We start from the raw sequence: 56,748 nt of genomic DNA on the forward strand, positions 1-56,748 counted from the left end.
TCGGAATAAGTGCCCTTGACGGTACTGTTGATCTCGGCCGGGCCGGTTGCGGCGGCGTCGATCGTCCAGACACCATCGTCACGCCGGGCATTTCCCTTGGCGGTGACGCTGCCCGGGAAGTCCGGCGCGAAACGCTCGATACGGTCGAACCTGGCGTCAAAGTCCAGATCGGCGGACCCATCCGTATTCACCGCGCCAACAAGCGCCGCGAATGAGCTGTCAGGCCCTTGCAGACGCGCCGACCCTTCCAGCCCCGAAGCCGTGGGCGCCACGTTACCATCCAGTTTCAATGGCCCCGAAATCGTGTTCGAGATGCGTGCCAGATCGTCCAGACCGGCCGAGAAACTCAGCCCGCCGGATGCCCGGTCCAACTGACCCGAGGCATTTGCCGACAGCGCGGTGCCTGCCAGCCGGAATGTGCGGATGTTCAGGCCCTGGTCGTCGTTCGCCGCGTCCACGGTCAGGGTCGTGCGACCCGGTACCAGAGCGTCGGCCAATGCGACCCCGGTCTGGATGTCGTCGGCCTTGACTGTTCCGCGAATGTCGAAGGTCCGGCTGTCTCTGGCGGCCTTGCCCGACAGTTCTGCCGAAACGGCCCCGGCCACGGGGCGGCCCGCCAATGCCGCGAACAACGACAGGTCCGGGATTTCGGCCTTGGCCCGGCCATCAACGACCAATGTCCCAGTCGGGTCGTCGATGGTGGCGGCGATCTCGGCCTGCACGGCGGCGCTGTTCAGGCTGGCCTGCCGGATGTCGATTCGGTCGCGGCCGTACGCCCCGTCGAACGCCGCCTCAACGCGGCCGGTCAACAGCGGGTCGATCTGGTCCAGCCCGGTTCGGACATCGCGGGCGTCCAGACTGGCGGTGCCGTCGAACGCCAGCGTCCGGACCGCGCCCTTGCCATCCACCCGCGCCGACAGCGCGCCGGCCAGCGGGCGCTGGGCCAAGCCTGAAAATATCGACAGATCGGTAGCCCTCACCTCGGCCTGTCCGTCGAGCGTCAGATTGCCGCCGGGGGTCGTCACGTCTCCGCTGGCCTGCGCGGTCAAGGTCTCGCCGTTGATGGTGAGCGCGCGGATCGTTATGCCGCCCGCATCGCGCCGCGCGTCCAGCGCGATGTCGGTCTCTCCGGCGATCACCGGGTCGATGTCGTCGCGACCGGTGGACAGGTCGTGCCCTTCAACGGTCAGCTTGCCGTCGAAACTCCCCTCCAGCGGCGAGCCCGCGCCTTCGACACGCAGGCTGGCCCGTCCGCCCAAGTCCAGTTTCGCCAGACCCGAGAACCGGGACAGGTCCGTCACATCGGCGGTGGCGGTCCCGTCGACCTTCAACCCGCTTGCCAACCCGCTAATCTGTGCGTTGGCCCGCATGGCATAGTCGGTTCCGACCAGTTCGAACCCCGACAACCCAAGCGTCTGGTCTGCGCCATAGTCGAACCGGCCATCCAGGGTGATCTGGTCGCCAACCGCCGCCTTCAAGGCGGGATCGTTTGGATCGACACCGCCCAAATAGGCCTGAAGATCGCCGCTGAGGTCCAGGCCGGCGGTTTGCGTCAGAGTGCCCTGTGCCGTCAGCCGCGCCCGAGCGACGCGCAACTGCGGCGTATCGATTGCGTTGGCGGTCAGGCTGAGATCCCAGTAGTTGCCGTTCTTCTGGTCGAACAGGGCCGAGAACTGGGCTGCTCCCACCGAGGTATCCCCGCCGCCGAAGGGCAGAACCACCTCATCGCCGGCAGGCGGAGTGATCCGGCCCTGAATGGCTGCCATCTGCAAGGCGTTGCCTGCGGCAAGGTTCACCTGCGCCTCGAAGCGCAGCGCCTGCGAGGTGATTTCGGCCTTGGAGACCTCCATCCCACCGCCCGGCAATGTCCGTCCGTCGATGAACAGGCGTGTGCGCGCGCCGAAGAACGGGTCGATTTCGGGGGCAAGAAACGGCCTGAGGTCGCCGCCCAGATCCGCTGTAAAGACAATGCCGTCCTGTGCGGAGGTTTGCGTTTGTTCGAGTCCCCGCAGACGTATCTGGCCGCTGACATGGTCCATCCCGTCGCTGCCCAGACCGATATCGGCGGTGAAATCCGTGACCGGCCCAGACCCTTTGGCCGTCAACCCGATGGCCGGGCTGTCGGGGATTTTCAGGGCTTGGGAAATCAGGCCGCCGGGCGCCTCGGACACGGTCAGGTCAAGGTCGATCTGACGGCTTTCGTTCTGGAACCCGGCGGTCAGGGCGATCCGGTCGCCTTGGCGGTCCAGTCGGTCGATACCCAGCTTGGTGTCAAGGGTGCCGTCGGCCAGCGTCAGGTTGCCGTCTACCGACAACGTGGCCGCGACGCCGATCAGCGGTTGACCCAGCGACAGGCTGTCCACCCGGAGTTCTCCGATTTCGATGGCAACAGGCAGTTCCGGCAGTTGAAAGGGCTGGGCCTCGGCTGTGGCGGTCGGTTCATCCGACGTCGTCTTGCCGGGCGCGCGGGCGATTTCGATTTCCTCCGCCGCAAGGGCGTTCACGGAAAACCGTCCGCGGATCAGGGCCAGGCGGTTCCAGTCCAACTCGGCGTTGCGGATCGTCAGCCAGACGCCGTCGTCATCGGCGACGGTGATCTCCTCGATCGTGGCGCGGGCGCTCAGCGCGCCTTGCAGCCCCACGACGCGCACGTTGCGATTGTCGCCGGACAGGGTGTTCTGAAGGAAATCCGACAGCATGCCGCCGCCATCCGTGTCCTGTGCCGCAACGGGACCCGACAAAGTCAGCGACAGGGCGGCGATCGCAAGCGGATATGAAAGATGACGTGTCAAAATGCCTGCCCGATCCCGATGTAGAATTGCAGCCCGTCGCCGGTGTCTCCCTGGACGGGAACGGCCAGATCCAGCCGCAGGGGCCCAAACCCACCCAGATCATACCGGACCCCCAAGCCGGCGCCCGAATGGGTTTCGGCGCCGCTGCCAACGAAGGACGAGATGTCCACGGCACCGTAGTCGTAGAACCCGACCAGCGACAGTTTCTCGGTCACCTTTCCGCGGACTTCGCCGGACAGGCCCAGGAAGGATTTGCCACCGGCGATTCCGGTTCCGACGGGCACGCCCAGGCTTTCATACGGTTGGCCGCGCACGGTGCCCGCGCCGCCCGAGAAGAACAGGAAGTCGGGCGTGACCCCGTCGGCCGGCGGGCCGATCACCGAACCCAGCTGAATGCGCCCGGCAAGCACCAGCCGTCCGCCGGTGCCCAAGCTGGCATAACCACGCCCGTCGACAAACAGCCGAATCCCCGTATCGGTTCCAGACAGCCCGACAAACGGCATAACCTGGGCGTCAAGGTAATAACCGCGCGTGGCGCTGACCTTGCTGTCGCGCAGGTCCCATTCGGATCGGGTCGGCAGGATGAAATACCGGAACTTGCGGCCTGTACCATAGGCGTCATCCGCTTCGGAGTAGTAGAAACCCGTGGCGGCTTCGGCATAGAGACGGTCTGAAAATGTCCGACGTGCGCCGAAGACCAGCGACGCTGCCGAGACGGTGTAATTGTCGGTGTCGCGCCGTTCCAGCAACGCGCTCCAGAATGTGCTGTCGTCGGGGCCCAGCCTGTCGGGCTGGTCCAGGCGCAGGCCCAGGCGGTAATCGACGTCTTCGGACCCGCCGATGTTGCGGATCGCGGCTTCGAGCCGCAGACGCTGGGCGCGTCGGAAAACGTTTCGGTGGGTCCAGGTGGCCGCCAGATCCAGCCCATCGCGCGAGGCGAGTTCGAGCCCGAAGGTCAGGCGGCGCTTGGGCAGGTCCTCGAAGGTGGCGTCAAAATCCAGCGTGCCGTCGGGGTTGGGTGTTTCACGCTCGACGATCGAAACGCTGCTGAATGTTCCGGTGCGACGCAACCGGGTGCCGACTCTCTGCAGCTTGTCCGGCGAATAGACCTCGCCCGAAGGGAAACCAGCGATTTTCTCGATTGACCTGTGTCTGACATCGGTGTCGCCTGCGATATGCATCTTGCCGAACCGCAGGCGTGGGCCCGGGTCCAGCCTGATCCGAGCATCCAGCCGGGCTTGGGCTTGGCGGGCGATGATCTCTTGATCGGACAGGGCGGCCTTGGGGTGGCCCGCGTTTTTCCAGCCCTGCACCCCGGCCGACGCCGCATCATGGATCGCGCCAGTAGTGGCGCGCTTTCCGGTGGCGAAGCCTTCGGGCAGGTCGGTTTCGGGGGCCACGGGGCGGATGACGGCGGTTCCGAAAGAAAACGCGGGCCCGGGATTGATCGAGATCACCGCACGGTTGATCCGCGCCGGAACGTTCACCGAGCTGAGGTCAGCGGCTTCGCGCCCGTCCAGCTTGATGCTGACCGAAGGCCCGAAATACCCCGCGTCATACAGGATCTGCACGATGGTGCGATAATCGGACAGGGCGGCCGAAAAGACCTCCAAAGGTGTGTCCAGGCCCCGGGATTCGGCAGTGATGACCGAGGATGTGTTTTCGATCTTCTTGACAACGTCCGGCGGCAGGCCCGGCGCCGACAGGGAGGTTTCCAGCGCAAGCAGGCTGTGCGGGGCCACGGCCAGCACCGCGCCAATGAACCAGCCCCTCAGACTGCACTTCCGCCTGCCTGCCCGCATCAATTGGCTCCACCCGTTCTGCATTGCGGTTTTTCAGCCGAAATGCGGCCTCCGCAACGTCCTTGATCGGCATGTTAGAACATCGCGCGCGGGAAAGGGACAGAAATATTGGGTGGACAAGCTGGATTTTCAGCCGGCTGTCATGACCCGGCGTTGCGGAACCAACGGACGATGGCCGCGCGGTCCTCGGGCTCCATGTAGGTCACGTTCGCGGGCGGCATCGCGTGGCTGATCCCCGCCTGCAGATAGATCTGCTTGGCGTTGCGCGCGATGTCAGCCTCGGTTTCCAGCAGAACGCCCTTGGGCGCCCACAGGATGCCGTCCCAGACCGGCTCGCGCGCGTGGCACATCGAACAGCGGCCCAGAACGACGTCATGGGCGGCCTCGAAGCCGGGGGCCTCGGCGAACCGCTGTTCATAGGGCGTCAGCGGCTGCGCCTCGGCCTCTTCCAGCGGGTCGTGCATCGGGGCGGTGGACAGCCACATGATGGCGATGAACAGCAGGGCCGTCACAAGCCAGGTCCAGGTCGGGTTGCCGGCCCGGGCGTGGCGCGTGTTGAAATAGTGGCGGATGGTGACGCCCATCAGAAAGACCAGCGCCGCGATGATCCAGTTGTACTTGGTCGCAAAGGCCAGCGGATAGTGGTTTGACAGCATCAGGAAGACCACCGGCAAAGTCAGATAGTTGTTGTGGGTCGAGCGCAGCTTGGCGATCTTGCCGTATTTCGGGTCGGGGGTGCGGCCATTTTTCAGGTCGTCCACCACGATCCGTTGGTTGGGCATGATGATGAAGAATACGTTGGCCGTCATGATCGTGGCGGTGAAGGCGCCCAGATGCAGCATCATCGCGCGGCCGGTGAAGATCTGGTTGTATCCCCAGCCCATTGCCACCAGCAGAACGAACAGCAGCAGCATCAGCAGGGTCGGACGCTCGCCCAGATCAGATTTGCACAGGAAATCATAGATCAGCCAGCCCACGGTCAGCGACGCCGCCGAGATCAGGATGCCCTGCCACAGCGCCAGATCGGCCTTTTGCGCGTCGATCAGGTACAGCTCTCCACCCACCCAATAGACGATCATCAGCAGCGCCGCGCCGCTGAGCCATGTGGAATAGCTTTCCCATTTGAACCAGGTCAGGTGATCGGGCATCCGTTCGGGCGCCACCAAGTATTTCTGGATGTGATAAAACCCGCCGCCATGCACCTGCCATTCCTCGCCATCCGCCGGGCCGGGAATGTCGCGGTTCAGGCCGAGATCCAGCGCGATGAAATAGAACGACGACCCGATCCACGCGATCGCGGTGACCACATGCAGCCAGCGCACGCCAAAGGCCAACCAGTCCCAGAACACGGCAAACTCAAACATCCATGGCTCTCCGATTGTTTGCCCGCACACTAGGCAAGTGGTGGTTTCTTCGGTATTCCCGCATATTGTCAAACTGTATCAAAAAAAACGATAAGATGTCCTATCTCGACAACATTCGCACCTTTGTCCGGGTCTATGATCTGGGCAGCATGTCCGCGGCGGGCCGCGATCTGCGGATTTCACCGGCGGTAACATCGGCGCGGATTTCCCAGCTCGAGGATCATCTGGGCGTGCGTCTGTTCCAGCGCACCACGCGCAACCTGTCGCCGACCGAGCAGGGCCGGGCTTTCTATCCCGGTGCGGTGGCGGTGCTGGACGCGGTCGATCAGGCCGAGGCGCAGGTTATGCACCTGACCGAGGCCCCGCGCGGCACCTTGTTCGTGGCGGCGCCGCTTGGGGTGGGGCGGCGGTTGATCGCGCCGCAAGTGCCGGAATTTCTGGACAAATATCCCGAGATCGACGTGCGGCTGCGCCTGACCGACCGCTCGGTGGACCTGACGACCGAGGGGCTGGATCTTGCGTTCTTCATCGGCCTGCCCGAGGACAGCACCCTGCGCATCCGCAAGATCGCCGATTGTCAGCGCATTCTGTGCGCGGCCCCGGATTATGTCGCGCGCCGGGGCATGCCGCGATCGGGGGCTGATCTGATCGCGGACCGGCACGAATGCCTGAACCTGCGCTATCCCGGCGCGACCGAGTTTCAATGGCTGTTGCAGACGCCCGACGGCCCCAAACGCTTTGCCGTGTCCGGCCGGTTTGAGTGCGATGATGGCGACGTGCTGACCGATTGGGCACTGGCGGGGCAGGGGATCGCGATGAAGCCGGTCTTCGAAGTGGCCGAGCATCTGAAGGCCGGCCGCCTTGTACCGGTGGCGCAGGACACGCCGCCCGTTCCGGTGCAGATGGCGTGCCTGTACACCCATCGCCGCCATCAGGACCCCAAGGCGCGCCTGTTCATGGATTTCGTGATCGCCCGGATCGGCGCGGTCGTCCGCCGGGCCGAGGCCTAGGCTCTCAGCTGCCGCGATAGGTGGAATAGCCGTAGGGCGACAGCAGCAGCGGCACATGGTAATGCGCCTGCGGATCGGACATGCCGAACCGGATCGGCACCTGATCCAGGAACAGCGGGTCCGCTCCCGCCTGGCCGGTGGCGCGCAGATAGTCGCCGGCAAAAAAGATCAACTCGTAGGTTCCGGTTTGGAACTTGTCCTGCGGCAGGATCGGGCTGTCGGTGCGCCCATCGGCGTTGGTCTGCATCTCGACCAGCTTGCGGTGCGAATTGCCCGACACGCGGTACAACGCGATTTTCAGCCCTTGGGCCGGACAGCCGCGGGCCGTGTCCAGAACGTGGGTCGTCAGGTATCCTGTCACGGGTCTCTCCTGCCTGTTGCGTGGTGCAGTCTTGCCGGTCGTCAGCGGATTTGGCAAACGGATAGACCGCATTCTGAGGCGAAACCCATGCCCGAGGAAACGGCCAAATAACCGAAACAGCGTTCGGATTGATTTGATAATCCCTTGCGGTTTCATGCAATAAAAAGCCAGTGAATGGTCGCAACAAAAGGCGGAACCCAACATGCAGCCCCCCAGATACCCGCGCGACATGATCGGATATGGCGCCACCACGCCCGATGCGAAGTGGCCCGGCGGCGCCAAACTGGCAGTGCAGATCGTGCTGAACTATGAAGAGGGCGGCGAAAACTGCGTGCTGCATGGCGACGCGGCGTCCGAGGCGTTTCTGTCCGAAATCGTGGGCGCCGCGCCCTGGCCCGGCCAGCGGCATTGGAACATGGAATCCATCTATGAATACGGCGCCCGCGCCGGGTTCTGGCGGCTGCATCGCCTGATGGCCGACCTGCCGGTGACCGTCTATGGCGTGGCCACCGCGCTGGCGCGCTCGCCCGATCAGGTGGCGGCGATGAAGTCCGCCGGGTGGGAGATCGCCAGCCACGGGCTGAGATGGATCGAACACAAGGACATGCCCGAAGACGAGGAGCGCGCCCAGATCGCCGAGGCGATCCGCCTGCACACCGAGGTGGTCGGAGACCGCCCGCGCGGCTGGTACACGGGGCGGTGTTCGGACAACACCGTGCGGCTTGTCGCCGAGGAAGGCGGGTTTGCCTATGTGGCCGACAGCTATGCCGACGATCTGCCTTATTGGGTGCACACCGGCGGGCGCGACCAGCTGATCGTGCCCTATACGCTGGACTGCAACGACATGCGCTTTGCCACGCCGCAGGGGTTCAACTCGGGCGATCAGTTCTTTGCGTATCTGCGCGACAGTTTCGATGCGCTCTATGCCGAGGGGCAGGCCGGCGCGCCCAAGATGTTGTCGATCGGTCTGCATTGCCGCCTGATCGGCCGACCGGGCCGGGTGATGGCGCTGAAGCGGTTTCTGGACTATGCGCGCGGCTTTTCCGATGTGTGGTTCGCGACCCGGTTGCAGATTGCCGAACACTGGGCCGCGCATCATCCGCCGCAGGACCGCCCGCGCCCCTCGCAGATGGACCGCGACTCCTTCGTGGCGGCCTATGGCGGCATCTTCGAACATTCGGCCTGGATCGCCGAGCGCGCCTGGGCGCTGGAACTGGGGCCGGCGCACGATACGGCGGGCGGGCTGCACAACGCGCTGGCGCGGGTGTTCCGTTCGGCCTCGCCCGAGGAGCGCTTGGGCGTTCTGACCGCGCATCCGGATCTGGCGGGCAAGCTTGCACAGGCCAAACGCCTGACGGCTGAAAGCACCGCCGAACAGGCCTCGGCCGGGTTGGACGCCCTGACCGACGCCGAGCGCGACGCCTTTACCAATCTGAACACGCGTTACACCCGGAAATTCGGCTTTCCCTTCATCATCGCGGTGCGCGACCACGACAAGGCCTCGATCCTGCAGGCGTTTCAGCGACGCATCGAGAATGACCGCGAGACCGAGCTCGCCGAAGCCTGCCGTCAGGTCGAGCGCATCGCCGAGTTCCGCCTGCGCGACCTGTTGCCCTCATGACCCTGGTTATCCATATCGCGCCGCTGACGGCCCAGGCCTTTGCGCCATTCGGCGACGTGCTCGAGGTTTCGGGCGCGCCGGACAAGATCATCAACCAGGGTCAGTGCGGGCGATATCATGACCGAGCGGTGCTGGATTTTGCGGACGGGCGCGCGGGGATCAGCCTGTTCGACGCCAACCCGCGGGCATTGCCCTATCAACTGGACATGGTCGAACGTCACCCTCAGGGCAGCCAGGCCTTCATTCCGATGACCCACCAGCCGTTCCTGGTGATCGTCGCGCCGGACGAAGATGGCGTTCCGGGCAGGCCGCTGGCCTTCGTGACGCAGCCGGGGCAGGCCGTGAACTATCATCGCGGCACATGGCACGGCGTGCTGACGCCGCTGCACGCGCCCGGCCTGTTCGCCGTGGTCGACCGCATCGGCGACGGCACCAACCTTCAGGAGCATTGGTTCGACACCCCTTACGAGGTGCGGTTGCCCTGACCGGGTCAGCCCGCCATCAGCCGGGCCACATCCAGCATCCGGGCCGAGAACCCCCATTCATTGTCGTACCAGCCAAAAACCCGCACTTGGCGGTCGCCGACCATGCGGATCTCGGGGCCAGCGATCACCAGCGACTCGGGCCGCGCCCGCAGGTCGGACGACACCAGGGGCATGTCGGTCCAGCCAAGAACGGCCGACTCGACAACCGCATGGCGCAACCGTTCTGTGAAGGTGTCGATGTCCATCGGAGTTTCCAGCGTCGCCACCAGGTCCACGGCCGAGACGCTGGCCGTCGGCACCCGCACCGCCGCGCCCGAGATGCGCCCGGCTAGATGCGGCAGCACCACGTCGATCAGGTGCGTCGCGCTCGAGGTCGTGGGCACCATCGACAGCGCCCCCGCGCGCGACCGCGCCAGATCGCCCCGCGGTGCGTCCACCATCGGCTGGCTGTTGGTGTAGCAATGGATCGTGGTCATGTGCCCTGATGCGATGCCCCCGATGCCGTCCAGCACCTTGACGAGCGGCGCTAGCGCATTCGTGGTACAGGACGCGTTCGACACGATCCGAGCATCGCCCAAGACGTCTTCGTTGGCGCCCAGAACGATGGTGGTGTCGGCGGCCGGTGACGGCCCCGAGATCAGAACCTTTGCCGCCCCGGCCTGCAACCCCCGTGCGGCCACGTCCGAGCTGCGGGCGATGCCGGTGCAGTCCAGCAGCACATCCACCCCCGACAGATCGACCCGCGCCACATCTTCGCTGTTGGTGACGGGGATTTCTACGCCATCCACCACCAGCGCGGCGTTCCGGGCCGCGACCGTCCCGGCATAGGGGCCGAAGGTGCTGTCGTATTGGAACAGATAGGCACAGGTTTCCAGCGGCGCGATGTCGTTGATCAGCACCACCTGAACATCTGACCCGGCGGGCAGCGCCATGACCTGCCGCAGGATCGTGCGGCCGATGCGGCCGAATCCGTTGATCGCAATCTTCATGCGCAAGCTATGGCAGGGCGCCGGGGCGACCTCAATGCCCGTTCGGGGGGATGTCAGCCGCAGCTGACTTGCGAGAAGAACTGACCCGAGATGTTCTGGTACATGCTGGACCGGATCACCTTGCACCCGGTCGCTTGCTGGATGGCCGCGATGGCCTGAAGCGTGCGCAGGCGCGGGGGCGGACCGAACGGGTTAAGGTTGTTGTTGTCGCGGGTGGCGCGGTACACGACCGGTTCGTCGGCCACCTGGGTGACGGCCCAGGTGCGGCTCATCACCGATACGGTTCGGGTTTCTTCGTTTGCAAGGGCCGGGGCAGCGACGCTGAGAGGCGCGATCGTGGCCAGAGTCAAAATGGATCTACGCAGTTTCATTGGGCAATCTCCGGGAATGAACACATGAAATCTGCCCCGATCAGAGCAAATTTCGGCCCCCGAGGGAAGTCTCGGCCCGGGAAAGCCGGTTTCGGGCGGGAATTTCTCGCTATCGCCCGGCCACGGACAGGGGCATGTGGCGGTTGACGTCCTTGTACAGCAGGTACCTGAACCGCCCCGGCCCGCCGGCATAGCAGGCCTGCGGGCAGAACGCGCGCAGCCACATGTAGTCGCCGGCCTCGACCTCGACCCAATCCTGGTTCAGCCGATAGACCGCCTTGCCTTCCAGCACATACAGCCCGTGTTCCATCACATGGGTCTCGGCAAAGGGAATGACGGTGCCGGGTTCGAAGGTGACGATGTTGACATGCATGTCATGACGCAGGTCGGACGGGTCGGCAAAGCGGGTGGTGGCCCAGCGACCCTCGGTGCCGGGCATCGGGGTGGGGGCCACGTCGCGCTCGTTGGTGATGATCGGGTCGGGGGCGGGCAGGCCGGGCACCGCCTGATAGGCCTTGCGCACCCAGTGGAACCGCGCCACCGCGTCGGACCGGTTGTGCAGCGCCCAGTCGGATCCGGGCGGCACATAGGCGTATCCGCCGGGGTCCAGCACGTGCTTCTGCCCGGCGAGGGTCAGGACCACGGTCCCTTCGACCACGAAGAGGACGCCTTGCGCCGCCGGGTCGGTCTCTGGTCGGTCGCTGCCACCGCCGGGCTGAACCTCCATGATGTATTGCGAAAAGGTCTCGGCGAAGCCGCTGAGCGGACGGGACAGGACCCACAGCCGGGTCTTCTCCCAGAACGGCAGAAAGCTGGTGACGATGTCGCGCATCGTACCGCGCGGGATCACGGCATATGCCTCGGTGAACATGGCGCGATCGGTCAGCAACTGATCCTGACCGGGGTGGCCGCCATAGGGCGCGTAATAGGTGGGATGAGCCATCGTAAAACCTCGGGTAGGTGTCGCGGCCACTATGTGTCGATCGAGCGGGGGCCGATAGCGTCACGGATGCAAAAGGTTTGTTCGGGATTATTTGAAGGTGCACCCCGCCCGGGGCTTGGCCGCACCGCACCCGCGGTATAGGCTTGGCCCCGGACCCATTTCGACGAAAGCGAGTTTCAAGGCATGCCCCGGTTTTTCTTCCTCTTCTGCGCAGCGGTTCTGGTCGGGTTGATCGGCACGGCGCAGGCCAAACCCCTGTCGCGGATCATTGCTGAAATGGGCCTGAGCCCGGCTGATTTTCAGATTCTGGACGCGGCCTCGACGGCACTGCTGTCGGGCGGGACGCCTAGCGTCGGGCAGGAACGCAGCTGGGAAAATGAACAGACCGGCTCGAAAGGGACGATCCGGGTACGCGACGTGCGGGGAAACTGTGTACATCTGCAGCATTTCATCCAAGCCGAAGGCGGTGATAAAACCCGCGAAATCCGGACGCGGCGTTGCAGGGACGCTGGCGGAAACTGGATCATGACACCCTGATTGCCCGGGAAACGCTCGATCCGGGCCAAACGTCCCCAAGTCCTTTGAACAAATGATTGCGCGTGACGTCCCGTCACCCGGCTGGACAGGGTCAGTGCCCCTGCGCCATCCTCGCGTCAGAAATTCGGCCCTGCGCCGGGCCATTTGGGAGGGACCATCCATGAACATGTCATTCGTCTTGCGCGAGGAGAACCGGGCGCTGCTGGAGCGGGTCCGCGACATGATCCGCAACGAGATCATGCCGTTGGAAGAGGAATACCAGGCCGAGATCAACAAGGGCGACCGCTGGCAGTACACCGACCGCCAGGCCGAGATCCTGGAGGGGTTGAAGGCCAAGGCAAAGGCGGCGGGTCTGTGGAATTTCTGGCTGACCGACAGCGACAAGGGATTTGGCCTGACTACGGTCGAGTACGCCTATTTCGCCGAAGAGATGGGTAAGACCCCGCTGGGCGCCGAGGTGTTTAACTGTTCCGCCCCCGACACCGGCAACATGGAGGTGTTCGAGCGCTATGGCACCGAGAAGATGAAAGAGCAGTGGCTCAAGCCGCTGCTCGCGGGCGAGATCCGCTCGGCCTATCTGATGACCGAACCGGATGTAGCCTCGTCGGATGCCACGAATATCTCGATGTCCTGCGTGCGGGACGGGGATGACTATGTTCTGAATGGCGAGAAATGGTGGTCGTCCGGCGCGGGCGATCCGCGCTGCAAGGTCTACATCGTGATGGTCAAGACCGGCGGCGACGACCTGCCCAAGCACCAGCGCCAGTCCATGATCGTGGTGCCCGCCGACACGCCGGGGATCGAGATCCTGCGCCCGATGGAAGTGTACGGCCATGACGACGCGCCGCACGGGCACATGCATATCCGGTTCACCGATGTAAGAGTGCCGGCCGAGAACATCCTGCTGGGCGAGGGCCGCGGGTTCGAAATCGCACAGGGGCGCCTCGGGCCCGGTCGCATCCATCACTGCATGCGCGCGATCGGCCAGGCCGAGATGGCGCTGGAGCAGATGTGCAAACGCGCCCTGCAGCGCGAAGCCTTCGGCAAGAAGCTGGCGCAGTTGGGTGCCAATTTCGACATCATCGCCGAGTGCCGGATGGAGATCGAGATGGCCCGCCTGCTGTGTCTGAAGGCCGCGTGGTACATGGATCAGGGCGATGCGCGCGCGGCTGCCCCGTGGATCAGCCAGATCAAGGTCGTCGCGCCGCGTGTTGCGCTGAAGGTGATCGACGAGGCGGTGCAGATGTTTGGCGGGCAAGGCGTCAGCCAGGATACGCCGCTGGCCACCGCCTGGACCCATGTGCGCACGCTGCGGCTAGCCGATGGCCCGGATGCGGTGCATCGCCGTCAGGTGGCGCGAGCCGAACTGAGAAAGCATACCCAGGAAAAGATCTGACATGCAGGACGCGGCGATGCAGCCAGTGGTGGGTGAGACCGCATATTTTCGGGTCGCGCCCGACGGGGCCTTTGTCGGCAATGACCCGGCGCGCGGGCCGTGGTCGGCCGATCACTGTCATGCCGGCCCGGTCGCGGGCCTGATCGTGCGCGCGGCCGAGATCGAGGTCGGCCCCGACAAGATGCTGACCCGCCTGACGGTCGATCTGCTGCGCCCGCTGCCTCTGTCCGGTCTGCGCGTGGCCGCCGAGACCGTGCGCCACACCAAGACGCTGGCCACCACGCGCGTCACCGTGCATGACCTGGACGACACGCTGTGCGCCACCGCCGCCACGATGCATCTGGCGCGCCGGGATTTGGGGCCGGTGCCGAATGTGGCGATCCAAGGCCCCGACCTGTCGCAGATCGAAGACGGCCCGTTTCCCATCGGCGAAATGCGGCATGACCTGCCCGGCTTTGCCCATCATTCCGAGGTGGCTTATCCCAAGGGCGGCAACCAAGGGGCGGGGCCAAAAACCATCTGGATGCGTACCCCGCCTCTGCTGCAGGGCGAAACCCCCTCGCCGATCCAGTCGCTGTGCCCGCTGGCCGATTGCGGCAACGGAATTTCGTGGAATGCGCCGACCTCGGAAATGGGGTTCATGAACACCGACCTGACGGTGCAGATCCACCGCGAGCCGACCTCCGACTGGCTCGCCTCGGATTCCGTGTCACACTGGCAGCCCAGCGGCATCGGGATGTCGCAGTCGGTTCTGTACGATACTCAAGGCCCGATTGGCACGGCGCTGCAGACGCTGGTCCTGTTTCCGCCGAAATGAGCGGCAAAATCCGTGCTCACCGCCGAACTGTGTTGCCAGCGCCGGTCGGGCACCCTATCTTCGCGTTCATGCGCTGGATACCCGCCGTGATCGCCTGTTGCCTGCCGTTTTCTGCAGTGGCGCACCCGCATGTCTTCATCGACACCGGGTTGGAATTCATCGTGGACGAGTCGGGCAACCTGACCCATGTCCGCGTCACTTGGGCTTATGACGAATTCTACTCGCTGCTGGTGCTCGAGGATATGAGGTTGGATCAGGACGGCGACGGCGTTTTATCCGAGGCGGAAGAACAGCGCCTTGCTGGCTTCGACGCGCAATGGGTCGAAGGATACAACGGCGATCTGGTCATCCTGGCAGCCGATCAGCCGGTTGCCTTGTCTGGTCCGCTAGAGCCGCGCGCGACGACTGAGGATGGCCGAATCGTGACCACCCATCTGCGCAAGGTCGAGGGCGAGCCAGTACCCGCGCAGGCTTTGTCGGCCAAACCCTATGACGAGACATTCTATACCGCCTACGAGGTGACGCGTCCGGTCACCGTTTCCGGGCCTGAAACCTGCCGGATCGACAGGTTCGAGCCGGATATCGACGGCGAACTGGCCCAGATGCAGGCCTTTCTGCTGACCTTGGACGCCGACTATGACCTCGAGGAGAACGACATACCTCTGGTCGGTGAACGCTTTGCCACCGAGATCCGCGTTTCATGTCCCGCTACCTGATCCTGCCGGTCAGCCTGGCGATTGCGCTGCTGCTGTGGTTCTGGGGCAGCGGAGGTTTTGACAGCCTCGCGTCTTGGGCCGCGGGCGAGCAGCGGGAATTCCAGAACCAGATCGCCCGTGCCCTGCGGGCCGCGCGGGCCGAACAGCCCGAGGCCGTGGCCACGCTGCTGGCCGTGTGTTTTGCCTATGGGTTCTTCCATGCGGTGGGGCCGGGTCATGGCAAGGTGCTGATCGGAGGGTACGGGCTGGGCCGCAATGTCGCCTTTCTGCGCCTGTCGGCGATCAGCATACTGTCCTCGCTGGGGCAGGCCGTGACGGCGATCGTTCTGGTCTATGCAGGCGTTCTGGTGTTCCAGATGTCGCGGGAAAGCTTGGTCGGCACCACCGAGCAGATCATGGCCCCGGTCAGCTATGGCGCAATCGCGGCCATCGGGCTGTGGCTTGTTCTGCGGTCGCTGCGCAGTTTCGCCCGGCGCGGCCGTGCGGACAGTGCTCCGCACGACCATCACCATCATCATGATCACGGGCATCACCACCACGACGGCGAGGTCTGTTCCGATTGCGGGCATCGTCACGGCCCCACCGCCGAAGAGGTGGCCCAGGTCGGCAGCCTGCGCGAGGCGCTGATTCTGATCGCAGGCATCGCCGCGCGACCCTGTACCGGAGCTTTGTTCGTGCTGATCCTGACCTGGCAGATGGGCATCGCGATGGTCGGTATCGCCGGGGCCTTTGCCATGGCGCTGGGCACCGCGACCGTTACCACCCTGGTTGGTTGGACGTCGTTCGGGTTGCGGGGCGGGTTGCTGGCCTCGGCCTCGGCCACGCGGTTTGCGGCCGTGTTGGCGCCCACGATCGAACTGGTGGCCGGGCTGCTGATCGCGGTGATTGCCGGTGGATTGCTGCTGCGCGCGCTCTGACGTCAGTCGAAAACAGGATCGGGGTAGCCCACCCGCGCCAAGTACAAACCTTGCGGCGGGCAGACCGGCCCGCAGGCCGCGCGGTCGGCGGCCTCGAGCGCATCGCGCACGTCCTGCGGGGTCCAGGCGCCCGCGCCGACCCGTTCAAGCGTACCGACGAAACTGCGCACCTGGTTGTGCAGGAAGGACCGGGCACGGACATGGAAATGCACTTCGGGGCCGGAAAAGCCCTGAACATGTTCGACGCGCAGCTCGTCCAGCGTCTTGACCGGGCTGGCCGCCTGGCAGATCGACGACCGGAAGGTGGTGAAGTCGTGCCGCCCGATCAGCATGTCGGCCCCTTCCTGCATCGCGGCGACATCCAGCGGGTGCCCGATCTGCCAGACCTGGCCCTTGTCATGGGTCGCGGGTGCACGGCGGATCAGGATGCGGAACAGGTATTGCCGCTCGATGGCCGAGAACCGCGCATGCCAGTCATCCGCCACCCGCGCGGCCTTGAGAATCGCCACCGGCAACGGCTTGAGGTGATAGTTCAGCGCCTCGGACAGGCGGAACGGGTCCCAATCCTTTTCCAGGTCGCAATGGGCCACTTGCCCCAGCGCGTGAACGCCCGCATCCGTGCGCCCGGCGGCAGCGATCGTGTGCGCACCGGGCTGCAGTTTCGACAAAGCCGCCTCGATGGCGCCCTGGACCGAGGGCAGCTCTTTCTGCCGCTGCCATCCGGCAAACGGCGCACCTTGGTATTCGACTTTCAACGCGTATCTGGGCATGGGCTGCTGGTACCCTGCCGGGCGCGCCCGGGCAAGGGCAGGCGGCAAAAGCGCTGGCAACCGGGGCAGCGGCTACCTATCTTGGGACAAACAAGAAATGCGGGGCGGCGGTTTGGTCATCTCATCACTGGCAGACAGTCTTGTGCGCGGCGTCGAATCCGTCGGTGACCGCGTGTCCGAGACGTTTTTCGAACCGGTCGTGCGGCTGGGCGTCACCGGGCTGGCGCGGTCGGGCAAGACGGTGTTCATCACGTCGCTGGTGGCCAACCTGCTGGACAGGGGGCGGATGCCCGGCCTGGTCGCCCAGCAGGAGGGGCGCATCAACGCCGCCTACCTGCAGCCGCAGCCCGACGACACCGTGCCCCGGTTCGACTATGAATCGCACCTGTCGGCTCTGACCGGGCCGCAGCCCCACTGGCCCGACAGCACCCGCGCCGTGTCCGAGCTGCGTCTGTCGTTCAAGGTCCGCCCCGCCGGGCTGCTGGCCGGCCTGCAGGGGCCGCGCACCGTGCATCTGGACATCGTCGACTATCCCGGCGAGTGGCTGCTGGATCTGGCCCTGCTCGAAAAATCCTATGACGACTGGTCGCGCGAAACGTTGGAGCGGATCGCGCAGCGTCCGGCCGCGGCCGATTTCCTGGCCCAGATCAAATCTGTTGACCCGGCCGACCCCCATGATGAACCCACCGCGCAGGCCCTGGCGCGGGGCTTTGCCGACTATCTGACTGCCGCGCGGGATGCGGGTTTCTATGACTGTACGCCGGGCCGGTTTCTGCTGCCGGGTGATCTGGCCGGGTCGCCGGTGCTGACCTTTGCGCCTTTGCCGACCGAGGGCGCCTCGCGCCGCCGCAGCTTGCATCGCGAGATGGAGCGCCGGTTCGAGGCCTACAAATCGCAGGTCGTGAAGCCCTTTTTCCGGGATCATTTTGCCCGGATCGACCGGCAGGTGGTGTTGGTGGATGCGCTGGGCGCGATCCACAAGGGGCCGCAGGCGGTCGAGGACATGCGCCGCGCCATGGGTGATATCCTGTCTGCCTTCCGGCCCGGCCGCAATGCGTGGCTCAGCCAGATGCTGCTGGGCAAGCGGGTCGAACGCATCCTGTTCGCTGCCACCAAGGCCGATCACCTGCACCACCTGCAGCACCCGCGCCTGACCGCGATCATGGAGGCTCTGACGCGCGAGGCGCGCGACCGCGCCAGGTTCGCCGGGGCCGAGACCGCTGCCATGTCCATCGCCGCGCTGCGCGTGACGACCGAAGAAATCCGCACCCACAACGGCGTCGAACTGCCCTGCGTGCGCGGTACGTTGGACACCGGCAAGCAGGCGGCCTTCTATCCCGGAGAGCTGCCCGAAGACCCCGCCCATCTGCTGGGCCCCGCGCGCAAGGGGGCCGACACTTGGTTGGGCGAGGATTACGGGTTCATGACCTTTGCCCCGGCGCATCTGTCGCTGCGCCCCGGCGACGGCCCGCCGCATATCCGGCTGGACCGCGCTGCGCAGTTCCTGATCGGAGACCGGCTGTGACCGTTACCCTCAGGCCCGCGCGCAGCCTCGACGCCGGGGCGGTCGGAGAGATCCTGCACGGCTTTGCACGCGAAAACGACTGGATGCCCGAGCTGCATTCCGGGGCCGAAGCCATCGCCTTTTGCGGGCGGATGATCGACAATGGATGGGTCACGGTTGCCGAACAGGGCGGCAAGGTCGCAGGCTTTCTAGCCGTGGACGGGACCGAGGTTCATTGCCTGTACCTGAGCCCCGCCGCGCGAAACCAGGGGATCGGCGCACAACTGCTAGACAGCGCCAAGGCAGGTCGTAGCGAACTGGTGCTGTTTGCTTTTCAGGCCAATACGGGCGCGCGCCGGTTCTATGAGCGGCACGGCTTTGTCGAAGTGGCCCGAAGCGACGGGGCCGACAATGATGAACAGCTGCCGGACATTCGGTTCGTCTGGCAACAGAAGGAGTGACGCATGGCCAAGGGTCCGGTTCTGATCGAACTTGACGAGGATGCCCCGGCCGCCGACGTGGCGAACGCCGCGCCGGTACCGGATATCGCGCCACCCCAGGGGCAGGCGATGCAGGCCGCGGCCCGGCTGGCCGCGCGCAAGCCGTCGGTTCTGGGCCGGTGGTTCTGGGGGCTGGCGGTTGCCGTCGTGGGGGCGGCGGTCTCTGTAGCCGCTTGGAATTTTGCCACCTCGTTGATCGCCAGCGTCCCGGTGCTGGGCTGGATCGTGACCGGCCTGATCTGCGCGCTGGTGCTGGTGGCTTTGCTGATCGCCCTGCGCGAACTGGCCGCGCTGGGCCGGCTGTCGCGGGTGGACGGGATGCGCCGCGCCGCCGATGCCGCGCTGGCCGATGCTGATCTGGCGCAGGCCCGGGCCGTGACCCAGCGCCTGATCACGTTCTATCGCGGGCGCGAGGATACGCGCTGGGGCCGCGACCGCCTGGCCGAACGGATCGAGGATCAGTTCGACGCCTCGGGCCTGCTGGGACTGGTCGAGGACGAATTGCTGGCCCCGCTGGACGCCGCCGCCAGCCGCGAGGTCGAGGCCGCCGCGCGCCAGGTCGCGACCGTGACGGCGCTGGTGCCGCTGGCGCTGGCCGATGTGGCGACGGCGCTGCTGGCGTCGCTGCGGATGATCCGCCGGATTGCCGAAATCTATGGCGGTCGGGCCGGGTTTCTGGGGGGCTGGCGGTTGACCCGCGCGGTGTTCGTTCACCTGGTGGCCACCGGTGCGGTGGCCGTGGGCGACGACCTGCTCGAACCGGTTCTGGGCGGGTCAGTCCTCAGCAAACTGTCGCGCCGCTTTGGCGAAGGGCTGGTCAACGGCGCCCTAAGCGCCCGCGTCGGCGTGGCCGCGATGGAGGTCTGCCGTCCGCTGCCCTTCTCGGACCGCCACAGGCCGTCGACCCGCGGCATGGTCTCGCGCGCGCTGGGCGGGCTGTTTTCCAAGGGTTGATCTGCCGCAAAGCCATCGGGCCGCTACTCAGGGCAAAATCTTCCGGAAGGGAGACTAGCCATGGCGGATCACGGCCACAGCCAACAGGAAATCGCAGAACGGATCGACACCCCACCCGGACGTGGGTTCTTGCGGGACGTTGTCTATGGCGGGATCGACGGATCGGTGACCACGCTGGCCATCGTGGCAGGCGTCGCCGGGGCTGGGCTGTCGCCCTTCGTCATCGTGGCCTTGGGCTTGGCAAACGTGCTGGCTGACGGGTTCTCGATGGCTGCTGGGAATTACTCGGGGACCAAGGCCGAGCTGGACAATATCCGACGGATCCGCGCCATCGAAGAGCGCCACATCCGCCTCTACCCCGACGGCGAGCGCGGCGAGGTGCTGGAAATCCTGTCCCGCAAGGGCCTGTCGGGCCGGGTGCTCGAACAGGCAACCGATGCGATCACTGCCGATCGGGATACCTGGATCAACCTGATGATCGAGGGCGAGTACGGGTTGGGCAGCGTCGATCCGCATCCGCTCAAGGCCGCCGCAGCCACGTTCGCGGCCTTTGTCGTGGCCGGTATGGTTCCGCTCGTGCCGTTCTTGTTGGGTGTCGAGGGCGCGTTTTCAGCCTCGGTCCTGATGACGCTGGGCGTGTTCTTTGCCATCGGCGCGATGAAAAGCCGGTGGTCGCTGGCGCCCTGGTGGCGCTCGGGGCTTGAGACGCTGGCGATCGGTGGAGCAGCGGCAGCAATTGCCTATCTCGTCGGGTCTCTGTTCCATCCTTAGATTACTGGCGTCAGACCACAACAGGCTGAAACCATTTGGGATTTCCCGACTGTCTTACCGCGCCTGCACAGGATAGCCTATAATGCAGATTTGCCCGGAGGTGCGGTTTGGAATCTCTGCTTGTTCTTGTTGGCTTGGTCGTTTTGGCGATGCCGGTATCTATTGTCGTCTTGCTGGTCGGCCATGCCCGACTGCGGCGGCGGGTCGAGCAGTTGGAGATCAGGTTGGGTGTCGAGCCGCAGCCCGACATGGCGCGGCCCGCGCAGACGCCGCCCGCGCCAGCAGAAGCGTTGAAGCCAAAACCCCGACCGGCCCCTTGGGGCCCGCCGAAACAGGCAAGCCCACCCTTACCGGACCAACAGCCTGAGCCTGAAAAATCGGCAACTGTTGCCGAGACCGCATCCCCTCCGGCCGCAGTCGTGTTCCGCGCCGAGCGCTTCGACGATCTGGGCGCGTGGCTCCGAGAGAACTGGTTCTATGCCGTATCCGCCCTGTCGCTGGCGCTGGCGGGGATATTTCTGGTGCAATACGGGGTCGAGAACGGGTTGCTGCCGCCCACCGCGCGCGTGTTGGCGGCCTTGGGCTTCGGCTCGCTGCTGATCGTGGCGGGTGAAGTCGTGCGGCGCCGATACGGCGATGACGAGTCGTCGGCCACCGCCTACCTGCCTTCGGTATTTGCAGGCGCGGGGCTGGTCACGCTGTTCGGCGGTGTGCTGGCGGCGCGCCAGCTCTACGACCTGATCGGCCCCGAGGCGGCTTTGGCGGGCATGATCGCCATCGCTCTTGTCGGGCTGGTTCTGGGCTGGTTCCACGGCCCGCTGCTGGCGGCGATCGGGTTGATCGGCGCCTTTGCCGCGCCATTCGTCGTAGGTGGAGAGTCGGCCGACCCGTCCTGGCTGTATGGATATTTCTTCGTGATCACCGGGCTTGGGCTTGGGATCGACACGGTGCAGCGTTGGGCCTGGGTGTCGGTGCTTTCGCTGATAGGAGCCTATTTGGCGGGCCTTTTGCTTGTGGCTGGTTCGCCGATCACAGAACCGGCTTTCCTCATCTACGTGGCTGCCGTTGCCGTGATCGCCATTGCCATTCCCGTGCGCCGGATCTGGCCTGATCATGACGGCGCGATGTTCAGCGAAATCTTTGTCAGAAAAGCCAGTGGTCCGTGGCCCGAATTTCCGACGCGTCTGGCCTTTGGGGCGGTGCTGGCAAGCTCGGCCATTCTGGTGTTGCAATGGGCGGATACGAGCGGTGAGTTCTGGCTGGGTGTGATCCTGCTGGCAGTCCTGACGTTCGCCCTGCTGATCTGGGCCAAGGACGCACTGGCCCTGCAGGACATGACCGCGCTTCCCGCCCTGGGTCTGGGTGGATTCGTGTTCACGCACGGGTTTGATGGCGGCGCGGTGGCGCGTGGGTTCTGGCAGACCTACTCCGAAACGCCCGAAGTCGATTTTCCGTTGGCCGCGACGTGGCTGGTTGCGCTGGGCGCGGTGATCTCTGTTCTGGCGGCATGGCGGTCGTTCCGGGGTGGGCGGTACCCGCTGGTCTGGGCCGGTGCCGCCGCGCTGTACGCCCCGGCGCTGGCCATCGCGCTTGAGCTTGGCTGGCGCCCGGCCAGCGTTATCGGAGCCTACCCCTGGGCCCTGCATGCGGTCGCGCTTGCGGCGCTGATGGTGGTGCTGGCCGAGCGCTTTGCGCGTGTGGATGCTAAGGCCCGTATGCGTCCGGCTTTGGCCACGCTGTCGGCCCTGTCCTGCCTGACCTTCGGCTGCGTGATCGTGCTCAGCTCGGCGGCGCTGACCATCGCATTCGTGGTCACGATCATCGCGGCGGCGGCGCTGGACCGGCGGTTTGCCCTGCCGCCGATGAGCTGGTTCATCTGGGCCGGAGTCGTCACCGTCACGTTCCGGCTGATCCTGAACCCGGGCCTGGGCTGGGCGCTGGACGCGCCGGTTGCGGAAATGGCTCTGGTCTATGGAACTGCGGTTGCAGGCTACGTCGCGGCATGGTGGATGCTGCGCCCGTTGGAGCGACCTGTCGCCGAGGTCATGTTGGACAGCGCAGCGTGGGCGACGGGCGGCGTTCTGGTGTCGCTGCTGCTGCTGCGCTGGTTGGAAGGGCTGGGCGAGGGCGGTGCCGACGACAGCCATTGGGGGCTGGGCCTGCTGTCGGCCATTTGGCTGCTGTTGGCATTCGCGCAGGTGCAGCGGTTTGCGCTGGGCGGGCGATTGAACTGGGTGCGGGTCGCATTGGGCGTGTTTTTCGCCGCGCATGGCCTGTTGTGGCTGGCGCTGGCTGCGACAGTGGCCAACCCTGTTTTGCGTTTTGGCGCAGATCCTGTTCTGGGACCTCCGATCGTGAACACGCTTGCCATTGCCTATTTGCTGCCGGCCCTTGTCATCGGTCTGTTCGCGTGGCGAATCCCCACGATGCCGGCCCAGTTGCGGCTGGTCTGCCAGGGGGTGTCCATCGCGCTGGGTGCCTTGTGGCTGGGCCTGACCATCCGGCATTTCTGGCAGGGTGCGGCAGGAATGTATGAAGGCAACGGCGTGTCCCAGCCCGAGCTTTATACCTACACGCTCGCGCTGCTGGTGATCGGCGCGGCGCTGTTCTATCAGTCGTTGGCCCGCGGTTCGAACCTGATGCGCAAGGCCGGGCTGGCGGTGATCGGGCTGGCGGTGGCCAAGGTGTTCCTGATCGACATCTCAGGCTTGGGCGGCCTGATCCGGGTGTTTTCGTTGCTGGCTTTGGGGCTGGCGCTGGCGGGTTTGGCTTGGCTGAACCGCTGGGCCAAGCTGCGCCATTCGCCGCAGGGGCCGGAAGCTCTGGACCAATAGGCGCAACCGGCCTATAAGCCCGGCCATGCAAGACGTTTTGGCCATTATCATTCGAATTATTTCCCCGGCGCTCTGAGTTTCCGAGACGCCGGGCAAAGGTGCTTGAGTTCATCGCACCGACCGCTTCGATCCAAACACGCCAAGATCATCCAAGGGACGCCTCTCCATGTGCGCCGACACGACCCAGACACCCGACTATAAAGACACGCTGAACCTGCCCCGAACCGAATTCCCCATGCGCGCCGGCCTGCCCAAGCGCGAGCCCGCATGGCTGGACCGATGGGAGAAGATCGGCGTCTATGACCGACTGCGCGAAAAGCCGGGGCGCAAGCCGTTCATCCTGCATGACGGCCCGCCATATGCCAACGGGCACCTGCATATCGGCCACGCGCTCAACAAGACGATCAAGGACATGATCGTGCGGTCGCATCAGATGATGGGCTTCGACGCGCGCTATGTGCCCGGCTGGGACTGCCACGGCCTGCCGATCGAATGGAAGATCGAGGAACAGTACCGCAAGAAGGGCAAGAACAAGGACGAGGTTCCGGTCATCGACTTCCGCCAGGAATGCCGCAAGTTCGCCGAAGGCTGGATCGATATACAGCGCGAAGAGTTCAAGCGCCTGGGCATCACCGGCAACTGGGCCGATCCCTACGTCACCATGGACTATCACGCCGAGGCGGTGATCGCGGACGAGTTCATGAAGTTCCTGATGAACGGCACGCTGTATCAGGGCTCGAAACCGGTAATGTGGTCGCCGATCGAGAAGACCGCTCTGGCCGAGGCCGAGGTCGAGTATCACGACAAGGAAAGCTTCACCATCTGGGTGAAGTTCAAGGTGGTGAACACCGGCGACACCACGCTGGACAACGCCTATGTTGTGATCTGGACCACGACGCCCTGGACCATGCCGTCGAACAAGGCCGTGGTCTATGGCAAGGATATCTCGTACGGGCTGTACGAAGTGACCGGCCGCCCCGAGGAATGCTGGGCTCGGATCGGTGACCGGTACCTGCTGGCCGACAACTTGGCCGCCGACGTGTTCGCGCGCGCGCGACTGGACGACACCATGTACCGCCGCCTGTGTGACGTCACGCAGGACGATCTGGCCAAGATCCAGCTGCAGCACCCGCTGGCAGGGGCCGAAGGGTCTAACGGCGAATGGGACGACATCCGCGATTTCCGCGCGGCCGATTTCGTGACCGATACGGAAGGCACCGGCTTCGTCCATTGCGCGCCCTCGCACGGGATGGAGGAATTCGAGCTGTACCGCGATCTGGGCATGCTCGAGCAGGTCATCACCTACAACGTGATGGACGATGGCAGCTTCCGCGCTGACATGCCGTTTTTCGGCGGCAAGTACATCCTGTCGCGCAAGGGCGGCGAGGGCGACGCGAACAAGGCCGTGATCGACAAGCTGGCCGAGGTCGGCGGGCTGCTGGCGCGTGGCAAGATCAAGCACAGCTATCCGCATTCGTGGCGGTCCAAGGCGCCGATCATCTATCGCAACACACCGCAATGGTTCGTGTCCGTCGACCGCAAGCTGGACGACGGCATGAACCAGATGGGCGACACCATCCGCGAACGCGCCCTGCGCTCGATCGACGAACTGGTGAAATGGACGCCGCCGTCGGGCCGCAACCGCCTGTATTCGATGATCGAGGCACGCCCCGACTGGGTTCTGTCGCGCCAGCGTGCCTGGGGCGTGCCGCTCACGTGTTTCACCAAGAAAGGCGCTCTGCCCACCGACCCGGATTATCTGCTGCGCAACGCGGAAGTGAATGCCCGCATCAAGGCCGCGTTCGAAGAACACGGTGCCGATGTCTGGTACACCGACGGTTTCAAACAGCAGGTGCTGGACGGCATCGTGAACCCTGACGATTATGACCAAGTGTTCGACGTTCTGGACGTGTGGTTCGACTCGGGCTCGACCCACGCATTCGTTCTGCGCGATCGCGAGGATGGTGCGCCCGAGGGCATCGCCGATGTCTACATGGAGGGCACCGACCAGCACCGCGGATGGTTCCACTCTTCGATGTTGCAGGCCTGTGGAACGATCGGCCGCGCGCCCTACCGCAACGTGGTCACGCACGGGTTCACGCTGGACGAGAAGGGCAACAAGATGTCCAAATCGCTCGGCAATACCATCGTGCCGGAGGAGGTCATCAAGCAATATGGTGCCGACATCCTGCGCCTGTGGGTGGCCCAGACCGACTATACCGCCGATCAGCGGATTGGGCCGGAAATCCTGAAAGGGGTCGCCGACAGCTATCGCCGTCTGCGCAACACGATGCGTTTCATGCTGGGTTCGCTGGCCGATTTCACCGAGGCCGACCGGATCGACCCGGCCGAGATGCCGCGTCTGGAACGCTGGGTGCTCAGCCGACTCGCCGAATTGGACGAGCAGGTCCGCAAGGGCTATGCCGCGTTCGACTTCCAGGGCGTGTTCAGCGCGGTGTTCAACTTTGCCACGGTCGACCTGTCGGCCTTCTATTTCGACGTGCGCAAGGATGCGCTGTATTGCGATGGGGACACCCCGCGCCGCAGGGCCGCGCGCACGGTGCTGGATATCCTGTTCCACCGTCTGACCACCTGGCTGGCACCGATCCTGCCGTTTACGATGGAAGAGGTCTGGCTGGAGCGGTTCCCGGGCGAGGACAGCTCGGTGCATCTGGTCGACTTCCCCGACACGCCTGCCGATTGGCGCGACACCGAGCTCGAGGCGAACATGGCCAAGATCCGCCGTGTACGTCGTGCGGTGACCGCCGCGCTGGAAGTGCAGCGCCGCGACAAGGTCATCGGCTCCAGTCTCGAAGCCGCGCCGGTCGTGCATGTCGAGGATGCCGAAACCCGTGACCTGCTGGCCACTTTCGACGTGGATGACCTGTGCATCACCTCGGGCCTGACTGTCACCGCCGACCCGGCCCCGGCCGAGGCCTTCCGCCTGCCCGAGGTCGAAGGCGTCGGCGTCGTGTTCGAAAAGGCCGAAGGGGCCAAGTGCCAGCGTTGCTGGAAGATCCTGCCGGATGTGGGGCGCCACGCGCATCCCGGTGTCTGCGGTCGCTGCGACACCGCCCTGAGCTGAACGTAAACCCCGAAAGCCCCCCGCCATAGCGCGGGGGCTTTTTTGCGACTTGCGGGCGGCGTGCTGATCTGAAACCCTGCAGCCATGCCGATGATTGCGGTTCAAACCCAGTTCGGATGCCTCGGGATCGAGCAAGAAGGCGGCGCCATCACTCGGCTGGTCTGGGGCGGCCAAACGGAGGGCGATACGACTCCGCTGCTTGCCGAAGCCGCCTCGCAGGTGATGGCCTACGCCGAAGGCAGCCTGCGCCGCTTCGACCTGCCGCTGCACGTCAACGGATCAAAGTTTCAGCGTGCGGTCTGCGCGGTGATGTCTGCAATTCCCTTCGGTGAAACCCGCACCTATGGCGACATTGCGCGCGAACTGGGGCACCCCGCACAGGCCGTGGGACAAGCCTGCGGAGCCAATCCGATTCCGGTGATCATCCCCTGCCACCGGGTGTTGGCTGCGAACGGGCTGGGCGGGTTTTCCGGCCAGGGCGGAATCGAGAGCAAGGTGGCTCTGTTGCGCCACGAAGGCGCCGCGAGCCTGCTGATCTGATCACCGGAATCCAGTTGCAATCCCCCGCAAAGCGTCCCAACCTGAGATGGAATTCGACAGCGAAGGACCGCATTGCATGACCGCTCAGACAGACCCGGCTGCTCGCAAGAAAGCCATCATCGACCGCCTGATGGCCCTGGAAGCCCAGGAGCTTGAAGTCGCGCAGGCCCATCACGAGGCCTTTTTGAAAGAGTCGCAGCTGGACGATCGCGAGGTGCATGACAAGGACGACATCGCCGCCTCGCGCGAGAGCGCCGATCTGGCGGCGGCTTTCGACGGGCCGGTGCATGCACATCATGCCAAGATCGACGTGATCGAAAACACCGATTTCGGTCCGAAACAGACGGTCGAGCCGGGCGCGGTGGTCAAGCTGAATGACCGGCATTTCGTCGTCTGCGTCTCGACCACGCGATTCGACGTTGACGGGGACACATATATGGGGATTTCACCCCAAAGCCCGATTTACCTGGCGATGGCCGGTTTGCAGAAGGGCGACGTGTTCACCCACAACGGAACCGAATTCGAGATCCAGGAAATCCTGTGAGCTTCGGCCTCGCCCTGCGCGGCGGGGTCATCCGGTCCTTTGCGGGATCAGTTGCTGGGCAATACCAGCAAACACCAGATACAGGCTGGTGACGACAAGGCCCCAGTGCGCCCAGCTTTGCGGGTGGAAATCGACCCAGGCTGCCCATCCGGCGAAAAACGTCCAGGCGAAGGCCATGGGCAGGGAAAGGTTGCGCCAGCGTTCCGTACGCACGGGGTGGATGAATTTCAGCGGCAGGAACATCGCCACGGCCAGCAGCGCCACAAGGATCAGGCTGAACCAGAAATCGGGTTTCAGCGCGAAGATCACCACCACGACCATGTTCCAGCAACCCGGGAAGCCGGAAAAGGAATTGTCCTTGGTTTTCATCCGCGTGTCGGCGAAATACATCGCGCTGGCGAAGGTGATGACGATAATTGCAAACCAGCCGGTCCAACCGTCCATCAGGCCGGATTTGAACAGCGCATAGGCCGGAATGAACACGTAGGTCAGATAATCGATGATCAGGTCCAGCAGCACCCCGTCGAACTCGGGCGCGTTTTTCTTGACGTGGTAGTGCCGCGCCAGGGGGCCGTCGATTCCGTCGACAATGAAAGACACCACCAGCCAAAGGAACATCAGGCTCCATTTTTCCTCGACCGCTGCCAGCATGGCCAGCATGGCAAAAACGGCACCAGTCGCGGTGAACAAATGGACGGCCAAGGCTTTGAATCTGAGTGTCATGGCCCGTGTCATGTACGATGCGCGCCCGAGATGCAAAGCAAAATCCCGCCCCTAAGGGTCTATGCAGGCGGTCGCGGCGATTCCGTTGCGTTCAGGCCTTGGGGTGGGTGCGGTTGTAGACCTCCATCAGCCGCGCGGTATCGACGGCGGTATAAGCCTGCGTGGTGGACAGAGACGCGTGTCCCAGCAGTTCCTGAATGGCTCGGAGGTCGCCACCGGCCGACAGAAGGTGCGTGGCAAAGCTGTGGCGCATGGCATGGGGCGTGGCCGTTGCCGGCAGGCCCAACTGCATGCGTGCCTTTGCCATGACGCCTTGGATCGCCCGTGGGTTCAGCGCCTTGCCACGCACACCGCGGAACAGTGGGGCGGTTGCACTTTGCGGGTGCGGGCACAACTCCAGGTACCGGTCCACCGCCTGCCGTGCGGCGGGAATGACCGGAACGATTCGCTCCTTGTCGCCCTTGCCGACGATTCTGAGCGTCTCGGGCAGGGGCGCGTCGGCGCCGGTCAGCGAGAGCGCCTCGGAAATGCGTAGTCCGCAGCCATAGAGCAGGGTCACCACGGCCACGTCGCGGGCCGCAACCCAATCCGAACTGGATTGCAACTCGACCGCCTCGATCACGGCGCGGGCGGCGTCTTCGGCTAGGGGGCGCGGCAGCTTTTTGGTGAATTTCGGCGCGCGGGTGGACAGGACGGCGGTGGGCTCGAACCCCTCGCGCTCGGCCAGCCAGCGGTAGAAGCTTTTGACGGCCGACAGCTTGCGCGCCAGAGATCGGGCGCCGACGCCGGTGTCGCGCTGTTGCGCCATCCAGGCCCGCATGTCCGAAACGCTGATCCGTTCCAGCGCGGCCAACCCCTGACGTTCGCTGTGATGCAGGGTCATGAAGGCCAGAAAATCGGTGACATCCCGACGATAGGCGTTGGTGGTGTTTTCCGACCGGCCCGCAAGCGCCGAGAGACTCTCCAGCCACACTTGTAGCGCATCGCGGCAGGCCGGAGAGATCAGGCTCATGACAGCCAGTGGCGCATCGACCGTTCGAACACGCCGGCGAAAAACGCCAGCAGATCGGTGCCCAACTGCGGAGAGAAATGCCGCGGGTCGCGCGCGCCCATCACGATCATGCCCGGCAGGCGGCCCGTACCCAGGTCCAGCAGCATGCAGGCTTCGGATTGAAGTTCGCCGGCCTGATCACCGTGCACCAATCGGTTGGGTTGGTGAATCTCGCGCAGCACGACGTCGCGGGCCGGGCCGCCGCGGTCGTGGCTCAGGTAGCGGTCGATGAAGCCGGGTTCGGCCACCGTTAGAATGCCGTCCAGCCTGGCGATTCCCGGATCGTGTTGCGCGGCCGTAGTTTCCAGAACAAGAGTGATCCGGTCGACCCGCAGGATGTCGGCGACGTCGGTGCCCAGTGTGCGCAGGAAATCCTCGAACTCCGCCGGTTCGAGAAGACGCAGGATGGCGCGGTGCACCTGGTTGGTGCCGGCCAGGTTCTCGTAGGCGGCAGCGATGACCGAGCGGTGCGTGTCCTCCAGACGATCCAGCCGCGCCTCGAGCCGCTGCATGGCGATTCCGCGCAGGTCGATGATGTTGTCTCCGCGGGCGCGTTCGTTCGCGGCGACCAGCGCCTGCATCAGGTCCTTGTCGTCCAGCACCGCATCCGGTTTTGCCAGAATCGCTGCGCGGAGGTTGTCCTCGAGTTTGGGGTTGCTGCTCATATCCTGTCCGGTCTTTTTTTGTTGGGTGCGTTATAGCACGGGTGCCCGGAAATACCTTGGGAAAAATGCACGTTTAGGTGGATTAGGTGCCGAGTGTGGGGGCTTGGCTCCCGCCTGCACGGGCCTGATCGCTGATCAGGCCCGTGCAGTTGGGCCAAGCGCGGCCCCTGGCGGGGCCGCGCGGTGGTGCTTGGGATTAGCGGGTCACAGGATTTTCTGACCGGTCTTGGCCCAATCCGACAGGAAGGCCTCGAGCCCCTTGTCGGTCAGCGGGTGGTCGGCCAGCTTCTTGATCACGGCGGGCGGGGCGGTGATCACGTCGGCGCCGATGCGGGCGCTGTCGGCCACATGGTTCACGCTGCGGATCGAGGCGGCGAGGATTTCGGTTTCGAACCCGTAATTGTCATAGACCTGACGGATGTCGGCGATCAGGTCCATGCCGTCGAGGTTGATGTCGTCCAGACGTCCGATGAAGGGCGAAATGAAGGTCGCGCCCGCCTTGGCCGCCAGAATCGCTTGGTTGACCGAGAAGCACAGGGTGACGTTAACCATCTGGCCCTCGTCGCTGAGCGTCTTGCAGGTTTTCAAACCGGCCCAGGTCAGCGGCACCTTTACGGCGATGTTCGGTGCGATCTGCGCCAGCTTGCGGCCTTCGGCGATCATGTCCTCGGCCTCGGTGGCGACGACTTCGGCGGAAACCGGGCCATCGACCAGGTCGCAGATTTCCTTGGTCACTTCCAGAATGTCGCGACCCGATTTCAGGATCAGCGAGGGGTTGGTGGTGACGCCGTCCACCATGCCCAGGTCGTTCAACTCGGCGATGGCGTCGATTTCGGCTGTGTCTACGAAGAATTTCATCGGGGCAGTCCTTTGATGGGTTGGCCTTGCTCGCGGATGCCTTTACCTCAAAGAGACCCGTGCTGAAACCCCTGCTGAAGAAAGGCGCGCATTGAGCGACCCGGTGCATTTCGACCAAGGTGAGCTGGTGGCGGTTCTGACGACCCAGCCTCTGGACCGGACGTTGGATTACAAGGCGCCCGAGGGGGGGTGTTTCCTGGGCGCCTTCGTCGAGGTGCCGCTGGGTCCGCGCAAGGTGTTGGGCGTGGTCTGGGGGGCCGGGCGCGGTGATTTCGATCGCAGCAAGATCCGCTCGGTCATCCGGGTGCTGGACGTGGCGCCCATGCGCCAAGAGATGCGCCTGTTCCTGCAGCGTGCGGCAGACTACACGCTGACGCCGATGCCGGCCATGCTGCGGCTGGCCACCCGCGCGCCCGGGCTGGGCGACCCGCTGTCGATGCGCAAGATCTATCGGCTGGGCAGCGGCACACCCGACCGCATGACCGACGCCCGCGCCCGGGTGCTGGAGGTGCTGCGTGATTATGGCGGCCTGGCCTTTACTCTGAAAGAACTGGCCGAGATGGCCGGGGTCACTTCGTCGGTCGTCAAAGGGTTGGTCAAGCAGGGCGCAGTGCGTGAGGAGGACAGCCCCCGCGACCTGCCTTATCCGACGCTGGATCCGGACCGGCCCGGCAAAGCTCTGACCCCCGACCAGACCGCTGCCGCCGACACGTTGCGGGCGGCACTGCGCAGCGGAACTTATGGCACCACGCTGCTGAAGGGCGTGACCGGGTCGGGCAAGACCGAGGTCTACCTTGAAGCGGTGGCCGAAGCGCTGCGCATGGGCCGGCAGGCGCTGGTGCTGCTGCCAGAAATCGCGCTGACCGCCGAGTTTCTGACGCGGGTCGAGGAGCGGTTCGGTGCGCGCCCGGCCGAATGGCATTCCGGTGCCACGATGACTGAACGCCGCCGTGTCTGGCGCATGGTCGGGCAGGGCGATGCGCAGATGGTGGTGGGCGCGCGGTCGGCGCTGTTTCTGCCGTTCCGCGATCTGGGCCTGATCGTGGTGGATGAGGAACACGACACCTCTTACAAGCAGGAAGACGGCGTGCATTACAATGCGCGCGACATGGCGGTTCTGCGGGCGGCGATCTGCGGGTCGCGCGTGATCTTGGCCAGCGCGACACCGTCGCTGGAAAGCTGGGCCAATGCCGAGGCCGGCAAGTATGACCGACTGGACCTGACCTCGCGCTTTGGGGCGGCGGTGCTGCCGGACATGAAGACCATCGACATGCGCGCCGAGAAGATGCAGCCGGGCACCTGGATTTCCCCCAGCCTGCGCCAGGCGGTGCAGGCGCGCATCGAGAAGCGCGAACAGTCGCTGCTGTTCATAAACCGCCGGGGATATGCGCCGGTGACGTTGTGCCGGGCCTGCGGCGAACAGATCGCCTGCGACCACTGCGATGCGCGCATGGTCGAGCACCGGTTCCTAAAACGTCTGATGTGCCATCAGTGCGGCGAGACCAAGCCCATGCCCGAGGCCTGCCCCGCCTGCGAGGTCGAGGGCAAGCTGGCCCCGGTCGGCCCCGGCATCGAACGTCTGGCCGAAGAGGCCGAGGCGACCTTTCCCGACGCCCGTATCGCCATGCTCAGTTCCGACCTGTTCGGTTCGGCCCGGGCGCTGAAGGCCAAGATCGAAGAGATCGCCGAGGGCGACGCCGATATCGTCATCGGTACGCAGCTGGTGGCCAAGGGGCACAATTTCCCGAACCTGACGCTGGTCGGGGTGATCGACTCGGATCTGGGCCTGCACGGGTCCGACCTGCGCGCAGCCGAGCGGACCTTTCAACTGATGCGGCAGGTGGCCGGCCGGGCCGGGCGGGCCGACAAGCCGGGGACGGCGCTGCTGCAGACCTTTCAGCCCGAACACCCGGTGATCCGCGCGATCCTGTCAGGGGACGAGGAAGGATTCTGGCGGGCCGAGGCCGCCGGGCGTCAGGCGGCCGGGGTGCCGCCCTATGGCCGGATGGCGGGAATCGTGCTGTCCGGACCCGAGGTCGGGCCCGTCTTTGACATCGGCAACATATTGGCGCGCAATGACGCGCCGCTGCGGCAGATCGGGGCACAAGTCTTTGGGCCAGCCCCGGCGCCGATTGCCCGTATCCGCGGGCGGCACCGGGTGCGGCTGCTGATCAAGGCGCCCAAGGGGGCGCCGATCCAGGACGCCATCGCCCGCTGGATCGCACCGGTGCGCCTGAAGGGCGACATCCGCCTGACCGTCGATATCGACCCGCAGAGCTTCTACTGACCCTGCATCAGCGCAGACCCGATGTGCACGGGGGATTTCCTCTCGCCAGCCGGGCGGATTGGGCGTAGAGAACTCTCATGCTGAAACCGATGCCCCTGTCCCAGGCCCAGAGCCTGCCGTTCTGGCGCCGCCCCGTCACTTTGCTGTTCGTGATGGCGCTGACCATGCCAATTGCGTTCAATGCATGGAGCGCACTGCTGAACAACTTCGTGATCGAAGTCGCGGATTTCGACGGGGCAGACATCGGCCTGCTGCACACAGTACGCGAAATCCCGGGCTTTCTGGCCGTTGGCGTGATCGCGGTGATCCTTTTCGTGCGCGAACAGGTGCTGGCCATGATTTCGCTGATGCTGCTGGGCGTGGCCACGGCGGTGACGGCTTGGTTTCCCAGCCTCGGCGGGCTGCTGTTTGTGACCCTGTTCAGCTCGATCGGGTTTCACTACTACGAAACGGTCAATCAATCGCTTCAGCTGCAATGGCTGCCCAAGGACCGCGCCCCGCAGGTGCTGGGGTGGCTGGTGGCGATGGGATCGGCCGCGACGCTTGTGGTCTATGGGCTGATCGTGCTGACCTGGGATCGGTTCGATCTGTCCTACAACACGGTCTTTATGGCGGCTGGTGGTTTGACCGCGGTGCTGGCGCTGTTCTGCCTGATCGCCTATCCGCAATTCGATGCGCCGACACCGCAGACCAAGAAAATCGTGCTGCGCCGCCGCTACTGGCTGTATTATGCGCTGCAGTTCATGGCGGGCGCGCGGCGGCAGATCTTCGTCGTGTTCGCGGGGTTCATGATGGTCGAACGCTTTGGCTTCGAAGTGCATCACCTGACCAGCCTGTACCTCATCAACCTGATCATCAACATGGCCGCCGCCCCTCTGTTGGGCAAGGCCGTTGCGGTGTTTGGCGAGCGGCGCACGCTGATCTTCGAATATCTGGGCCTTGCCATCGTGTTTGCGGCCTATGGCGGCATCTACTGGTTCGGCTGGGGCGTGCTGCTGGCGGCCATTCTCTACGTCATCGACCACGTGCTGTTCGCGCTGGCTTTGGCGCTCAAGACCTATTTCCAAAAAATCGCCGATCCGGCCGATATTGCACCCACCGCGGCGGTGGCCTTTACCATCAACCACATCGCGGCGGTGTTTCTGCCGGCGCTGCTGGGGCTGTTGTGGGTTGTGTCGCCGGGGGCGGTGTTCGGCCTGGCGGCGGGCATGGCGCTGATCTCTCTGGCGCTGTCGCTGCTGATCCCGCGCCATCCCGAGCCGGGGAACGAGACCGTCTTTTCGAAATACGCCCCCGCACCGGCGGAATGACACCCGGGACGCTTGACCTCGACGGCTGACGGCCCTAGGCGCAAAGGCGGTTTCTGCAGGAGGTTCCCATGCCTACATTCACCGCCTTGACTACCCTGACAGGCAAAGCCGCGGCCGAAAGCCTCGGCGAAGCGATGGAGCGTCTGGATCCCGAACCCACCGGCGTGGGCGTTTTTGAGGTCGAGGACGGCTCGGGCCTGTGGGAGGTCGGCGGCTATTTCACCGAAACCCCGGACGAGGCTGCTCTCGCCCTGCTGGCGGCGGCCTTCGAAGCCAAGCCGTTCGTGGTGTCGGAACTGCCGGAAACCGACTGGGTCGCCCATGTCCGGCGCGAGCTGGCCCCGGTCGAGGCCGGGCGGTTTTTCGTCTATGGCAGCCACGATGCCGACAAGCTGCCCGAGGGACGCATCCCGCTGCTGATCGAGGCGGCGATGGCCTTCGGCACCGGGCACCACGGAACGACGCTGGGATGTCTGAAGGCGCTGGACAAGCTGATTGAGAATGGGTTCGAGGCCAGCAAGGTCGCCGATATCGGCTGCGGTACGGCGGTTTTGGCGATGGCGGCGGCGCGGGTCTGGTCGGGCGAGATTCTGGCCAGCGACATCGACGAGGTTGCCGTAGAAGTGGCCGAGGCCAACTTGAAGGCCAACGGCATGGCCGGGGCCGTCCGTTGTGTCGAGGCCGCCGGATTTGACCATCCCGACCTCCAAGCGGCGGCGCCTTACGATCTGATTTTTGCCAACATTCTGAAGGGTCCGCTGGTAGCCCTTGCGCCGGAAATCGCGCAGAATCTGCGCGGAGGCGGACATGCGATCCTGTCGGGAATCCTCAACGAGCAGGCCGACGAAGTGGAATCGGTTTATACACGAAACGGGTTCAATACGATGGATCGATCAATGATTGGTGAATGGACGACGCTAGTCTTAACCAAACAGGGCGCAAATTAGACCATTTGCAGGAGTTTTGTGGATTTTTGCCACGGTTTTGACGCATTCTCCTTCTACCGTCATCCAATGAATTTGGGGGGCGGTTTTTGGAGGCTGCCATGACAGGAAAACAACTTGAATTCGATCAGCGCGTTCATCGGCTGACAAAGAAACACAACAAGATGAGCCGCGGCTATCGCGCGACCATGCGCAAAGATGGTTTGGTCGTCATGAAACCCCAACGGGTGCGCTCGGCCGTTCCGCTGAAGGTTCTTGTTATGTGTCTGGTCGGGGTGTTTGCATTCAAGGCTTTCCTGTTGTCCAGCCTGGGACCGTCCGGGTACCAAACCCGGCTCGACGTGCTGAACGGCGGGACAGCGATCGAACAGGCCGGTGCATGGGTCATGCAGATCGATCCGGTGACACAATTCATGTCCGATCAATTCAAGGCGATCATCTACAAGCTGTCTTGAACGCAAACACCGCGCACCTTCCGGTCCGCGGTGTTCGTTTTTTGCCCCCGCCTCTGAACCGATGGCTGGAGTGAGCAAGTGAGTGGTGGTGGCTGTCGTTCAGCGGCGGCCTTCGGCGACTGCTTCGATGTCGCCCCGGCACAGGCCGATGTCTTCCAATTCACGATCGCTCAGGCCGTTCAGCGCCTTGCGGGTGATGCGGGCATCATTCCATTCGATGACGGCGTTCACGATCGAGGCCAGAAAAGCGCCGATACGGCCTGCAAAGCCGATCGAGCCAATTGCGGCGCGGGTGGGTTCCAGTGCAGCCATATCCTGCTTCCTTCTGGTTGGTGCTTCATTCCAAATGCTGCGCGGCAGCTAATGACGAAGGTGCGCCCGAGCAAGGCACAAAATTGCATGTGTCCCATGCAGATTTTGCAAGGGTCCCGATACCTGAAAAAGCCATGAAAAAAAGGTGAAAAATGACCCCCGAGCCATGTCGATTTCAGACCTTTCGGCGTCGGATTCAGGCCGCCGTGTCGCAGGTGGAGCATAGGTGTCGTTTTTGGGTGTGGTGTCAATTCGCTTGGAAAATGTTCACGCTTCGTGCTAATCGATGAAAAAGATCACGAAAACCCGAGCAGGCCGAGGCACAACATGCGAATTCTGGGCATCGATCCGGGGCTGCGCACCCTGGGATGGGGCGTCATCGAATCACATGGCAGCCGGCTGAGCCACGTTGCCAACGGCCTGTGCAAATCCGACGGGGATGATCTGGGCGAGCGGCTTTTGTCGCTGCACAACCAGATCGTCGAGGTGATCGCCGAGCATCAACCCGACCAGGCAGCGATCGAACAGACCTTCGTCAACAAGGACGGCGCCGGGACGCTGAAGCTGGGTCAGGCGCGCGGAGTGGCGTTGCTGACCTTGGCGCAGGCCGGGTTGCCGGTGGGCGAATATGCGCCCAACCGGGTCAAGAAAACCGTGGTGGGCGTAGGGCACGCCGAGAAGGAGCAGATTCTGCACATGGTCAAACTTCAGTTGCCGGGATGCCAGCCCAAGGGGGCCGATGCGGCGGACGCGCTGGCGATCGCGATCTGCCATGCGTTCTACGGGGCGACGCCGCAGGCCCGCATCAAACAGGTGGTCTCATGATCGGCAAGCTGACAGGACGCATCGACTACCGCGCGGCGGATCACCTTCTGATCGACGTGCGCGGGGTCGGCTACATCGTCTATTGCTCGGACCGCACCATGGCGGCCCTGCCCGGGGTGGGCGAGGCGGTCTCGCTGTACACCGATCTGGTGGTGCGCGAGGACCTGATGCAGCTTTACGGCTTTCTGTCACTGGTCGAGAAAGAATGGCACCGGCTGCTCTGCTCGGTTCAGGGAGTGGGGGCCAAGGTGTCGCTGGCCATTCTGGGGGCGCTGGGGCCGGACGGGGTCAGCCGGGCCATCGCGCTAGGCGATTGGGGCGCGGTAAAGGCGGCCAAGGGTGTCGGGCCTAAGACCGCGCAGCGCATCGTGCTGGACCTGAAAGACAAGGCGCCCGGCGTCATGGCGATGGGCGGCACGGTGACCGAGGCAATGGACGGCCCCGTGGCCGAGGTGGTTGAACCCGCAGACCCGGCGCCGGCCCCCGTGCGGTCCCCGAAACCCGGCGCGGGTGCGGCGTCGGCGGGTGCTTTGTCGGCGCTGTCGAACCTGGGGTATGGCCCGTCCGAGGCCGCCTCTGCCGTGGCTGAGGCCGCCGCCAACCTGCCCGATGCCGGCGAGGCCGAATTGATCCGCGCGGCGTTGAAACTGCTGGCTCCGAAAGGCTGAATGAATGGTTGATGCCGACCCGACCCTGCGCCCGCAGCCTCTGCCCGAGGACAACGACCGCGCCTTGCGCCCGCAGGGGCTGGACGAATTCATCGGCCAGGCCGAGGCGCGGGCCAATCTGCGCATCTTCATCCAGTCGGCCCGCCAGCGGAACGAGGCGATGGACCACACGCTGTTCCACGGCCCTCCGGGCTTGGGCAAGACGACGCTGGCGCAGATCATGGCGCGCGAACTTGGGGTGAACTTCCGCATGACCTCGGGGCCGGTTCTGGCCAAGGCCGGGGATCTTGCGGCGATCCTGACCAATCTCGAAGAGCGCGACGTGCTGTTCATCGACGAGATTCACCGCCTGAATCCGGCGGTGGAAGAGGTGCTGTACCCGGCGATGGAGGATTTCGAGCTGGATCTGGTGATCGGCGAGGGCCCCGCGGCCCGTACCGTGCGGATCGAGCTGCAGCCCTTTACCCTGGTCGGGGCGACCACGCGGATGGGCCTGCTGACCACCCCGCTGCGCGACCGGTTCGGTATTCCCACCCGGCTGCAATTCTACACCGTGGACGAGCTGCACGAGATCGTCACCCGCAACGCCCGCAAGCTGGGCGCGCCGGCCGATGACGACGGTGCGCGCGAGATCGCGCGCCGGTCGCGGGGCACCCCTCGTATCGCCGGGCGGCTGCTGCGGCGGGTCGTGGATTTCGCCATTGTCGAAGGCGACGGTCGCATCACGCGCGAACTGGCCGATGGCGCGCTGACGCGGCTGGGCGTCGACAATCTGGGTCTGGACGGGGCCGACCGCCGCTATCTGAAACTGATCGCCGAGAATTATGGCGGAGGTCCGGTGGGGATCGAGACCCTGTCGGCCGCCCTTTCCGAAAGCCGCGACTCGCTCGAGGAAGTGATCGAGCCCTATCTTTTGCAACAGGGCTTGATCCAGCGCACGCCGCGCGGCCGGATGCTGGCACAGAAGGCCTGGACGCATCTGGGGATGGCCGCGCCCAAGGGACAGAGCGACCTGTTTGGTTGAAGCCGCCGGCCTCAGACTTTAGGGCTGGGGCGAGAGAATTTTCAAAAGACGAAGGGCAGGGCGTGACACCCGAAGAGATCCAGGCGCTGTTTACCCGATCCGATGGCGCGTTCCTGTTTGCGCGCTGGGGCCGTCCGATCGTGCCTGTCGTGTTCGGGGTAGAGGATGAAACCCTGGCCACGGTCAAAGGCGCGTTCGAGGCGGTGGTTGCGCTGGCCGATCACAAGATGGCCGAGACCGACCCCGAACTGGGCGCGAACTGCATGGTGTTCTTCTTTCGCGAGTGGAGCGAGTTGCCCGAGGTCCCCGACCTGGATCGTCTGATACCCGATCTTGTCCCGCTGGTTGCGCGGCTGGAGGGCGCCGGGGCGAACCAGTACCGGATTTTCCGCTTCGACGAAGACGGTGCGATCCGAGCGGCTTTCGTCTTTCTACGGATGGATCGCGAGTTGTCGAAGGTGCCGGCTGAAACCCTGGCCCTTTCGCAGGTCGTTCAGACCATTTTGCTGTGGTCCGACACGGCGTTCCGCGACCGCTCGCCCCTGGCCGTGGCGGGCGAGACGACGATCCTTCGGCCCGACATTGCCGGGTTGATCCGCGCCGCCTATGATCCGGTTCTGCCGGCGGTGGCGCAGGACCCTTCGCACGCGCTGCGCCTGTTTGCCCGGATGGAGCGTCCGCAATGAAACACGTCTTTCCCATTCGCGTCTATTACGAGGACACCGACATGGGAGGCGTCGTCTATCACGCCAACTACCTGCGCTATATCGAGCGCGCCCGGTCGGATTGGGTCCGGAATCTGGGCAATGACCAGAACGCAATGCGTGAGGCGGGTGTCGTCTGGGTCGTGCGGCGCGTCGAGGCCGACTATCTTGCCTCGGCCAGGTTCGACGACGAGTTGATCGTCGAGACCGAGGTCGTCGCGATCTCGGGCGTGCGTCTGACCATGGCACAGCTGATCCGTCGGGGTGACACCGAGATCTTCCGCGCCACCGTCACCGCCGTCTGCATCAACAAGGACGGCAAGCCGATCCGGTTGCCGGCAGAGATTCGCGCATTGATGTAACAATTTGCTAAGGCCCGGCGGTTCTGATGGCATTTTGCACGCAACTGCGCTAGCGTTCGGCAAAACAAGGCCAAACAACGGCCGCCAGGCAAAAACAAAGAGCAGGTTCATGGAAGCTGAAACGCTGGCGCTTGCGCAGGAGATCGATTTCTCCATGTGGGGGCTGTTTGCCCGCGCGACATTCATCGTCAAAGTCGTGATGCTGATGTTGGTCGTCGCATCCTTCTGGTCGTGGTCGATCATCATTCAACGGCTGATCAACTATCGCGCGGCCCGGCGCGAGGCGGAGGCATTCGATCAGGCCTTCTGGTCGGGCAATCCGCTGGACGAACTGTTCGAGCAGATCGGACCGCAGCCCGATGGCGCATCGGAAAAGATCTTCGCGGCCGGGATGATCGAATGGCGCAGGTCGCATCGCAACGACGGCGGGCTGATCGCGGGGGCCACGGCCCGTATCGACCGGTCGATGGACGTGGCCATAGCGAAAGAGGCCGAAAAGCTGAACAAGGGCCTGCCGATCCTGGCCACGGTGGGGTCCACCGCGCCCTTCATCGGGCTGTTCGGCACGGTCTGGGGCATCATGAACGCCTTCATCGAAATCGCCGAGCAGCAGAACACCAATCTGGCCGTCGTGGCGCCGGGCATCGCCGAGGCGCTGTTGGCCACCGGTTTGGGCCTGCTGGCGGCGATTCCGGCAGTGATCTTCTACAACAAGCTGAGCGCGGACAGCGACCACATCGTCGGCGGATACGAGGCATTCGCCGACGAATTCGCGACCATCCTGTCACGCCAGTTGGACAGCTGACATGGGCGCGGCGATGCAGCAATCGTCGGGCGGCAACGGGCGTCGCCGCGGACGCCGCCGCGGCCGTGCCCAGCCGATGGCGGAGATCAACGTCACCCCCTTCGTGGACGTGATGCTGGTGCTGCTGATCATCTTCATGGTTGCCGCCCCACTGATGACGGTGGGTGTTCCGGTCGACCTGCCCAAGACGGCGGCCAGCGCCTTGCCCAGCGACAACGAGGAACCGCTGACCGTGACCATGACAGCGGGTGGACGGGTGCAGATTCAGACCACGGACGTCGCGCGTGACGAATTGGTCGGCAAACTGCGCGCCATCGCGGCCGAGCGAAGCAGCGACCGCGTGTTTCTGCGGGCCGACGGCGCGATCCCCTATGCGCAGGTCATGCAGGTCATGGGCGCGTTGAACGCGGGGGGCTTTTCCAATGTGGGCCTGGTCACCGACACCGGCGGACCGTCGCTGGACGAAGGCCAAGAGTGAGGCCGCGCGGTGGATACCGGCACCAAGATTTCGGCGATTGCCCACGTCACCCTGATCGGCTGGGCCTTGTTCGGCGGCACCTTCCGCTCCGAGCCTCTGCCGATGGCCGTACAGGAGGTGTCGGTGATCTCGGCCGAGCAATTCGCGGCGCTGACTGCACAGCGGGAGGCTCCGGCGGTGGCGGTGGCGCCTGGTGGGCTTGAAACTCCGGACGCAGAACCCCCGGCGCCTCAGCTCCCTGAGCCGGTTGATGAGGAACCACCGCGACCCGAAACCGTGACTCCGCCGGAACCAGACCCCGAGCCTCAGCCCGTCCCCGTCGAGGCACCGCCCGAGCCGGAAATCATCGAACAGCCCCCGGTTCTGGCGGAGCCCGAACCCGAGGTGGCCGTTTTGCCCGCCTTGCCTGAGTCTCAGCCGCGCCCCGCCGACAAGATCGCGCCGGAACCCATCGCGCCGCCACCGCCGGATGCCAAGCCCGATGACATCGAAACACCGGCCGTTTCATTGGATGAGGGCGCCGAGACCCAGCAAGAACAACAGGATCAGACCGCCCCTGAAGAGGCGACCGACCAGATCGTGACCGAAGCGGAACAAGGCAAGGACCTGTCGCCCCAACGTTCGCCGCGCCCGCGGGTACGGCCCAGCCGGCCGCAACCAACCGCTCAGGCCGAGGTGGCCGAGACCAATACACCATCCGAGCCGGCCCCGCAGGATCAGGCCGCCATCAACGATGCCCTGGCCGAGGCGCTGGGTGCCGCCGAGGAACCGGCCGGCCCGCCCCTGACAAGCGGCGAGAAAGACGCGATGCGTCTGGCCGTATCGCGGTGCTGGAATGTGGGGTCCCTCTCGACCGACGCCCTGCAAACCGTCGTCGTGGTCGGCTTTTCGCTGAACCGCGACGGCACGATCGTTGCGGGCAGCCTGCGGATGCTGGACAGCTCGGGCGGGTCGGCGGGCGCCGCGAAACAGGCATACGAGGCCGCCCGACGCGCGATTTTGCGCTGTGGTGCCAAAGGATACGACCTTCCTGCTGACAAATACGCGCATTGGAAGGATATTGAGATCACCTTCAATCCCGAGAGGATGCGGATCAAATGATGAAACTACTGACCAGCCTCCTTGTCGGCCTGACCTTGCTGTCGGCCCCGGCGTCTGCCCAGACAGGGCCGCTGAGGCTGGAGCTGGATCAAGGCATCATCGAACCGATGCCCTTCGCTGTGCCGAACTTCGTGCCCGATACCCCGGCCGCCACGCAATATGCCACCGACATCAGCCGCGTGGTCGCCACCGATCTGACCGGCACCGGCCTGTTCCGCGAAATCGCGCCCGAGGCCTTCATCAGCCAGGTCAGCAGTTTCGAGGCCCCGATCCAGTTCGCTGACTGGAAGGCGATCAACGCCGACGCGCTGGTGACCGGCGCGGTGAACCTCTCGGGCAATACCCTGACGGTGCGGTTCCGGCTGTGGGACGTGTTTTCGGGGCAGGAACTGGGCAACGGGTTGCAGTTTTCGGGCCCGATCGATGGATGGCGGCGGATGGCGCACAAGGTGGCCGATCAGGTCTATAGCCGCATCACGGGCGAGGGTGGCTATTTCGACAGCCGCGTCGCCTATGTGTCGGAAAGCGGCCCCAAGGATCAGCGGCGCAAACGGTTGGCCATCATGGACTACGACGGCGCCAATGTGCAGTACCTGACCGACAGCGCCGCCATCGTTCTGGCGCCGCGCTTTTCACCGGCGGGCGACCGGCTGCTGTACACCAGCTATGAAAGCGGCCGCCCGCGCATCTATCTGCTGGATGTGGGCCGGGTGAAAAAGCAGGAGCTGAAAACGCAGGACGGCACCATGAGCTTTTCGCCGCGGTTCTCGCCCGACGGTCGCTCGATCGTCTATTCGCTGACCCAGGGCGGCAATACCGACCTGTGGAAGATGGATCTGGCCTCGGGGCAGAGCGTACGCCTGACCAATACGCCTGCCATTGAAACCGCACCAAGCTATTCGCCGGACGGTTCGCGGATCGTCTTTGAAAGTGATCGGTCGGGCCAGCCTCAGTTGTATGTGATGCCCGCCAATGGCGGCGAGGCGACCCGCATCAGCTTTGGCCAGGGCCGCTATGGCACACCGGTCTGGTCGCCGCGGGGCGATCTGATTGCCTTCACCAAGCAGAACAAGGGCCGCTTCCACATCGGCGTGATGCGCGTGGACGGCAGCGAAGAGCGTCTTCTGACCGCCTCGTTCCTGGATGAAGGTCCGACCTGGTCGCCCAATGGCAGGGTCATCATGTTCACCCGCGAAACACAGGGGGCCAGCGGGCGGTCTACGCTGTATTCGGTCGACATCTCGGGGCGCAACCTACGCCCGGTCCGCACACCGGACGGGGGCAGCGATCCGTCATGGGGGCCGTTGTTGAAATGAACTGATTGTCAATGATGCCGACGTTCACAAGGTACCTTGGCTGTGATAGACAGGCGTCAAACAACAAAATGGAACCAGAGGCGATTGAAATGAACGTATTGAGCAAGATCGCGGCACTGGGCGCGCTGGCGCTGGTGACCGCATGTACCGACAATGATCCGTCGGCCCTGGGCGGGGCAGGCGGGGCCGGGACGCTGGTGCCGGGATCGGCCAGTGATCCGCGCTCGCCGGCCTATTTCCAGCAGGCGGTCGGTGACCGGGTTCTGTTCGCGGTCGATCAGTCCACGCTGACGACCGAGGCGCGGACCATTCTGCAGGGCCAGGCCGATTGGCTGCTGGCCAATACCGACTATACCGCCACCATCGAAGGCCATGCCGACGAACAGGGCACGCGGGAATACAACCTGGCGCTGGGCGCCCGCCGGGCCAATGCCGCGCGCGAGTTTCTGATTTCGCGCGGGGTGGCCGGGAACCGCCTGCAGACCATCAGTTATGGCAAAGAGCGCCCGATCGAGATTTGCAGCACCGAGGAATGCTACTCCAAGAACCGCCGCGCGGTGACGGTGCTGACCGGTTCGACCGCGGGGTGACGGTATGAAGGTTGCAGGTTTGGTGCTGGCGGCGGCCCTGACCGTCGCCACCGGGGCGCAGGCGCAGGATCAGCAGACCCTGGCGGATATCCGGCAGGAGCTGACCGTGCTGCATGTAGAAATCCAGCGGCTCAAGCGCGAGTTTTCGACCACCGGCGCGCCCGCGCCAAACCTGTCCGGCAGCTCGATCCTGGAACGGGTTGATGCGATTGAGGCCGAATTGCAGCGGCTGACCCGCCAGACCGAGCAGATGAACCAGCGTATCCAGAACATCGTGAGCGACGGCACCAACCGGATCGGTGATCTCGAGTTTCGGCTTTGCGAGCTGGAGCCGGGCTGTGAGTTCAGCGGCGAGCCGACCGCGCCCCTTGGCGGCGAGGACGCCGCGACGATCGTCACCCCACCGGCGCCGGACATCGCAGAGGGTGCCGGCCAGGTCGAGCTTGCCGTGGGCGAGCAGGCCGATTTCGACGAGGCGGCGCAGGCCCTGGCCGATGGTGATTTCCAGACGGCCGCCGACCTGCTGGCGCAATTCGACGCCAAGTATCCTGGCAGCCCGCTGGCCGCCGAGGCCAATCTGCGCCGCGGTCAGGCGTTGGAAGGGCTGGGGGACACGCGTGAAGCCGCGCGGGCGTTTCTGGCAAGTTTTACCGTCGAATCCGAGGGTCCCGTAGCCCCCGAGGCCCTGTACGAACTGGGCGCTGCGCTGGGCCGTCTGGGACAGGTCGAACAGGCCTGCATAACCTTGGGCGAGGTTTCGGTGCGCTTTCCCGATTCGGGTTTCGTTTCCGCGGCGTCGCAGGAAATGGCGTCGCTGGACTGCTCTTGACCCGCGACACCGAGAGCCTTCTTTCCGGGCTTCGGACGCGGCTGCCCAGCCCCTTGCCGCCTCGGCTGGGAGTCGCGGTTTCGGGCGGCAGCGATTCAACCGCCCTGTTACATTTGCTGGCGCGCGTCGCAGGGGGTGAGGGCATCCGCCTGTTCGCGGCCACGGTGGACCACGGCTTGCGTCCCGAGGCCGGGGATGAAGCGACCCGGGTGGCCGCGCTGTGCGAACAGATGAATATCCCGCACACGATCCTGGAATGGAGGGATTGGGACGGGTCAGGCAACCTGCAGGATCAGGCCCGGCGGGCGCGGTATCAATTGCTGCGCGGTTGGGCGGCTGAACGGGGCATAGCGGCCATCGCCCTGGGGCACACGGCGGATGATCAGGCTGAAACCGTTCTGATGCGCCTTGCCCGCGCGGCTGGCGTTACCGGCCTGTCGGCCATGCCCGTGATGCGGGACATGGGAGGCGTCACCCTGTATCGGCCCTTGCTGTTTGCCACCCGTGCCGATCTGCGCGCCTATCTGGACACGGAAGGGGTCGGCTGGGCAGAGGACCCTTCGAATCAGGACCGTCGGTTCGACCGGATCAAGGCCCGGCAGGCGCTGGCGGGCTTGTCCGAACTGGGGATCACTGCCGAAACTCTGGCGCGCGTCGCTGAGAACATGGGACGGGCAGATCAAGCCTTGCAACGATATGCGCGGGAAATGGCCCAGAGCATCGCGACCCAGCACGCGGGTAGTATCCAGTTGGACCGGGCGGGCTTCGCCGCCGCTCCGCCAGAAGTTCAGCGACGGCTGGTCGTGGGGTTCGTGCGTTGGATCGCGGGGGAAGACTACCCTCCGCGTCAGGCCACGGTCGCGCGCGCGATGGCCGCGATTGCGGCAGGGCAAGCCGCTGTGATCGGAGGATGCCAGATCGTTCCGTCCGGGAAATTTGCGTGGATTTGCCGAGAGCTGAACGCCGTGTTCGGGAAGGTTGCCAGGCCGGGCGACCTCTGGGATGGGCGCTGGATTCTGCGCGGGCCGGACACCGACGGCACCGAGACGCGCGCGCTGGGCGAGGTTGGACTGAGACAGTTACCGGACTGGCGCGCCGAGGGATTGCCGCGGGTCGTGCTGAGTTCGACGCCCGCGGTCTGGCGGGGCGATCACCTGCTGTCGGCGCCGCTGGCTGGTCTGGCCAATGGCTGGATGGCTGAAATCGTCCCCGCGCGGGCCCAGGTTCAGGCCGCGTTTTTATCGCATTGAACCTGCGCCAATCATCTCTATTTTAAGGGTCAACACGGCAGGTTGTGATCTGCCGAAGTCTTTTGGGAGATATTTCTTGGGCAACGCGCGCAACATCGCCTTCTGGGTCGTTCTGTTCCTGCTGATCCTTGCATTGTTCAACCTGTTCAGCGGTCCAGGTGGAACGCTTCAGAGCAACGAACGCACCTATTCCGATTTCGTCAGCGCCGTCGAAGCGGGCGACGTCAAGAACGTGACGCTGGACGGGGAACAGATCCGCTATACCACGGGGTCCGGCGGCAACTATGTCACGATCAAACCCGGCGATGCCGAGGTCACCAAGCTGCTGATCGAGAAAGACATCCCGGTTCGGGCAGAGAAGCAACAGCAATCGGGTTTCCAGTCGTTCCTGATCACGCTGCTTCCCTTCCTGCTGTTGATCGGTGTCTGGGTCTATTTCATGAACCGGATGCAGGGTGGCGGCAAAGGCGGTGCCATGGGCTTTGGCAAGTCCAAGGCCAAGATGCTGACCGAAAAGCATGGCCGCGTGACCTTTGACGATGTGGCGGGCATCGACGAGGCCAAGGAAGAACTGGAAGAGATCGTCGAGTTCCTGCGCAACCCGCAGAAATTCTCGCGCCTTGGCGGCAAGATCCCCAAAGGCGCGCTGTTGGTCGGCCCTCCGGGTACCGGGAAGACGCTGCTGGCCCGAGCGATTGCGGGTGAGGCCGGCGTGCCATTCTTCACCATCTCGGGTTCGGACTTCGTCGAGATGTTCGTGGGTGTCGGTGCATCCCGTGTGCGCGACATGTTCGAACAGGCCAAAAAGAATGCGCCTTGCATCGTCTTCATCGACGAGATCGACGCCGTGGGTCGCCACCGTGGCGCCGGTTACGGCGGCGGCAACGACGAACGCGAACAGACGCTGAACCAGCTGCTGGTCGAGATGGACGGGTTCGAGGCCAACGAAGGCGTCATCATCCTGGCCGCAACCAACCGCAAGGACGTGCTGGACCCGGCGCTGCTGCGCCCGGGCCGCTTTGACCGTCAGGTGACCGTCGGTAATCCCGATATCAAAGGACGCGAGAAGATCCTTGCGGTCCATGCCCGCAAGACGCCGCTGGGCCCGGATGTCGATCTGCGCATCATCGCGCGCGGCACACCCGGGTTCTCGGGCGCCGATCTTGCCAACCTGGTGAACGAGGCGGCTTTGATGGCCGCGCGGGTCGGTCGGCGTTTCGTGACCATGGAGGATTTCGAGAACGCCAAGGACAAGGTGATGATGGGGGCCGAGCGCCGCTCGATGGTGTTGACACAGGACCAGAAGGAAAAGACCGCCTATCACGAGGCAGGCCATGCCGTTGTCGGCATGACCCTGCCGCTGTGCGATCCGGTCTACAAGGCCACGATCATTCCGCGCGGCGGTGCGCTGGGCATGGTGGTCAGCCTGCCCGAGATGGACCAGCTGAACTATCACAAAGACGAGTGCGAGCAGAAGCTGGCCATGACCATGGCGGGCAAGGCCGCCGAAGTCATCAAATACGGCGAGGATCACGTCTCGAACGGCCCGGCCGGCGACATCATGCAGGCCAGCCAGCTGGCGCGGGCCATGGTGATGCGCTGGGGCATGTCCGACAAGGTCGGCAATATCGACTATGCCGAGGCGCATGAGGGCTATCAGGGCAATACCGCCGGGTTCTCGGTTTCGGCCCATACCAAGGAGTTGATTGAGGAAGAGGTCAAGCGCCTGATCCAGCAGGGATATGAGCGCGCGCACCAGATCCTGACCGACCATCACGAGGAATGGGAGCGTCTGGCGCAGGGCCTTCTGGAATACGAAACCCTGACCGGAGACGAGATCAAGCGGGTGATGAAGGGCGAGCCACCGCACGCAGGCGATGACGAAAGCGGTACACCCGATCAGGGTGGCGCGGCCAGCGTGACGGCAATTCCGAAGACCAAGCCCAAGAAATCTCCGCCCGAGGGCGGGATGGAGCCCGAACCCACTGCATGACGCAAAAAACCCGGCCCACGCGCCGGGTTTTTTCTTGCCTTTCCCGGAATGGGACGCAGGCTGCGACGGATAGATCGTCAGACAAGGAAATTCCCATGCCCGTTTTGCGCGAAACCGATTTCAAGGCCACGGTCGTCTGGCTGGGGCATGTCCCGGCCGGGGACTCTCTGCGTGCCCGCTCGGTAGACCGGCTGGACCTTGATTTCGCGGGCGACAGCGGTGCGCGCCACCAAGGGCTGAACCGCCCTTCATGCGTGCGGGTCAGCAACCTGTATCCACGGGGCACGGAGATCCGCAACGTGCGCCAGTTGACGATCCTGTCGGCCGAGGAACTGGCCGATATCGCCGACGAAATGGGTATCGACAGCTTGGACCCGGGTCTGCTGGGGGCCAGCGTCGTTGTGCAGGGGATTCCGGATTTTACCCATGTCCCGCCATCCTCTCGCCTGCAGGCCAGCGGCGGGATGACACTGACCATCGACATGGAAAACCGCCCCTGCGTGCTGCCTGGCCGCGAGATCGAGGCTGACGCGCCCGGCCATGGCGCTGGGTTTAAGCCAGCCGCACAAGGGCGGCGCGGGGTGACGGCCTGGGTCGAACGACCGGGGGCCGTGACGCTGGGCGACACCCTGACCCTGTTTGTTCCCGATCAGCGCCCCTGGTCGCCCTGACGCGCAAGCGTTTCCCATTCGAAACCGCTGAACGGTGACAACGCCGTTTCGCGGCTCGAAAATGTCGGAATCCACATCCATTCCCGCAGAGCACGACGGTATGGGTTGAACAGCACCGGCGCTTGGCGTCGGTTTTGCACGGAATTCAATCAGGGACCTTGCCCAATGAGCTACAAATCCGACATTGAAATCGCGAGAGAGGCGAAAAAGCTGCCGATCCAGGAGATCGGGGCCAAGCTGGGCATCTCCAGCGACGATCTGCTGCCCTATGGCCACGACAAGGCAAAGGTCAGCCAGAGCTTCATCAACTCGGTTCAGGACCGCGAGGACGGCAAGCTGATCCTGGTGACCGCGATCAACCCGACCCCGGCGGGCGAGGGCAAGACCACCACCACCGTCGGTCTGGGCGACGGCCTGAACCGCATCGGCAAGAATGCGATGATCTGCATCCGCGAGGCCTCGCTGGGCCCGAACTTCGGCATGAAGGGCGGTGCTGCGGGCGGCGGCTATGCGCAGGTCGTTCCGATGGAAGAGATGAACCTGCATTTCACGGGCGACTTCCACGCGATCACCTCGGCGCACTCGCTGCTGTCGGCGATGATCGACAACCACATCTATTGGGGCAACGAGCAGGAAATCGACGTGCGCCGCGTTGCCTGGCGCCGCGTGGTCGACATGAACGACCGCGCCCTGCGCCAGATCACCTGCTCGTTGGGTGGTGTGGCCAATGGCTTCCCGCGCGAAGGTGGGTTCGACATCACCGTGGCCTCCGAGGTGATGGCGATTCTGTGCCTGGCCAACGACCTGAAGGATCTGGAAAAGCGTCTGGGCGACATCATTGTGGCCTATCGCCGCGACAAGTCGCCGGTCTATTGCCGCGACATCAAGGCCGAGGGCGCGATGACCGTTCTGCTGAAGGACGCGATGCAGCCCAACCTGGTGCAGACGCTGGAAAACAATCCGGCCTTCGTGCATGGCGGCCCGTTCGCCAACATCGCGCATGGCTGCAACTCGGTCATTGCAACCAAGACCGCGCTGAAGGTGGCCGACTATGTCGTGACCGAGGCCGGTTTCGGGGCCGATCTGGGCGCCGAGAAGTTCATGAACATCAAGTGCCGCAAGGCGGGCATCGCGCCGTCGGCGGTGGTGATCGTGGCCACGGTGCGTGCGATGAAGATGAATGGCGGCGTGGCCAAGGCCGATCTGGGCGCCGAAAACGTCGTGGCTGTACAGTCGGGCTGTGCCAATCTGGGCCGCCACATCGAGAACGTGAAATCCTTCGGTGTGCCGGTCGTCGTCGCGATCAACCACTTCGTCACCGATACCGATGCCGAGGTTCAGGCGGTCAAGGATTATTGCGCCGAGCATGGGGTCGAGGCGGTTCTGTCGCGCCATTGGGAGCTGGGCTCGGAAGGGTCCGAGGATCTGGCCCGCAAGGTCGTGGAACTGGCTGATGCCGGCACCGCAAATTTTGCGCCGATCTATCCCGACGAGATGCCGCTGTTCGAAAAGATCGAGACCATCGCCAAGCGTATCTACCGCGCCGACGAGGTGCTGGCCGATGCCAAGATCCGCAACCAGCTGAAGGAATGGGAAGCCGCCGGATACGGCAACCTTCCGGTCTGCATGGCCAAGACCCAGTATTCATTCTCGACCGATCCGGCGTTGCGCGGGGCACCCACCGGTCATTCGGTTCCGGTGCGCGAAGTACGCCTGAGCGCCGGTGCTGGCTTTATCGTGGTGGTGTGCGGCGAGATCATGACCATGCCCGGCCTGCCCCGCAAACCGGCGGCCGAGACGATCCGACTCAATGACGCAGGCCAGATCGAGGGCTTGTTCTAAGCCGCCGAATAAGACATCTCGTGGTCCGGGGAATCCCCGGGCCATGAGGAGATTGCGATGTCCACTCTGACACCGCCGCAGGACTGTAGAACCATGCAGGAACTGCGGAATCAGATCGACAAGCTGGACCGTCAGCTGATCGAGTTGCTGGTGACGCGCGCAACCTATATCGACCGCGCGTCCGAGCTGAAGCCGGGCGAGGGCCTTCCGGCCCGAATCCCTGAGCGTGTCGAAGACGTGGTGCAAAAGGTGCGTTCGAACTCGGTCGATTTGGGCCTGGATCCCGATCTTGCCGAAAGGCTGTGGCGCATCCTGATAGATTGGTCGATCGCGCGCGAAGAGCGTGTGCTCGGCCCGAGTTGAACGAACCGGGCGCCGCATGCGCCCGGCCCGGTGTTTGAACAGAAGGGATCGAGGGATGGTAGCCCAGGTTATCGACGGCAAGGCGTTTGCAACAAAGGTGCGCGCGCAGGTGGCCGACAAGGTCGCGAAGCTGAAAGAGGAACACGGCATCACGCCCGGTCTGGCCGTGGTGCTGGTGGGCGAGGACCCCGCCAGCCAGGTCTATGTCCGCTCGAAGGGCAAGCAGACCGTCGAGGTCGGCATGAACTCGTACGAGCACAAGCTGGACGCCGATACCTCCGAACAGGACCTGCTGGCGTTGATCGACAAGCTGAACAACGATCCGGCGGTGCATGGTATCCTGGTGCAGTTGCCGTTGCCCAAGCATCTGAATGAAGACCTGGTTATCAATGCGATCAACCCCGCCAAGGATGTGGATGGGTTCCACATCTCGAACGTGGGCCTGCTGGCCACCGGGCAGAAGGCCATGGTGCCCTGCACCCCGCTGGGCTGCCTCATGATGCTGCGGGATCATCATGGCTCGCTGTCCGGCTTGGATGCGGTGGTGATCGGCCGGTCGAACATCGTGGGCAAGCCGATGGCGCAACTGCTGCTGGGCGACAGCTGCACCGTGACCATCGCGCACAGCCGTACCAAGAACCTGCCCGACGTGGTGCGCAGTGCCGATATCGTCGTGGCCGCCGTGGGCCGCCCCGAGATGGTGCCCGGAGACTGGATCAAGGAGGGCGCAACTGTGATCGACGTGGGCATCAACAGGATCGAGCGCGATGGCAAGACCAAGCTGGTCGGGGATGTAGACTATGCAAGTGCGGCCGAACGGGCAGGTGCGATTACCCCCGTTCCGGGCGGTGTCGGACCGATGACGATCGCCTGCCTGCTGGCGAATACCCTGACGGCCTGCTGCCGGGAAAATGGTCTGCCCGAGCCCGAAGGTCTGACCGCATGACCACAGGTTGCGGCCAGAGCATGGCCGCAACCTGGCGACCGGCTGGACGCAATGGCCGGCCAGCCTGACTGCTCGGATTGCACACGAATAGTTTACTGGCGACCGATCGTATTGGATGCCGGTCGGTTTCATGATAATTCCATCTTATCAGAGTGTTGAAAGGTGAACGCGCCCGGCAGTCCCGGCCTGAACGGTGTGGGATCGGGGGGGGGTGGTGAGTTGGAATGACGTCGATGTTGCGCGGTATCGGGGCCGAGTGCACGCCGCAACGGCTTGTGGCTGGTTTTGTCTTTGTTCCGTTGTTCGCCTACACGGTCAATCCGTTCAACGAACTGGAATTGTCCTACCCTCTGCGGTTGGCGTTTTGGACCGGACTCATGGCTCTGGCGATTCTGGCGGTCAGAAGTGGGCGAAAATTCGCCTTGCGGCGTTTTGGGCATTTGGGAATGACGACGCGCGACTTTGCCGTCGCGCTGATGATCATGTTGTTTTTTACGCCGGTGTTCTGGGCCTTCACCGTGCTCCTTTTTTCGGCTTGCGGCTACCAGTCTCCGGGATTCGGCGCGGTCGGTGCCTATGGGGTGTTGTTGGGAACAGGCCTTGTTCTGGTGTCCAAAAGCAGCAGGAATGACTCTGCCGAGCAGCGGCCCATGGAATGCCCGCGTCTGGTTCGGCGCCTGCCCGAGGATTTCTCGGGCGACATTGTTCGGCTCAGCGCTCGGGGTCACCACGTCGACGTCGTGACGACGCAGGGGGTCTACACCGTGCGTCTTCGCCTGAGCGATGCCATGGACGAAATGGACCCGGTCATCGGCCATTGTGCGCACAGGTCTCATTGGGTGACCGAGGCGGCGGTCGAGGGTGTCGAGAAAGCCGGTGGCAAGCTGTTCCTGCGCCTTTGCAATGGCGATCTTGTCCCGGTCAGCCGGAAATACAAACCGAATCTGGAAGAAGCCGGTCTGGTCTGACCGGTCACCGCGGCATGGCGGTGAGGCGCGGCTGCACCCCGGTCAGGATCGCGCGCGCCTCGGGCCCCATCAAGCCGGACAAAGCGGTATCACTGCTGCGCAGCCCTCCGGTATAGGTGCCATAGGCCGGAAGAATCAGCCGCTGATCGTCGAAGAGAAACGCCGGACGTGTGATCAAACGGCCCCGGGCCCGCAGCCGCACCTTGGGGTGATAGTGACCCGAGACTTCGCCCTGCGCATCGTTTTGGGCGATGTGGCGAAATACCAGCGGCGCGCGGCGCCACTCGGCCAGGTGGGCGCCGCTCAGGGACACGGGCCCCGGATCGTGATTGCCCTCGATCCAGATCCACAGGCGGCCGGCCTGCAGGGTCGAGATCCGCAGACGGTCCGCCTCATCCAGCGTATCAGCGGCCTCAATGTCGTCGAAGCTGTCTCCAAGGCAGATCACGGTCTTGGCCCCGGTCCGCTCCAGGTCAGCGGTCAGGCGCGTCAGCGTGTCGCGGGTGTCATAGGGGGGCAGGGTTGGGCCGCCCCGCCGTGCCATGCGGGCCGATTTCCCCAGATGCAGGTCCGACACGCACAGCAGGTCATGATCGGGCCACCACAAGGCACCCGAGCCGAGGGCGTGCAGGCGCACGCCGGAAAACGAGAACGCGAGGCTGTTCATGGTCCGGTCCTTGCCTGATCCGCGCGTATTTTCAACCTGATTCTCAGTCCGGCGACAGACCCGCGGCCGCCAGCAGGCGGGCGCTTTCTTCGGCCAGAAGCCGTTCTTCGGCCGCGCCCTTGACCGGAACCTTTCCCACCTCGAGCAGCAACGGCGCCGCCAGCGGTGACACCCGATCCAGCCGGACCAGGTCGATCCGGTCGCCGATACGCGCGATCATCGCCTCGATCCGTCCGAAATCGACCAGCCCGCGCATGGCTTCTTCGCGGGTGATCTGCATCAGCAGGTGGTCGGGGTCGTATTTCAGCAGCGTGTCGTACAGGATGTCCGACGAAAAGGTCGCCTGCCGCCCGCTTTTGCGTTGGCCACCTGTATTGCGTTCGATCAGCCCGGCGATGGTGGCCGAGGCGCGGAAGGTCCGCTTCATCACCGCATTGCCCGCCAGCCAGTTGTCCAACCCGTCGCGTAGGGCCTCGATCTGGAACAGGGGGCTGGGGTCGGTCACCGCGTCCAGGCCCCAGATCAGCGTGGCATAGTCGGTCGCGACAAAGCCCAGCGGGGCCAGCCCGGTTTCCTCCATCCGTTTGGTCAGCAGCAGGCCCAGCGTCTGTTGTGCGTTGCGTCCGGCAAAGCCGTAAACGCACAGGTTTTCGCGGCCGTCATTTGGAAAGCTCTCGATCAACAGCCGGTCACGCTCGGGCAGCCGCGACATCCGACGCTGCAGATCCAGCCATTCACCCGTATGTTCGGGCAGTTGCGGCCAGTCGGGCTGTGCGAACATCCGCAGGATGCGATCGCTCAGCTGAGTCGAGGTGGCGAACTTGGTGCCTGAGAAGGTGGCGACCTTGGGCTTTTTGTCCGCACGGCGCGTGACTTCGACAACCGTTTCGCGCAGTCCTTCATAGCGCACGATCTGACCGCCGATCAGGAAGGTGTCGCCGGGGGTCAGCGATGCGGCAAAGGCCTCTTCGACCTCGCCCAAGGGTTTGCCGCCCCGGTTGCGCTTCAGCCTGACCTTCAGGGTATCGCTGTCCTGGATCGTGCCCAGGTTCATGCGGATGCGTTGCGCCGCGCGAGGGTCGCGCAGCTGCCACAGCCCGTCGGGGCGCTGTTGCAGGCGCTGCCAGCGGTCATAGGCCCGCAGCGCATAGCCACCGGTGGCGCAGAACTCCAGACAGGCATCGAAGGCCGCGCGGGACAGATCGGCATAGGGCCCGGCCGAGGTGACCTCGGCATACAGGGCATCGGCATCGAACGGCCCGGCGCAGGCGGCGATCAGGATGTGTTGGCACAATACGTCACGCGGGCCGGAGCCGCGCGGCTCGCCGTCCAGGTCGTGTTCGCGCGCGGCCTCCAGCGCGGCAACACATTCGACCACCTCGAACCGGTTTGCAGGCACCAGCAGAGCCTTGGACGGCGCGTTGTAGCGGTGGTTGGCCCGCCCGATCCGCTGGACCAGGCGCTTGACGTTTTTGGGGGCGCCGATCTGGATCACAAGATCCACGTCGCCCCAGTCGATCCCCAGATCGAGGCTGCCGGTGCAGACGATGGCGCGCAGGTCTCCACGGACCATCGCCGCTTCGACCCGTTCGCGCTGTTGCCGGTCGAGGCTGCCGTGGTGGATGCCGATGGGCAGGCCTTCGTCATTGGCCAGCCACAGGTTGTGAAAGAAGATCTCGGCCTGGGCGCGGGTGTTGTGGAAGATCAGCGTCGTCTTGTGCTGCCGGACCTGCTCCAGCACCGCCGGGATGGCATAGGCCGCGCCGCCCCCGGCCCACGGCGGCATTTCGGCCGTTTGCAACATGGCGATATCGGGGTCGGGGCCGGGGTCTGCCATAACGATGTTGCAAGGGTCGGGGTGGCGGGCCAGAAAGCGCGCGATGGCGTCCGGGTCCTCGACTGTGGCCGACAGGCCCACGCGCCGCAGATCGGGACACAGCGTCTGAAGGCGGGCCAGGGCCAGCATCAACTGGTCGCCCCGCTTGCTGTCGGCCAACGCGTGTATCTCGTCCACGATCACGCGCTGGACGCCCCGGAACATGCGGGGCGCATCCTCGTAGGACGTCAGCAGCGCCAGGCTTTCCGGGGTCGTCAGCAGGATATGCGGCGGGTCCACGCGCTGGCGTTTCTTCTGGGAGGGGGTGGTGTCGCCGGTGCGGTCTTCGATCCGGATCGGCAACCCCATCTCGTCGGCCGGGCCGCGCAGGTTGCGTTTGATGTCGGCGGCCAGCGCCTTGAGAGGCGAGACATAGATCGTGTGCAGCCCCTCATACCCATCGGCCAGTTCGATCAGCGAGGGTAGGAACCCGGCCATCGTCTTGCCGCCGCCCGTGGGCGCGATCAACAGCGTCGCCGGGGCCTGCGCCCTGTCGATCATGGCCTGTTGGTGCGGGTGGAGGGACCATCCCCTGGCAGAGAACCAGGCGTCTATTCGGGCGGGAGTCTGCGTCATGGACGCAGACTAGCCCGCCCGGTGTCAAAGCGGAATGCGGTTTGGGATCGTCTTATTTGACGATTTTCTCGTCCTTGACGAACATGTTCGCCCAGGCGCGGTCGATCAATTCGGGGCTCATCTGATAGGGGATGCCCTCGAACTCGCAGATCGAGATCATCTGGTCGATCAGGAAGATCGGCTGATAGTTCGCATAGACATTGTTGATGGTCGGATACTTGACCTTCAGCAGATGCACCAGCGCAGCCTCGTCCAGCGGCATTCCACGCTTGCGGGCGACCATGGCAAAGATCTTCAGGAAGTTTTCCTGGTTCGGGCCGTCAATTTTGATCTTGAAGAAGATCCGGCGCAGCGCGGCCTGGTCGAAGATCTCGTTGGGGTGAAAGTTGGTCGAGAAGATGACCAGCGTGTCGAAGGGCACCTCGAACTTTTCACCAGACTGAAGACCCAGAATGTCCTTGCCTTCTTCCAGCGGAACGATCCACCGGTTGATCAGGGCCTGCGGCGGCTCGGCCTGGCGGCCAAGGTCGTCCACGATGAAGATGCCGCCGGTCGATTTCAGTTGCAGCGGCGCCTGATAAGTGCGTGCCGTAGGGTTGTAGACCAGGTCCAGCATGCTCAGCGACAGTTCACCGCCGGTGATCACCGTGGGGCGTTCACATTTAA

The 56,748-nt window shown here is 64.5% G+C and carries 54 protein-coding genes (2 of these 54 only partly in view); 38 read left to right on the plus strand and 16 right to left on the minus strand.

Annotation, left to right across the window (positions count from 1 at the left end):
• The 3 genes from AC2FME_RS10110 to AC2FME_RS10120 all read right to left on the minus strand — a co-directional run.
• On the minus strand, positions 1-2,792 hold the 5' portion of the coding sequence (locus tag AC2FME_RS10110) for a translocation/assembly module TamB domain-containing protein (RefSeq protein WP_496800352.1). It extends 1,300 nt beyond the left edge of the window; 2,792 of the gene's 4,092 nt are visible here — the first part of the coding sequence; the start codon lies at positions 2,790-2,792; its stop codon lies beyond the left edge, outside the window.
• Positions 2,789-4,594 carry an autotransporter assembly complex protein TamA gene (locus AC2FME_RS10115; protein WP_496800353.1) on the minus strand — a complete coding sequence of 602 codons (1,806 nt, stop codon included), beginning with the start codon at positions 4,592-4,594 and terminating at the stop codon, positions 2,789-2,791. The genes AC2FME_RS10110 and AC2FME_RS10115 overlap by 4 nt, the downstream gene beginning before the upstream one ends.
• A 140-nt stretch (positions 4,595-4,734) precedes the next feature.
• Positions 4,735-5,958, minus strand: a complete 1,224-nt coding sequence (locus AC2FME_RS10120; protein WP_496743101.1) for a urate hydroxylase PuuD — start codon at positions 5,956-5,958, stop codon at positions 4,735-4,737.
• A gap of 95 nt (positions 5,959-6,053) precedes the next feature.
• Here AC2FME_RS10120 and AC2FME_RS10125 point away from each other — a divergent pair, with 95 nt between their 5' ends.
• Complete coding sequence (locus AC2FME_RS10125; RefSeq protein ID WP_496682014.1) at positions 6,054-6,968, plus strand: LysR family transcriptional regulator; 915 nt, start codon at positions 6,054-6,056, stop codon at positions 6,966-6,968.
• A gap of 4 nt (positions 6,969-6,972) precedes the next feature.
• Here the strand turns inward: AC2FME_RS10125 and uraH are convergent, their stop codons facing one another.
• On the minus strand, positions 6,973-7,329 hold the full coding sequence (gene uraH, locus AC2FME_RS10130) for a hydroxyisourate hydrolase (protein WP_496682016.1): 357 nt from the start codon (positions 7,327-7,329) through the stop codon (positions 6,973-6,975).
• Between the two features lie 202 nt (positions 7,330-7,531).
• On the opposite strand from uraH, the gene puuE reads away from it, so the two are divergent.
• Positions 7,532-8,950: an allantoinase PuuE gene (gene puuE, locus AC2FME_RS10135; RefSeq protein WP_496800354.1), complete on the plus strand. Its 1,419-nt coding sequence runs from the start codon at positions 7,532-7,534 to the stop codon at positions 8,948-8,950.
• Entirely contained in the window at positions 8,947-9,435 is a 489-nt protein-coding gene (locus tag AC2FME_RS10140; RefSeq protein WP_496682019.1) for an ureidoglycolate lyase, read from the plus strand. Before puuE ends, AC2FME_RS10140 begins: the two co-directional genes overlap by 4 nt.
• Positions 9,436-9,440: 5 nt before the next feature.
• Here AC2FME_RS10140 and AC2FME_RS10145 read toward each other — a convergent pair whose 3' ends face one another.
• The 3 genes from AC2FME_RS10145 to AC2FME_RS10155 form a co-directional block, all read right to left on the minus strand.
• Complete coding sequence (locus AC2FME_RS10145; RefSeq protein ID WP_496686932.1) at positions 9,441-10,424, minus strand: type I glyceraldehyde-3-phosphate dehydrogenase; 984 nt, start codon at positions 10,422-10,424, stop codon at positions 9,441-9,443.
• A gap of 53 nt (positions 10,425-10,477) precedes the next feature.
• On the minus strand, positions 10,478-10,795 hold the full coding sequence (locus tag AC2FME_RS10150; RefSeq protein ID WP_496743097.1) for a hypothetical protein: 318 nt from the start codon (positions 10,793-10,795) through the stop codon (positions 10,478-10,480).
• Between the two features lie 109 nt (positions 10,796-10,904).
• Positions 10,905-11,738: a bifunctional allantoicase/(S)-ureidoglycine aminohydrolase gene (locus AC2FME_RS10155; RefSeq protein WP_496800355.1), complete on the minus strand. Its 834-nt coding sequence runs from the start codon at positions 11,736-11,738 to the stop codon at positions 10,905-10,907.
• A 183-nt stretch (positions 11,739-11,921) separates the two neighbouring features.
• Here AC2FME_RS10155 and AC2FME_RS10160 point away from each other — a divergent pair, with 183 nt between their 5' ends.
• The 5 genes from AC2FME_RS10160 to AC2FME_RS10180 all read left to right on the plus strand — a co-directional run bounded on the left by AC2FME_RS10160 (position 11,922) and on the right by AC2FME_RS10180 (position 16,121).
• Complete coding sequence (locus AC2FME_RS10160; RefSeq protein ID WP_496795555.1) at positions 11,922-12,275, plus strand: hypothetical protein; 354 nt, start codon at positions 11,922-11,924, stop codon at positions 12,273-12,275.
• 160 nt (positions 12,276-12,435) lie between these two features.
• On the plus strand, positions 12,436-13,671 hold the full coding sequence (locus AC2FME_RS10165; protein ID WP_496800356.1) for an acyl-CoA dehydrogenase family protein: 1,236 nt from the start codon (positions 12,436-12,438) through the stop codon (positions 13,669-13,671).
• 1 nt (position 13,672) lies between these two features.
• The gene (locus AC2FME_RS10170; protein ID WP_496800357.1) at positions 13,673-14,488 is read left to right on the plus strand and encodes a thioesterase family protein; all 816 of its coding nucleotides are present in this window, start codon (positions 13,673-13,675) and stop codon (positions 14,486-14,488) included.
• A gap of 68 nt (positions 14,489-14,556) precedes the next feature.
• Positions 14,557-15,204: a DUF1007 family protein gene (locus AC2FME_RS10175; protein WP_496711340.1), complete on the plus strand. Its 648-nt coding sequence runs from the start codon at positions 14,557-14,559 to the stop codon at positions 15,202-15,204.
• Positions 15,189-16,121 carry a nickel/cobalt transporter gene (locus AC2FME_RS10180; protein ID WP_496800358.1) on the plus strand — a complete coding sequence of 311 codons (933 nt, stop codon included), beginning with the start codon at positions 15,189-15,191 and terminating at the stop codon, positions 16,119-16,121. Before AC2FME_RS10175 ends, AC2FME_RS10180 begins: the two co-directional genes overlap by 16 nt.
• A gap of 2 nt (positions 16,122-16,123) precedes the next feature.
• Here AC2FME_RS10180 and truA read toward each other — a convergent pair whose 3' ends face one another.
• The gene (truA, locus tag AC2FME_RS10185; RefSeq protein ID WP_496800359.1) at positions 16,124-16,891 is read right to left on the minus strand and encodes a tRNA pseudouridine(38-40) synthase TruA; all 768 of its coding nucleotides are present in this window, start codon (positions 16,889-16,891) and stop codon (positions 16,124-16,126) included.
• 112 nt (positions 16,892-17,003) lie between these two features.
• Between truA and AC2FME_RS10190 the strand changes: the two genes are divergently transcribed.
• From AC2FME_RS10190 to AC2FME_RS10225, 8 genes are all read left to right on the plus strand, one after another.
• Positions 17,004-18,416 (plus strand): YcjX family GTP-binding protein, encoded by a 1,413-nt coding sequence (locus AC2FME_RS10190; RefSeq protein ID WP_496800360.1) that lies wholly within the window; start codon positions 17,004-17,006, stop codon positions 18,414-18,416.
• Entirely contained in the window at positions 18,413-18,856 is a 444-nt protein-coding gene (locus AC2FME_RS10195; RefSeq protein WP_496800361.1) for a GNAT family N-acetyltransferase, read from the plus strand. The genes AC2FME_RS10190 and AC2FME_RS10195 overlap by 4 nt, the downstream gene beginning before the upstream one ends.
• A gap of 3 nt (positions 18,857-18,859) precedes the next feature.
• Positions 18,860-19,849 carry a YcjF family protein gene (locus tag AC2FME_RS10200; protein WP_496800362.1) on the plus strand — a complete coding sequence of 330 codons (990 nt, stop codon included), beginning with the start codon at positions 18,860-18,862 and terminating at the stop codon, positions 19,847-19,849.
• Between the two features lie 60 nt (positions 19,850-19,909).
• Positions 19,910-20,620, plus strand: a complete 711-nt coding sequence (locus tag AC2FME_RS10205) for a VIT1/CCC1 transporter family protein (protein ID WP_496711345.1) — start codon at positions 19,910-19,912, stop codon at positions 20,618-20,620.
• Between the two features lie 107 nt (positions 20,621-20,727).
• Positions 20,728-23,454, plus strand: a complete 2,727-nt coding sequence (locus AC2FME_RS10210) for a DUF2339 domain-containing protein (RefSeq protein ID WP_496800363.1) — start codon at positions 20,728-20,730, stop codon at positions 23,452-23,454.
• A gap of 166 nt (positions 23,455-23,620) precedes the next feature.
• Positions 23,621-26,539: an isoleucine--tRNA ligase gene (gene ileS, locus AC2FME_RS10215; protein ID WP_496800364.1), complete on the plus strand. Its 2,919-nt coding sequence runs from the start codon at positions 23,621-23,623 to the stop codon at positions 26,537-26,539.
• Positions 26,540-26,623: 84 nt separating this feature from the next.
• On the plus strand, positions 26,624-27,079 hold the full coding sequence (locus AC2FME_RS10220) for a methylated-DNA--[protein]-cysteine S-methyltransferase (protein ID WP_496800365.1): 456 nt from the start codon (positions 26,624-26,626) through the stop codon (positions 27,077-27,079).
• A gap of 76 nt (positions 27,080-27,155) precedes the next feature.
• On the plus strand, positions 27,156-27,623 hold the full coding sequence (locus tag AC2FME_RS10225; protein ID WP_496681332.1) for a hypothetical protein: 468 nt from the start codon (positions 27,156-27,158) through the stop codon (positions 27,621-27,623).
• 27 nt (positions 27,624-27,650) lie between these two features.
• Here AC2FME_RS10225 and AC2FME_RS10230 read toward each other — a convergent pair whose 3' ends face one another.
• The 4 genes from AC2FME_RS10230 to fsa form a co-directional block, all read right to left on the minus strand.
• Positions 27,651-28,346, minus strand: a complete 696-nt coding sequence (locus AC2FME_RS10230) for a CDP-alcohol phosphatidyltransferase family protein (RefSeq protein ID WP_149775773.1) — start codon at positions 28,344-28,346, stop codon at positions 27,651-27,653.
• A 91-nt stretch (positions 28,347-28,437) separates the two neighbouring features.
• Positions 28,438-29,358 (minus strand): tyrosine recombinase XerC, encoded by a 921-nt coding sequence (locus AC2FME_RS10235; RefSeq protein ID WP_496688372.1) that lies wholly within the window; start codon positions 29,356-29,358, stop codon positions 28,438-28,440.
• Entirely contained in the window at positions 29,355-30,062 is a 708-nt protein-coding gene (locus AC2FME_RS10240) for a DUF484 family protein (protein ID WP_496681337.1), read from the minus strand. Before AC2FME_RS10240 ends, AC2FME_RS10235 begins: the two co-directional genes overlap by 4 nt.
• Before the next feature lie 204 nt (positions 30,063-30,266).
• Complete coding sequence (fsa, locus tag AC2FME_RS10245) at positions 30,267-30,920, minus strand: fructose-6-phosphate aldolase (protein WP_005977921.1); 654 nt, start codon at positions 30,918-30,920, stop codon at positions 30,267-30,269.
• Positions 30,921-31,011: 91 nt separating this feature from the next.
• Here fsa and AC2FME_RS10250 point away from each other — a divergent pair, with 91 nt between their 5' ends.
• The 4 genes from AC2FME_RS10250 to AC2FME_RS10265 all read left to right on the plus strand — a co-directional run bounded on the left by AC2FME_RS10250 (position 31,012) and on the right by AC2FME_RS10265 (position 35,916).
• Positions 31,012-33,207 (plus strand): primosomal protein N', encoded by a 2,196-nt coding sequence (locus AC2FME_RS10250; protein ID WP_496800366.1) that lies wholly within the window; start codon positions 31,012-31,014, stop codon positions 33,205-33,207.
• Between the two features lie 77 nt (positions 33,208-33,284).
• Complete coding sequence (locus AC2FME_RS10255) at positions 33,285-34,517, plus strand: MFS transporter (protein ID WP_496688376.1); 1,233 nt, start codon at positions 33,285-33,287, stop codon at positions 34,515-34,517.
• A gap of 68 nt (positions 34,518-34,585) precedes the next feature.
• Positions 34,586-35,464, plus strand: coding sequence for a 50S ribosomal protein L11 methyltransferase (locus tag AC2FME_RS10260; protein ID WP_496800367.1), 879 nt, complete (start codon positions 34,586-34,588; stop codon positions 35,462-35,464).
• Positions 35,465-35,562: 98 nt separating this feature from the next.
• Complete coding sequence (locus AC2FME_RS10265) at positions 35,563-35,916, plus strand: hypothetical protein (protein ID WP_490362348.1); 354 nt, start codon at positions 35,563-35,565, stop codon at positions 35,914-35,916.
• Between the two features lie 99 nt (positions 35,917-36,015).
• On the opposite strand, the gene AC2FME_RS10270 is transcribed toward AC2FME_RS10265, so the two are convergent.
• Complete coding sequence (locus AC2FME_RS10270; protein ID WP_496800368.1) at positions 36,016-36,228, minus strand: DUF1127 domain-containing protein; 213 nt, start codon at positions 36,226-36,228, stop codon at positions 36,016-36,018.
• A 327-nt stretch (positions 36,229-36,555) separates the two neighbouring features.
• Here AC2FME_RS10270 and ruvC point away from each other — a divergent pair, with 327 nt between their 5' ends.
• The 18 genes from ruvC to AC2FME_RS10360 all read left to right on the plus strand — a co-directional run bounded on the left by ruvC (position 36,556) and on the right by AC2FME_RS10360 (position 52,963).
• Complete coding sequence (gene ruvC, locus AC2FME_RS10275; protein WP_496681345.1) at positions 36,556-37,053, plus strand: crossover junction endodeoxyribonuclease RuvC; 498 nt, start codon at positions 36,556-36,558, stop codon at positions 37,051-37,053.
• Positions 37,050-37,721 carry a Holliday junction branch migration protein RuvA gene (gene ruvA, locus AC2FME_RS10280; protein ID WP_496681347.1) on the plus strand — a complete coding sequence of 224 codons (672 nt, stop codon included), beginning with the start codon at positions 37,050-37,052 and terminating at the stop codon, positions 37,719-37,721. The genes ruvC and ruvA overlap by 4 nt, the downstream gene beginning before the upstream one ends.
• 4 nt (positions 37,722-37,725) lie before the next feature.
• Positions 37,726-38,745, plus strand: coding sequence for a Holliday junction branch migration DNA helicase RuvB (gene ruvB, locus AC2FME_RS10285; RefSeq protein ID WP_149775762.1), 1,020 nt, complete (start codon positions 37,726-37,728; stop codon positions 38,743-38,745).
• A gap of 62 nt (positions 38,746-38,807) precedes the next feature.
• The gene (locus AC2FME_RS10290) at positions 38,808-39,431 is read left to right on the plus strand and encodes a hypothetical protein (protein WP_496681350.1); all 624 of its coding nucleotides are present in this window, start codon (positions 38,808-38,810) and stop codon (positions 39,429-39,431) included.
• Positions 39,428-39,811: a tol-pal system-associated acyl-CoA thioesterase gene (ybgC, locus tag AC2FME_RS10295; RefSeq protein WP_496681352.1), complete on the plus strand. Its 384-nt coding sequence runs from the start codon at positions 39,428-39,430 to the stop codon at positions 39,809-39,811. Before AC2FME_RS10290 ends, ybgC begins: the two co-directional genes overlap by 4 nt.
• Before the next feature lie 109 nt (positions 39,812-39,920).
• Positions 39,921-40,616 carry a protein TolQ gene (tolQ, locus tag AC2FME_RS10300; protein ID WP_496681354.1) on the plus strand — a complete coding sequence of 232 codons (696 nt, stop codon included), beginning with the start codon at positions 39,921-39,923 and terminating at the stop codon, positions 40,614-40,616.
• Between the two features lies 1 nt (position 40,617).
• Positions 40,618-41,094, plus strand: a complete 477-nt coding sequence (gene tolR / locus AC2FME_RS10305; RefSeq protein WP_496800369.1) for a protein TolR — start codon at positions 40,618-40,620, stop codon at positions 41,092-41,094.
• A 9-nt stretch (positions 41,095-41,103) separates the two neighbouring features.
• Positions 41,104-42,195 (plus strand): cell envelope integrity protein TolA, encoded by a 1,092-nt coding sequence (gene tolA, locus AC2FME_RS10310; protein ID WP_496743486.1) that lies wholly within the window; start codon positions 41,104-41,106, stop codon positions 42,193-42,195.
• A complete protein-coding gene (tolB, locus tag AC2FME_RS10315; RefSeq protein ID WP_496688385.1) occupies positions 42,192-43,511 on the plus strand; it encodes a Tol-Pal system beta propeller repeat protein TolB in 1,320 nt (439 codons plus the stop codon). The genes tolA and tolB overlap by 4 nt, the downstream gene beginning before the upstream one ends.
• A gap of 89 nt (positions 43,512-43,600) precedes the next feature.
• Positions 43,601-44,101, plus strand: a complete 501-nt coding sequence (gene pal, locus AC2FME_RS10320; RefSeq protein ID WP_496800370.1) for a peptidoglycan-associated lipoprotein Pal — start codon at positions 43,601-43,603, stop codon at positions 44,099-44,101.
• A gap of 4 nt (positions 44,102-44,105) precedes the next feature.
• The gene (ybgF, locus tag AC2FME_RS10325; protein WP_496800371.1) at positions 44,106-44,930 is read left to right on the plus strand and encodes a tol-pal system protein YbgF; all 825 of its coding nucleotides are present in this window, start codon (positions 44,106-44,108) and stop codon (positions 44,928-44,930) included.
• Positions 44,927-46,180 carry a tRNA lysidine(34) synthetase TilS gene (gene tilS / locus AC2FME_RS10330; protein WP_496800372.1) on the plus strand — a complete coding sequence of 418 codons (1,254 nt, stop codon included), beginning with the start codon at positions 44,927-44,929 and terminating at the stop codon, positions 46,178-46,180. Before ybgF ends, tilS begins: the two co-directional genes overlap by 4 nt.
• A 76-nt stretch (positions 46,181-46,256) precedes the next feature.
• Positions 46,257-48,173, plus strand: a complete 1,917-nt coding sequence (ftsH, locus tag AC2FME_RS10335) for an ATP-dependent zinc metalloprotease FtsH (RefSeq protein WP_496681367.1) — start codon at positions 46,257-46,259, stop codon at positions 48,171-48,173.
• A gap of 95 nt (positions 48,174-48,268) precedes the next feature.
• Positions 48,269-48,844: an MOSC domain-containing protein gene (locus AC2FME_RS10340; RefSeq protein ID WP_496688393.1), complete on the plus strand. Its 576-nt coding sequence runs from the start codon at positions 48,269-48,271 to the stop codon at positions 48,842-48,844.
• 165 nt (positions 48,845-49,009) lie between these two features.
• A complete protein-coding gene (locus AC2FME_RS10345) occupies positions 49,010-50,686 on the plus strand; it encodes a formate--tetrahydrofolate ligase (protein WP_496800373.1) in 1,677 nt (558 codons plus the stop codon).
• Positions 50,687-50,743: 57 nt separating this feature from the next.
• Positions 50,744-51,049: a chorismate mutase gene (locus AC2FME_RS10350; protein ID WP_496681374.1), complete on the plus strand. Its 306-nt coding sequence runs from the start codon at positions 50,744-50,746 to the stop codon at positions 51,047-51,049.
• A 55-nt stretch (positions 51,050-51,104) separates the two neighbouring features.
• On the plus strand, positions 51,105-51,995 hold the full coding sequence (gene folD, locus AC2FME_RS10355; RefSeq protein ID WP_496681376.1) for a bifunctional methylenetetrahydrofolate dehydrogenase/methenyltetrahydrofolate cyclohydrolase FolD: 891 nt from the start codon (positions 51,105-51,107) through the stop codon (positions 51,993-51,995).
• 224 nt (positions 51,996-52,219) lie between these two features.
• Positions 52,220-52,963 carry a LytTR family DNA-binding domain-containing protein gene (locus tag AC2FME_RS10360; RefSeq protein ID WP_496800374.1) on the plus strand — a complete coding sequence of 248 codons (744 nt, stop codon included), beginning with the start codon at positions 52,220-52,222 and terminating at the stop codon, positions 52,961-52,963.
• A gap of 4 nt (positions 52,964-52,967) precedes the next feature.
• Here AC2FME_RS10360 and pdeM read toward each other — a convergent pair whose 3' ends face one another.
• The 3 genes in view from pdeM to AC2FME_RS10375 are tightly spaced (at most 52 nt apart) and all read right to left on the minus strand, a layout consistent with a single transcriptional unit that may run on beyond the window.
• Positions 52,968-53,630: a ligase-associated DNA damage response endonuclease PdeM gene (gene pdeM, locus AC2FME_RS10365; RefSeq protein ID WP_496711360.1), complete on the minus strand. Its 663-nt coding sequence runs from the start codon at positions 53,628-53,630 to the stop codon at positions 52,968-52,970.
• Between the two features lie 43 nt (positions 53,631-53,673).
• Positions 53,674-56,082, minus strand: coding sequence for a ligase-associated DNA damage response DEXH box helicase (locus tag AC2FME_RS10370; RefSeq protein WP_496800375.1), 2,409 nt, complete (start codon positions 56,080-56,082; stop codon positions 53,674-53,676).
• A 52-nt stretch (positions 56,083-56,134) separates the two neighbouring features.
• Positions 56,135-56,748: the end of a DUF8689 domain-containing protein gene (locus tag AC2FME_RS10375; RefSeq protein ID WP_496711362.1), read on the minus strand. Its footprint extends 694 nt past the window's final position; 614 of the gene's 1,308 nt are visible here — the last part of the coding sequence; its start codon lies beyond the right edge, outside the window; the stop codon is at positions 56,135-56,137.

The organism is Ruegeria sp. BHSC026 (assembly GCF_059613065.1).

Bases quoted from the DNA above. Each gene is read 5' to 3' on its own strand.
- AC2FME_RS10115 (WP_496800353.1), bottom strand. From the start codon at position 4,594: ATGCGGGCAGGCAGGCGGAAGTGCAGTCTGAGGGGCTGGTTCATTGGC.
- AC2FME_RS10120 (WP_496743101.1), bottom strand. From the start codon at position 5,958: ATGTTTGAGTTTGCCGTGTTCTGGGACTGGTTGGCCTTTGGCGTGCGC.
- AC2FME_RS10125 (WP_496682014.1), top strand. From the start codon at position 6,054: ATGTCCTATCTCGACAACATTCGCACCTTTGTCCGGGTCTATGATCTG.
- puuE (WP_496800354.1), top strand. From the start codon at position 7,532: ATGCAGCCCCCCAGATACCCGCGCGACATGATCGGATATGGCGCCACC.
- AC2FME_RS10140 (WP_496682019.1), top strand. From the start codon at position 8,947: ATGACCCTGGTTATCCATATCGCGCCGCTGACGGCCCAGGCCTTTGCG.
- AC2FME_RS10145 (WP_496686932.1), bottom strand. From the start codon at position 10,424: ATGAAGATTGCGATCAACGGATTCGGCCGCATCGGCCGCACGATCCTG.
- AC2FME_RS10150 (WP_496743097.1), bottom strand. From the start codon at position 10,795: ATGAAACTGCGTAGATCCATTTTGACTCTGGCCACGATCGCGCCTCTC.
- AC2FME_RS10155 (WP_496800355.1), bottom strand. From the start codon at position 11,738: ATGGCTCATCCCACCTATTACGCGCCCTATGGCGGCCACCCCGGTCAG.
- AC2FME_RS10160 (WP_496795555.1), top strand. From the start codon at position 11,922: ATGCCCCGGTTTTTCTTCCTCTTCTGCGCAGCGGTTCTGGTCGGGTTG.
- AC2FME_RS10165 (WP_496800356.1), top strand. From the start codon at position 12,436: ATGAACATGTCATTCGTCTTGCGCGAGGAGAACCGGGCGCTGCTGGAG.
- AC2FME_RS10170 (WP_496800357.1), top strand. From the start codon at position 13,673: ATGCAGGACGCGGCGATGCAGCCAGTGGTGGGTGAGACCGCATATTTT.
- AC2FME_RS10175 (WP_496711340.1), top strand. From the start codon at position 14,557: ATGCGCTGGATACCCGCCGTGATCGCCTGTTGCCTGCCGTTTTCTGCA.
- AC2FME_RS10180 (WP_496800358.1), top strand. From the start codon at position 15,189: ATGTCCCGCTACCTGATCCTGCCGGTCAGCCTGGCGATTGCGCTGCTG.
- truA (WP_496800359.1), bottom strand. From the start codon at position 16,891: ATGCCCAGATACGCGTTGAAAGTCGAATACCAAGGTGCGCCGTTTGCC.
- AC2FME_RS10200 (WP_496800362.1), top strand. From the start codon at position 18,860: ATGGCCAAGGGTCCGGTTCTGATCGAACTTGACGAGGATGCCCCGGCC.
- AC2FME_RS10205 (WP_496711345.1), top strand. From the start codon at position 19,910: ATGGCGGATCACGGCCACAGCCAACAGGAAATCGCAGAACGGATCGAC.
- ileS (WP_496800364.1), top strand. From the start codon at position 23,621: ATGTGCGCCGACACGACCCAGACACCCGACTATAAAGACACGCTGAAC.
- AC2FME_RS10220 (WP_496800365.1), top strand. From the start codon at position 26,624: ATGCCGATGATTGCGGTTCAAACCCAGTTCGGATGCCTCGGGATCGAG.
- AC2FME_RS10225 (WP_496681332.1), top strand. From the start codon at position 27,156: ATGACCGCTCAGACAGACCCGGCTGCTCGCAAGAAAGCCATCATCGAC.
- AC2FME_RS10230 (WP_149775773.1), bottom strand. From the start codon at position 28,346: ATGACACTCAGATTCAAAGCCTTGGCCGTCCATTTGTTCACCGCGACT.
- AC2FME_RS10235 (WP_496688372.1), bottom strand. From the start codon at position 29,358: ATGAGCCTGATCTCTCCGGCCTGCCGCGATGCGCTACAAGTGTGGCTG.
- AC2FME_RS10240 (WP_496681337.1), bottom strand. From the start codon at position 30,062: ATGAGCAGCAACCCCAAACTCGAGGACAACCTCCGCGCAGCGATTCTG.
- fsa (WP_005977921.1), bottom strand. From the start codon at position 30,920: ATGAAATTCTTCGTAGACACAGCCGAAATCGACGCCATCGCCGAGTTG.
- AC2FME_RS10255 (WP_496688376.1), top strand. From the start codon at position 33,285: ATGCTGAAACCGATGCCCCTGTCCCAGGCCCAGAGCCTGCCGTTCTGG.
- AC2FME_RS10260 (WP_496800367.1), top strand. From the start codon at position 34,586: ATGCCTACATTCACCGCCTTGACTACCCTGACAGGCAAAGCCGCGGCC.
- AC2FME_RS10265 (WP_490362348.1), top strand. From the start codon at position 35,563: ATGACAGGAAAACAACTTGAATTCGATCAGCGCGTTCATCGGCTGACA.
- AC2FME_RS10270 (WP_496800368.1), bottom strand. From the start codon at position 36,228: ATGGCTGCACTGGAACCCACCCGCGCCGCAATTGGCTCGATCGGCTTT.
- ruvC (WP_496681345.1), top strand. From the start codon at position 36,556: ATGCGAATTCTGGGCATCGATCCGGGGCTGCGCACCCTGGGATGGGGC.
- ruvA (WP_496681347.1), top strand. From the start codon at position 37,050: ATGATCGGCAAGCTGACAGGACGCATCGACTACCGCGCGGCGGATCAC.
- ruvB (WP_149775762.1), top strand. From the start codon at position 37,726: ATGGTTGATGCCGACCCGACCCTGCGCCCGCAGCCTCTGCCCGAGGAC.
- ybgC (WP_496681352.1), top strand. From the start codon at position 39,428: ATGAAACACGTCTTTCCCATTCGCGTCTATTACGAGGACACCGACATG.
- tolQ (WP_496681354.1), top strand. From the start codon at position 39,921: ATGGAAGCTGAAACGCTGGCGCTTGCGCAGGAGATCGATTTCTCCATG.
- tolR (WP_496800369.1), top strand. From the start codon at position 40,618: ATGGGCGCGGCGATGCAGCAATCGTCGGGCGGCAACGGGCGTCGCCGC.
- tolB (WP_496688385.1), top strand. From the start codon at position 42,192: ATGATGAAACTACTGACCAGCCTCCTTGTCGGCCTGACCTTGCTGTCG.
- pal (WP_496800370.1), top strand. From the start codon at position 43,601: ATGAACGTATTGAGCAAGATCGCGGCACTGGGCGCGCTGGCGCTGGTG.
- ybgF (WP_496800371.1), top strand. From the start codon at position 44,106: ATGAAGGTTGCAGGTTTGGTGCTGGCGGCGGCCCTGACCGTCGCCACC.
- AC2FME_RS10340 (WP_496688393.1), top strand. From the start codon at position 48,269: ATGCCCGTTTTGCGCGAAACCGATTTCAAGGCCACGGTCGTCTGGCTG.
- AC2FME_RS10345 (WP_496800373.1), top strand. From the start codon at position 49,010: ATGAGCTACAAATCCGACATTGAAATCGCGAGAGAGGCGAAAAAGCTG.
- AC2FME_RS10350 (WP_496681374.1), top strand. From the start codon at position 50,744: ATGTCCACTCTGACACCGCCGCAGGACTGTAGAACCATGCAGGAACTG.
- folD (WP_496681376.1), top strand. From the start codon at position 51,105: ATGGTAGCCCAGGTTATCGACGGCAAGGCGTTTGCAACAAAGGTGCGC.
- AC2FME_RS10360 (WP_496800374.1), top strand. From the start codon at position 52,220: ATGACGTCGATGTTGCGCGGTATCGGGGCCGAGTGCACGCCGCAACGG.
- pdeM (WP_496711360.1), bottom strand. From the start codon at position 53,630: ATGAACAGCCTCGCGTTCTCGTTTTCCGGCGTGCGCCTGCACGCCCTC.
- AC2FME_RS10370 (WP_496800375.1), bottom strand. From the start codon at position 56,082: ATGACGCAGACTCCCGCCCGAATAGACGCCTGGTTCTCTGCCAGGGGA.